The sequence below is a fragment of the Mycobacterium sp. genome, from assembly GCF_032159765.1.
In the GTDB taxonomy this organism is placed as follows: domain Bacteria; phylum Actinomycetota; class Actinomycetes; order Mycobacteriales; family Mycobacteriaceae; genus Mycobacterium.
Genome location: NZ_JAVHWM010000003.1, coordinates 1 through 54,634 on the forward strand (window position 1 = coordinate 1; position 54,634 = coordinate 54,634).

Consider the following 54,634-nt stretch of genomic DNA (forward strand, 5'->3'; position numbering starts at 1 on the left):
CTCCACCAGGTGTCCCTTTTGTCCCGCCGCCGCGACGTACGTCGAAGTTCGCGATTGCGCTGGCGGCGCTCGCTGTTCTTCTCGCGGCCGCCGCGCTGGTGGTTTCGCTGATTCGCAAGCCAGAAGCACCGGCTCCGACGGCGCAGCCGACACCAACCGCGCTCCCGGAGCAGCAGCTGTTTGTTGCTGACGCCGATAAGGCCCTCTGTCAGGCCATCGTGCCTCTGATGAAGGAATTAAGAGAGCAAAATCGGGCATTTGGACCTTTGGCTCCGGGCTCGTCAGAACAAGCCGCTGCGATTCCCGGATATCGTGCGTTCATTGAGAGCTGGGCCTCGCGAACTCAGAGCGTTCTAAATCAGCACGCTAAGCCACCTCGATATCTAACGAGGACATTGCAGGCGCTCATTGATGACAAATTGTTGTACGTGGAGCTCGTCCAGCCGGGACGCGTTGACGACTATGACGAACCGACTTGGGTCCAGGGCGGCATCGACCTTGGGGGGCCGCTAAGCACGTGCAGTAAGTTGGGGATCCGTTGGAATTAGCAAGCCCGGTAGCGGTTGGCAACGCATTCCCGTCTGGCGAATTCGCCGAGGAGATACTCGGTGGACTCTGGCCAGAAACTGGGGAGTCTTCATGGTTTGATTCGGCGAATAGTCAAAAGGCCGCCGCAGACAACACGTCGGACGCGTCTCGGAACGTCGAACGGTCGGCGAATGCACTGCTTGGCCGCAACAGTGGCGAGTGGATCGACTCGATGCACGGAATGTATTTGCAGACCGCACGACTCCTGTCGGACCGATCAACATCTCAATCCAAGACTTCTACAATTTCACACGATTGCGCTGCGACACTTCAAAGGACCAGGTCCCGCCTGCGTTCGATTCTGACTGACGCTAGAACTGAAATCGAAGCGGCCCGCGGGTTCGCCGCAGTACTGAAAGCTGCTGTTCCGCCAGGACCCAAACACGATGAGAACATTCGACAATTGGATGAGGCGCTGGCTGCCGCTATCACGAACATTGTCGACCGCAAGCATGACGATGCGAAGGCTGCGAACCATGCCGGCGCAATAGAGATTGAGGGTTTGGGCGCGAAGTTGGCCGACATTCCCTTGCCGCCACCCGGACACGGCGGGGAACACCATCGAGGGGAACGACCCGGCGGGGAACGGTCGGCCCAGCCTCCCGGAGACCGTGGAGTCAAGCCAATGGATTGGCACGGCGGCCCACTGCCCCAGCGTCCTCCGCCACGCCCGTCACCGGATCCCGGACAGATCCGCGATCAAGACACACCTATTCACCCAAGACAACCAATCGGAGACGGCAGCATCACAGCCGACCCAGAGTTGCCGGAGCCGCGGGGCGAGGAAGCGTCGTGGCGGCATCCGAATAGTTCCACTGGCACGCTTGTCACGCCCGGCGCTCCCGTCGGACAGGAGACAGGCAACGAGACACCAAGATTGGATGGTGCGTCTCAGAGACACGGCGACACCGTGCTTCCTCCGCTCTTGCCTCGGTCACCGACCGGAGCTCCGGGGGCCCCAAACTTGCCCACACCAGGCACTGCATCATCGGCCCCAAGCCCCTTAAGCGGAGCTCTGTCGACCGGAGGTCCTCCCCCCGCCACCTCGATGCCTGCGACTCCGTCGACGTCCCCTCTCGCCGCTGCCCACCCCGCGGCCCCCGCCGGCGACTTCTCGAAGGGTTTCACCCAGGGCCTCACCAGCGGCGCGCCGATGTCCGCACCCCAGCCACTCCACACCGCGCCGCCGCCCGCGCTCACTGACGCGGCGGCGTCGAGCATGCCCGCGTCTGCGTCTGGCGCACCACCAGCCGCAGCCGCGGCTGCACCCGTGAGCCCCGCACCACCCCCTGCACCGACCCCGCCGCCGACCGCCGCCCCGCAATCCGCCCCGATCATCGCCACCCCGCCACCCATACCCCCACCCATGGCGCCCTACGGCTCCGATATTCCCCGTTCCCCGGTACCGCCGCCGCCACCGCCGGCCGCGCCCACCATCACGACCTCAGGACCCGGTAGCCCGATGCCGCCAGGCACCGCGATGGCTGCGGGCACGACTCCGTCCACCGCCACGGCGATGTCCCCCGGATTTCTGGCGAGTTCCGGCGTCGCCGCCACGGGCACCGGCGCCGCCGTGGTCAGCTCGCAGACCAAGGAACCCCGCCTCGATGCCGCAGTTCGCCTCGCCTATGAGCTGCTGCACGCCTCGCGGATGTATCCCGGTGTGCACTGGTGCGTAGCCGTTTTCAAATCCGGCAAGGGATACGAGACGGTCATCACGAGCAACGACGGCGCAGGCTACGTGCCGCCGGGGGTGTTCATCCCCAACTCCGCGAGACTGCTGTTCGCAGACCGATTGTTGGACAACACTTTTCAAGCCAAGTGGTTTGGCTGGGTCAATCCCACCGAGACGATGGTGGCCTATGCCGCGCACCGGTCCGCCCTCGACCCCAATTTCGACCTTTACGCTGTGGCCGCCACCACCGATCCTGGCGGATCGTCGGTACTGCCGGCCCGCCGGGCCGGTGTTCCGCACTACCAAGACTGCGACTCCACGAGATCACCGCTACAGCCCGACGACCCGATCCCCGATCTAGAACCCTTGAGGGTTCATCGCCTCGCTGCCACCGATACCGCCGCGTACGCAGAGACCAAAGGTGTTACCCCAGAGGCGCGCCAAACAGCTTGGGAGGCCACGGCGTCGGCCGTGGGGATGGCCATGGCAGGCGCCGAGTCCATGCTCACGGACGTCCATCCGGCAGTACGCGAAGTCGTCGGGGCGCTCGCCGCGGGCACCCCGATCACCGACTCGCAGTGGGCAACCCTTGACGTATTGCAACGCGAACGCAGGTCCCTGTGGATGCGCCCGGGCTACATCGAGATGGAACCCTCGACCAAGGCCGCCGTGACCGCGCTTTACCGCGTTCATCACAACATCGACCGCGCAATCGAGGCACTAACGTTGTGGCGTCCCGATCCCCCTGACTACGCCGACATTGTTTACGCCGCAAATCAAGTCACCAAGGAGACGGAATTATGGCCGACCGCAACATCAAGGTAGACGCCGCCGAGACGCTCAAAGAAGTCGAAACGATCGCCGAGACCGTCAGGAGCGTTGCCGTGACCGGACCGGTGCCGGAAGCCTCGGGCACGACGCCCATAGACAAGGCGCTGGCAGACGTCGCCGACAAACAACAAAACCAGGCCGACGCGTGGGCAGCGGCGCTGCAGGCCACGGTGCCCGAGCAACAGACCAGATCCGAGAACGCGGTGCACTGGCTGGAGGCCACCGAAGAACACAACAGTTTCGAGATTGGCCGCGTGTACCCCGAGTCGGGCGGTGCGGGGATTCGGGACGTATGAGCGGTCATCTGTATGGTTGACCGGTGCGCGCACTCGTTACCGGCGCTGGGGGGTTCATCGGCTCGACCCTTGTTGATCGGTTGCTTGCCGACGGACACGAGGTCGTCGGGCTCGACAACCTGAGTACAGGGCGCGCTGGCAATCTCGACGGAGCGACGAAAAGTCCTAATTTCACATCGATTACGGACGACATCGTTTCTGCTGACCTCGACAGCTTGCTGACCGCTCACCGCCCAGAGGTGGTCTTCCACCTTGCCGCTCAGATCGATGTCCGAAAGTCGGTCGGGGACCCGCAGTTCGACGCAGAAGTCAACGTGGTCGGCACGATCCGTCTCGCCGAGGCGTCGCGCAAAGCCAAGGTGCGCAAGATCGTGCACACGTCCTCCGGTGGATCCATCTACGGCACGCCCCACAAATTCCCCACCAACGAGTCCATCCCCACCGATCCGGCCTCCCCGTACGCCGCTAGCAAGGTCGCCGGCGAGATCTACCTCAACACCTTCCGCAACCTTTACGGCCTGGACTGCTCGCACATTGCGCCGGCGAATGTGTACGGACCGCGTCAAGATCCCCACGGCGAAGCCGGCGTGGTCGCCATCTTCGCGCAGGCGTTGTTGTCCGGAAAGCCGACGAGGGTCTTCGGTGACGGCTCCAATACCCGTGACTACGTGTACGTCGACGACGTCGTCGACGCGTTTGTGCGCGCGTCGGGGACCAAGGGCGGCGGCCAGCGCTTCAATATCGGCACCGGTGTGGAAACCTCTGACCGCCAACTACATTCAGCGGTAGCGGCCGCAGCCGGCACACCGGACGACCCGGAGTTCGCCCCACCGCGACTGGGCGATCTCAAGCGGTCGTGCCTCGACGTCCGGCTCGCAGAGATGGTGCTCGGCTGGCATCCGCAGATAAAGCTCGACGAAGGCATCACCCGGACAGTCGACTACTTCCGTCAAACGCAGAACAGTTAGTCCGAGGGCCGCTCAGCGCCTTCCAGAGCGATCGCCCGCGCCAGTCGCGTGTACCGCAGCTCGACGTCCCTGAAGTGCAAGTACGTGCTCAGTGTCGTGAACGCGAACGCGATGATCAGCAGGTACAGCATGAGGTCGGTACCGCGGTCGACACCCACCCAATTCGCCACCACCGTAGTGTCATTCGGCTGCAGCACCGCGAAAATCGCAACAACCACGAACAACACGTACCCAAGCTTTACCCACGCCCTCGCATGCATGGATCCCCTCGACCGCAAGAGGAATACCAGCAGAGCGATTACCGCCGCGATCAGCAATGCCTGAATCCAGTTCATCGAGCCTTCTTTCCTCGCAGGAACCCGTCGAAGAGGATGTTGACGCCGTTCACCAGCGGCTGACCCTTCGACTTCGAGTATTCGGTGTACAAGATCTCGACGGGTTCTTCCATTACCCGCCAACTGTTTTCGTCGATCAGCGCGATGAATTCACTGGCGTGGCCCATGCCGCTCGTAGTGATGTCGAGCCCGTCGGCCACCTTTCGGTTGAACACCCGCAACCCGTTGTGCGCATCCGACAAGTTCAGCCGGCGGCTGCGCGGACTGAGCCAGACCGCGGTGCGCAACACGATCCGCTTCAGAATCGGCACGTCGCTGCGCACCCCGTGGTCGGCGAAGCGCGTGCCGATCACGATGTCAGCGTTTTCGGCGCTCAGTTTGTCGATCATCCTCAGCACGTCCTTGACACGATGCTGACCGTCAGCGTCGAACGTGACGAAAACCTCGGCGCTGGGTTGCCGGCGGGCGTACTCGATGCCCGTCTGGATGGCCGCGCCCTGGCCGAGGTTGACCGGGTGCCGAACCAGATGTGCACCCGCGCGAAGAGCGATCGCGCCGGTGTCGTCGGTACTACCGTCGTCGACACATACAACGTGGTCGAAAACCGCCCTCACGTCGGCGATCACTTCACCGATGACGGCGGCTTCGTTGAACGCGGGGACGATGATCCAGACGTCCGGGTATCGACTGTCGATGCCCACAAAATACACGTCAGCGCGTCGGTGGCATGGGAGCCGGGCCGCTCTGCGGTTGTGTGCCCAGCGCCGTCAGGTGCACGGCGATGCCGACGAGCGGCCCGCACAGCAGGGCCACGACGGTGCGAGTCTGCAGCTCGAGAGGCAACGTCAACAGCAGCGCCGACGCGACGGTCGCGCTGATCCAGCCGAGCGAATACGCTCGGTGCAGTGCTGCGGCCACTGTCGCGGCCCCGGTCAGCGTCAGCAGCGCGATCGACACCGCCGCTGCGGTCAACCATGCCAGCAGCGCCCCGTCTGCACGGTAATCGGGGCCGAACCCCACCCGCAGCAGCCATGGCCCGGCGAGCCCTGCAGCCGTCACGCCAAGAGCGCCGATCCCCAACACCACTGCGGCCGGCGCCACCAGCGCACGGAGCCGTTCGTTGCGCTGGTCGACGAAGTGGGCGATCAAATTGCCCTGCATTGCCGTCAGCGGCACGAGCAGTGGCGCTCGCGTCAGTGTCACCGCCAGGATCACCACACCGCCCGTCGACCCCAAATTCGCCGATGTGGCCTTCAACAGCACGGGAAAGCCCATCACCAAGATCGCACTGGCGCCGGCGGCTGCGATCGCATGCGCTGCGCCGCGCAGGTACGTCGCGGTGTCGCCGTAGGCGACCAGGCGCGCAGCTTCCCGCGTCGTTCGAGACGTCACCAACATGACCAGCCACGCGACTGCGCCGCATACGGTCGCCCACAAGTACCCCACCAAACCCCAGCTCAGCACGAACGTCGCTGTCGCCACCGCCACTCGCATTGCGGCGTCGGTAACCATGAGCGAGCCGTATCGGGTCCACTGGCCCGCTCCGGCGAGCATGCCCAAAAGGGTTGCGTGCATGCAGAATCCGGCTAGACCCACGCTCAGCAGCACGACGCTGAGAAGGCGAGCTTCCGCGAAGACGTGAGGCGCCCACAGCGGGGCGCTCGCGGCGATCACGAGACCGGCCACCACCCCGATCACTGAGGCCAGGCGCAGCGGATGCGTCTGCGGTCCCGGCGGCAGTACCGCATAGCGGGCCGACCGCACTTCGCGAGTCGCTTCCTGCAGCAGCCCGTTGGCCGCGCCGGTCACCAACCCGAAGGCGCCCCAGAACACGCCGAAAATGGAGAACCCCGCCGGATCCAGATCGCGCGCGGCCAGGTACAGCACCAGGTACCCGCACAATGCGGTCACCGCGGTCGCGACGCCAACGCGCGCGACGCTGCCCCGGGTGATCGGGCCGGTCGGAGTTCCCGCGTCAGTCATGCAGCCTCTGGACTCACTATTTGCTCCATCTGATCACCGACAGCGCCCTTGGCGACCATATGAGAGACTAGAAGCGGAGGGGAGTATTCCTTCGCCGCAGTGTCGTCATCACGTCGACCTTCATCGGACGACCGGCACGTGGGCCACCGCTTTCCGGTGGTGGAAGAGACCTCCGGCGTTTGTTGACGACCGGAGGCTTTTTTAGTGAATGTCAGTGCGCTTGAGTGGTTCATCACCCTCGGGGTGACGATCGCCGTGCTCATTTTCGATGTGGTGGTAGTTGCCCGCCGTCCGCATGAACCGACCAAGCGCGAGTGTGCGATCTACCTGGCGATCTACATCGGGCTGGCGATCGCGTTCGGGGCGTGGGTGTGGTTGTCTCACGGCCCACAGTTCGGACTCGAGTTCTTCGCCGGCTGGCTGACCGAGTACAGCTTGTCCGTCGACAATCTGTTCCTGTTCTTACTGATCATGGCCAGCTTCAGCGTGCCGAAGAAAAATCAACAGGAAGCGTTGCTCGTTGGCATCGTGCTCGCCCTGGTGTTTCGTGGGATCTTCATCGCGCTCGGCGCCGTGGCCATCAACCAGTTCTCCTGGGTCTTCTACATTTTCGGCGCGTTCTTGATCTTCACCGCAATCCAATTGGGAAGGGACACCGACCACGACGACGACGCGGACAATTTCGTGGTCCGGTTTGCGCGCAGCCACTTGAGTTTCACGGACAAATGGGAGGGCCTCAAGCTCTGGCTGAAAGAGGACGGCAAGCGCGTGATGACGCCGATGTTCCTCGTGATCGTTGCTTTGGGCACCACCGACATCATCTTCGCGCTCGACTCGATCCCCGCCATCTACGGCTTGACCAGCGAGCCGTACTTGGTGTTCACCGCCAACGTCTTTGCCCTGATGGGTCTTCGGCAGTTGTACTTCCTGCTGGGCGATTTCCTGAAGAGGCTGGTCTACCTCTCCTACGGTCTCGCCTTCATCCTCGGCTTCATCGGCGTGAAGCTCCTGCTCCACGCCCTGCATGAGAACAAGGTGCCATTTCTCAACGGCGGCAAGGGTTTCGACGTCCCTGAGATTCCGACGTTGGTGAGCCTGGGCGTCATCGTGGTGACCCTCGTGGTGACGACGGTTGCGAGCTTGCTGAAGACGCGCAAGACCAGCCGGGAGGACGCGCCCTGATCGGGCAGGTCCCGGCGGTCGCTTCGTTCGCGTGCCTGCTACAGAGCCTTACGCCAGTACCCCAAATACCCGTATCCCGAGAAGGGATCGGAGCCGGCGGTCAGTCGTCCGGCGTAGTTCTGGTCGTAGATCTTGCCGTTGTACCCGACGGCGATATGGCCTTGCGGGAGATAGGCAAAACGAGAATCCTGTTGCCACACGAGGATGTCGCCATTGTTGAACTGCCGGTCGGTGTGCCAGCTGAATCCGCGTGACTCCAGCTGATTACCGGCACTGCCGCCCTGCCGGTAGTCAATCGCGTTGCCCCACGACCCAGGTTGTATGCCATATACGTCGCTCAGGTATTGCTTGATCAACGGGACGCATTGACCGTCGCCAACCTTGTGCCCGTTGGTTGCGGCAACGAAATTGTCGACCTTGGTCGCCAAGCTGGCGCCGGGCGCGCCGGAGGCCTGAGGCGCCGGCGCCTGGTCGCACTCGGGCGTAACCGTGCTGAGGGTTCCGGTCTCGATATCGACGTCGGCGACGAAATGACCGTCCGAGACCTTGTACCAGAGGTTGTCCCAGCCACCGTTTGGAATGTTGAAGCTGAAGTGCCCCTTAACGGCTTGCCCTCGCTTGAAGCAATTGAGCGTCAGCTTGTCGCCCTGGTTGTACCAGCCGTCCTGCTGCGACGTCAGCGACGGTTCAGACATGCGCTGGGTCTTCGCCATGACCGTCGCGTCGGCGTGAGCTGGCGCAGCGAACGCAATTGCGTGGATCCCGCCCCCGACGAGCAAGACGGCGAGACTGAGCACAGTGGGACGATGACTGCTCGGCCAGTCCACTCCGCGACGTCGCCGACCTGTGAAGTGCCGACGTTCTTCCCGACCCACCCCTGTGACCATCATGTGGCGTTCCTCCATACGCATCCCCCGACGCAGGCCAACCATAGGTATTGACCCCACTCAAGCGCAATTTAGTAGCCGGGCCTGCCGAGGAAGATTCGTACCAACGGATGACACGGCGGACCGCATCTGCCGACCAGACAGCGAGGGTGGTCGAGCTGCCGACTCATTCAGCACTGTCGATGGGCAGGACCACCAGCGGAACTACCAGTTGTGGTAGCCGCCCTCAGGTCCGAGCATGCGCTCCAGTCGCGTCCGGTTGATCTTCGCCAGTTCGTTGCGCACTACCTTGCGCTCGGTTTCGGTCTCATGGTGTAGCCGGTCGGCCATCACCGCGAGCACGCCCTCGGCGTCGGCGCCGTCCACGAACATCACGAAACTGAACCCGAAGCGCTCGTCGTAGGCCTTGGCTGCCGTGTCGAGCTCGGCCATCACCTCAGGCCGCGGGTCCCACACCGAGCACTGCTCGGCTTGGGACTTGGTGCTGCGCGGTCGCCTGCCGATGTGCGGGTAGGCCTGCAGAATGCGATCCACCGAGGATTCCGAGAGCGCGAACAGCAATGCGTCGGCGCGACGAAACAATGCGTCGTGAGCCTGATAGGGCCGCCCGCGCACCAGATCGCCGGCCAGTGACACGCAGTTGCAGCATTCGTACAGCGCATGCATAGCCTTCTTGGGCGGCATCGAATTGAATGCTTCGAGGCCGATCCCTTGATGCATCAGCACTTTCGGGCCCTTCTATGGGGTTGTCACCATCATCGGACCCAGCAGAGCGCCATTCCATCGGAGGCGTCAGATTTGACCTGCACGTAACAGGCCGTAACGTCGCCGTATCAGCAGGCGCGTTAGTGACCCTCGGCGCGGAAGCGCTCAAGCGAACGCTCGACCTCGGCCTCTGCCTCGTTACGACCGACCCAGTCGGCGGCCTTCACGAACTTGCCCGGTTCCAGATCCTTGTAGTGCACAAAGAAGTGCTTGATCGCCTCGAGTTCATACGACGGCACATCGCCGATGTCGTTGATGTGATCCCAGCGCGGATCGCCGGCAGGTACACACAGCACCTTGTCGTCGCCGCCCGCTTCGTCGGTCATCTGGAACATGGCCACGGGCCGGGCTTCGACGATCACGCCGGGAAACACGGACTGCGGCAGTAGCACCATGGCGTCCAACGGATCGCCGTCCTCGCCGAGAGTGTCGTCGATGAAGCCGTAGTCGACGGGGTAGGCCATCGCGGTGTAGAGGTAGCGGTCGAGCCGCACCCGACCCGTTTCATGGTCGACCTCGTACTTGTTGCGCTGACCTTTCGGGATCTCGATTGTGACGTCGAATTGCACCGGCCGCGCTCCTTCACTCTGGACGTCGGGGTTAACCGTCGGGGCACAACCATAGTGGAGCGCTACTGTTCACTACATGCGTCCGGCGCGGTGGCCGCTCAGCAAGGTGGGCTCCACATACACACTGATCGGCGCGGCTGTACTGCTGACGGTCGTGGTTGCGGTGGTGGTCGCGATGATCCTCGCCGGCCGGGGATCGCTGCACGATGCGGTGGCGGCGGCAGGCCCCGCACCCCCGGCGGCGACCGCCAAGCCCGAGGTGGTCCCGGTGGCCGACGACGCACCAAAACCCACCCCCTCCGGACTCTCCGCGGCGCTGAAGCAGCCGCTGTCCGACCCCAACCTCGGCGCCTTCACCGGCCGCGTGACCGACGCGCTCACCGGAACCCAACTCTGGGAACAGGGCGCGACGTTGCCGATGATCCCGGCGTCGACCAACAAGACGCTGACCGCCGCGGCGGCGTTGTTGACGTTGGACCGCAACGAACGTCAGACCACCACCGTGGTGGCCGCAGACCAGACCCGCGAGCCCGGTGTAGTGGTGCTGGTCGGGGCGGGCGACCCGACGCTGTCGTCGGCTCCGCCTGGCGGGGCGACGCTGTATCACGACGCCGCTCGTATTTCGGATCTTGCGGCACAAGTGCGCGCCAGCGGCACCAAGGTGACCTCGATCCAGGTCGACACAAGTGCCTTCAGCGGTCCATCGATGGCAGCCGGATGGGACCCTGCTGACATCGAGGGCGGCGACGTCGCCCCGATCGAGGCGATCATGGTCGACGCCGGCAGAACGCAGCCCCTCACGCCAGAGTCGGTGCGATCCGTCACGCCCGCACTTGACGCCGGCCGGGTGTTGGCCGCCGCGCTGAACGTCGATCCCAAGGCCGTCACGATCGCCAGTACGCCGGTCAGCGACGGGCACCAGATCGCCTCCGTGCAGTCGGCCCCTTTGATGTCGCGGCTGAACGAGATGATGATCCACTCGGACAACGTGATGGCTGAATGCATCGCCCGCGAAGTCGCGAAGGCCACCGGCCGGACCGCCAGCTTCAGCGATGCCGTCGAAGCCGTCACCAAAACGCTGGCCGCCGCCGGGATCGATACGAGCGGGGCCACACTCGTGGACTCGAGTGGCCTGTCGGTCGACGACCGTCTCACGGCGAAGAACCTCGACGAAGTGGTCGGCGCGGCCGCCGGCACGGATCACCCCGCGATGAGGCCTCTCCTGGATTCGTTGCCGATCGCCGGAGGCAGCGGGACACTGTCCAACCGCTACATCGACGACGCCACAGACGCCGCCGCGGGATGGCTGCGCGCCAAGACCGGCTCGCTCACCAAGATCAACGCCCTGGCAGGCATCGTCACCGACAGCAGCGGCCGGGTGCTGACGTTCGCGCTGATGTCCAACGACGCCGGGCCCATGGGACAAGTAGCGCTCGACGCGCTGGCCTCCACATTGCGCACCTGTGGTTGCACCTCGTGACATCCACAGAGAGGCAACCGATTACAGTCGGCCGCGTTGTCGACTGGGAGTTCGCCGCCACCACCGGCGAGCGGCTGTCCCGGCCCGGCCCGGCGTCCACCGCGTACACGCGACGCCAGATCGTCGGCGAACTCGCTGACGCATCGCGGAGCGCCGAGCTTCCCGTCAGGGACGTCACCCGCCTGGTCTCCGGCGCCGACGTTCCCGACGCGTTGATCGTGGACCGGGCCCACTGGGTCCGGCTCGCCGCCGAGTCGATGCGGGTGATGACGGGCGGCGACGGCAAGTCTGCGGACGCGAGCAGCAAGACAGGTATCGGTGGTGTCATCCGGGGGCGGATCACAGGTGCGCAGACCGGGGCGGTGCTGGCGTTCGTGGCGTCGGGGATCCTGGGGCAATATGACCCGTTCGCCGGAGATGGTGGCAAGCTGCTGCTCGTCTACCCGAACATCATCGCGGTCGAGCGCCAATTAGGTTTGGTGCCAAAGGATTTCCGCTTGTGGGTGTGCCTCCATGAGGTCACCCATCGTGTCCAGTTCACGGCTAATCCCTGGCTGGCGGACCACATGTCGTCGGCGTTGGGCGTCATCACCCAGGATGCCGGCGAAGACGTCGGAGCAGTGATCGGACGACTCGCTGCCCACATCCGCGAACGCCGCGACGGCGACCCGGCGGCGGACCCGAATTCGAGCGGAATGATCGGTCTGCTGCGGGCCATGCAGTCCGAGCCGCAGCGCCACGCGCTGGACCAGTTGTTGGTGCTCGGCACCCTTCTCGAGGGTCACGCCGACCACGTCATGGACGCCGTCGGGCCCGCTGTGGTGCCCACCGTGTCAACGATTCGTGCGCGATTTGACGCGCGGCGCAAGCGTCGTCAGCCACCGCTGCAGCGGCTGATCCGTGCGCTGCTGGGATTCGACGCCAAGATGAACCAGTACACGCGCGGCAAGGCGTTTGTTGACGAGGTCGTGTCGCGCGTCGGCATGGACCGCTTCAACGCCATCTGGACCGGGCCGGACACCTTGCCCATGCCCGAGGAAATCGACAAGCCGGCACGATGGATCGACCGGGTCCTCTAGCGGTATTGCGCAAGGCGGTATCGACGTACGCGCAACGCTACCTTGCTGACGAAAACCATTGGTGTGTAGCACTTTCCGGAGGACCGGATTCACTGGCCCTCACTGCCGTCGCGGCTGAGCAGCGACCTACCGTCGCGCTCGTGGTCGATCACGGGCTGCAGCCGGACTCGTCGGCGGTCGCTCAAACGGCGGCCAGCCAGGCACTCGACCTTGGATGTGACGACGCGCGGGTGCTGACGGTGGAGGTCGGGCGCCAGGGCGGCCCCGAGGCGGCGGCCAGAGCCGCCAGGTACGCCGTGCTGCGAGAGGCGAGTGCAGGCGCGTCGGTGTTGCTCGGCCACACCCTCGACGATCAGGCCGAGACGGTACTGCTGGGCCTGGGACGCGGCTCAGGCGCACGGTCGATTGCGGGGATGCGGCCGTACCGGCCGCCTTGGTGCCGACCGCTTCTGAGTGTGCGACGCGCAATCACCCGCGCCGCGTGTGAAGAACTTGGCCTGAAGCCGTGGCTGGATCCACACAACGTCGACCCCGTGTTCACTCGCGCACGACTGCGCGCCGAGGTGCTTCCGTTGCTCGAAGACGTACTCGGCGGTGGTGTATCGGAGGCACTTGCCCGCACGGCGTCGTCCTTGCGTGAGGACTGCAGCGCTCTGGACGATCTGGCTCAAACGGAACTCGATGAAGCGCTTGCCGACACGGGACTGGATGTCCGCCGACTACGCGAGCTGCCGAATGCGCTGCGCCGGAGGGTGATTCGCGGCTGGCTGCTAGCCGGGGGCGCCATCGATCTCACCGATGAGCAGATTCGCCGCGTCGACGACCTCGTGGTGGACTGGCATGGGCAGGGCGGCGTGGCCGTCGGGTCGTCGCTGCGCCGCGAACGACTCGTTGCCGCGCGCGCCGGCGGCGCCTTGCGGCTCAATCGCGAGCCGATGTGAGCCACTCCGTTGGTCTGCGCTGATCCCGCATGGCACTCTGATGGCGTGGCAGCCCATCCAGCCGACCCATATGCGGGCGACATCAAGTCGGTGCTGCTTACCGAGGAACAGATCCGCGGCCGCATCACCGAGTTGGGGCAGGCGATCGGTGAGTGTTATCGCGAGCTGGTCGGCGGTGAGGGCGAAGACTTGCTGCTCGTCACGGTGCTTAAGGGTGCGGTCATGTTCGTCACCGATCTCGCCCGCGCGATCCCGCTGCCCACGCAGCTGGAGTTCATGGCCGTCAGCTCCTACGGTTCGGCCACCTCGTCGTCGGGCGTCGTGCGCATCCTCAAAGACCTCGACCGCGACATTCAGGATCGCGACGTTCTGATCGTCGAGGACATCGTCGACTCCGGCCTGACGCTGTCGTGGTTGTTGCGCAACCTCGCGGCGCGCCATCCCCGCTCATTGCGCGTGTGCACTTTGCTGCGCAAGCCGGACGCCGTGCGTTCAGATGTCGACATGGATTTCGTCGGCTTCGACATCCCGAACGAGTTCGTGGTCGGTTACGGGCTGGACTACGGCGAGCGATACCGCGACCTGCCGTATATCGGCACGCTGGACCCGCGGGTCTACGAGGAGTAGCTGGGGCTACTGAAGCTCCCAGATCACCGTCACCGCGAAGCTGACCGTCTGCTGACCGGGCTCGAGAGGCACCGGCGCAGCGACGGACTTCGGCTCCGGGGCCCCGTAGGGCGGAGGAGGCGGCGCGGATCCGCCAGCCTCGGTGATCGAGATGACGTTGCCGAGCCGAAGACCCGAAAGATCCGCGTACTGCTGGGCGCGAGACTTGGCATCCTCGAATGCGCGCGCTCGCGCGTCCTTCACCAGGTGCGAGTCGTCGTCGATCGAGAAGGCGACAGAACTGATCCTCGTCGAGTTGCCGCCTTTGTCGACGATCAACGCCAGTGTCTTCGAGGCCGAGTCGAGCTGGCGGATCTTCACCGTGAGCGAATTGCTCGCGCGGTAGCCGATTATCGTCGCGCCGTCCTGTGAGGTCTGCGACTGCAGGTTCACCGTGCTAGTGCTGATGTCCTTCCGGTCGATCTTCGCCTCGCCTGCCAGAGCGTCGATTACCGCCCTCGTGCGGTCGCTGGTCTGGTTCATGGCCGCGGTTACATCGGGCGCAGAGGCCTCGACGGAGACGTTGGCGGTGAGCGTGTCCGGTGTGCCCTGCACCTTTCCCGCGCCGACGACGGTGACCTGCCGGCTGTCAGACCCATCCGACGAGTTGGACCCGACGATGCCGCAACCTGCCACTCCGATAGCCGCGAGTGTGGCGGCGACGAGCACGATCCCCTTGCGCAACACCGTCGTTGCGGGATTCCCCATACCCCGCACCCTACGCGTCGTCAGGGCGCAACGAGGATCTTGCAGTGCTCTCCTGGGGCGGCCAGTTCGTCGAATGCGGCGCCGACGCCGTCGAGGCCGACCTCGCCCGTGATCATTGGTGCCACGTCGATCTCGCCTTCGGCGATCACGCGCAACGATTCCGCGAACTCGGTCGGGTCATAAGCCAGCACGAACTGGATGTTGACCTCCTTGGCGATGGCGAAGAACGGATGAACGGTGTCCGGCTGCATGCAGACACCGGCGACGACGACCCTGCTGCCCACTGGCGTTCGCCGCAACACGTCGTCGATCACACCTGGCACGCCTACCGCCTCGAACACCACCTTCGGTGTGGCGGTCTCGAACGGCGAAGCAAGCGCGGGATCGAGTGTCCGGTGCGCGCCCATCGTCTCGGCGAGCGTGCGACGTTTGGGTGAAAAGTCAGCAGCGACAATGTCTTCCACCCCGCGGTGCGCCAGTGCTGCGATGATTGCAAGCCCTACCGGTCCGCAGCCCACCACGAGCGCGGTCTCATCGCGGGCGATGTTGGACTTGTTGACCGCGTGCAGTCCCACTGCCATCGGCTCGGTGAGCGCGGCGTGCCTGGGATCGAGACCGTTGGGAACCTTCAGCAGCAACGGCGCCGACAACAGCATTCGCTCGGCATATCCGCCGATCGGGTTGTTGGAGTACACGATCGGCTCGACGCCCCTGGCGGAAAGCAGCACGGGAATCGACGTGACGATGGTGCCGGGCGGTGGCGCGTCGGTGCCTGGCCCCGCATCGACCACCTCGGCGCTGAACTCATGACCCATGAACACGTCGGAGGCCAAGTCGACGGCGCCGGATCCCATCGGCATTCCCTCGACCTTGTCGGTGAGTGCGAGCATCTCGTCGCCAAACTTCGCGAAATGCAGGTCGGAACCGCAGATTCCGCACGCCTTCACGTCGACGAGCACCTGGCCGGGTTCGGGCACCGGTTCGGTGACGTCGTCGCGATACACCATCCGGCCACCTCGCAGCACGGCCGCGCGCATCAGGCTTGCCCTTTCACTTCAGCGGTGTGTTCGCCTATGGCCTTGACGATCGCTTCGCCTGCCCGGCCCAGCAGTTCACCGCGCTTGCCCTTCGCCCACTCGTGGGACATCCGTGGCGCCGTCAGCTGATCCTTGAAGTGCGGAATCACCTTGCGGGCGAACAACTCATAGGAGTGATAGGTCGCTTCGGGCGACGCCCAGTCGTGACCCAACATCAAGAATGTGCCGAACCCGCCCGAGCGGTCGAGCAGATCCTGGATGTAGGAGATGGCATCGTCGGTCGTGCCGATGCAGCAGTTGCCCTTGCTGGCATAGTCGGCGACGAACTCGCGGGGCGATTGCGCGCCTTCGACCTCGTTGGCCAGCGGAACGAAACCGGCCGCACCGAAGTAGTGCGCGAAATCTTCCAGCCCGTATGTGCAGTCGTCGATCGCCTGGTCTCGGGAGTCGGCTAGGTGCATGATCCCCAGCACGCGCCATCCGCGCCTGTCGGGCTCGTCGCGACCGGATTTCTTCGCTTGGTCGACCACGACATCCCACGTCGTATCGATCGCGGCATACCCGCCGGGTACCGACATCGACAGCGACAACAGCGACGTGCCGAGTTGGCCTGCAAGGCGCGGACCTGATGGAGAAATCATTGCCGCCGTTGAGATTTCAGGATACGGCCACGTGTACGGCCGGACGTGGAGTTGGGCGTCGCGCAGCGTGAACCAGTCGGAGTGTCTGTTCACCCGCTCTGACGGGTCGGCGCGGAACAACGCGAGAATCGCGTCGAGCGACTCCTGCATCATCCGTCGCTGTTCGACGGGATCGATGCCCATCATGTACGCGTCCGACGGCAGCGCGCCGGGCCCGGTGCCGAACATCACCCTGCCGCGGGTCAGATGGTCCAGCAGCACCCACCGGTCGGCCACCATCAACGGATGGTGGTACGGGAGTGACACCACCCCGGTGCCCAGCCGGATGTGCTTCGTGCGCTCGGCAGCTGTAGCGATGAACACCTCGGGGCACGCGATGAGTTCGTAACCGCCGGAATGGTGTTCGCCAAACCACGCTTCGTCGTAGCCGAGTCGGTCCAGCGCAACGACTCGTTCCAGATCGTATTCCAGTGCGACAGTGGGAGATTGGCCAACGGGGTGGAACGGGGTGATGAAGACGCCGAAACGCAACGGCCTTTGTTGCTCCTCGCGTCCGCACGGCGACATCATGACTCCAATCCCGACAAGAACTTCAGCAACGCCTCGTTGACCTCGTCAGGTCGTTCTTGCTGAACCCAGTGTCCGGCACCGTCGAGCACCAGTTCGTGATACTCGCCCGTCACCACCTCTGTGGCACGGTCGGCGCGGGTGAAAGTGCGCACCACGTCCTTGGATCCGGTGATGAACATCGACGGCACGGTGATCGTTTTCGCCGGCGCGTCGGCGGCCAGTTCCCAGTTGCGGTCGAAGTTGCGGTACCAGTTCAGGCCGCCGGTGAACCCTGTGCGGGTGAACTCGTCGACGTAGTGGGCGAATTCGTCCGGGCTGATCCACTCGGCCAGCGCCACCGGATCGGGCAGCCGTTCAACCCAGCCTTGCGGGCCTGGCGCCAGCATTCGTGCCATCGCGTCGGTGTCGTCGGACCTGCGAGGGCCGCCGAAGACCCGGCGCATCGTTTCTTTGGTGTCGCGGCTCAAGTCCGCGTCGGCGATCCCAGGCTCCTGGAAATACAGGATGTAGAAGAAGTTCTCGCCGAAGAGCTCGCGCCAGATCTGGATCGGCGGTGCTTGCGGGCGTGGGATGGGCGGGACGCTCATCCCTACCACGGCTGCCACACGGTCGGGGTGCAGCAGCGGCATGTGCCAGGCCACCATCGCACCCCAGTCGTGACCGACGATGACCGCCCGCTCCGCGCCCACGTCGTCGAGCAGACCAATCAGGTCCCCGCATAGTGCACCAATGTTGTAGTCCTCGATCGCATCGGGCCGCGACGATCGGCCGTACCCACGCTGGTCGGGGGCCAGGACGTGGAAGCCGGCTTCCGCCAGCGCAGGGATCTGGTGGCGCCACGAATACGCCAGTTCCGGGAATCCGTGCGCCAACACCACTACGGGCGCCCCGGGCTCACCAGCCTCAACGACGCGCAACTGCACGCCGTTCGTACCAACTAACCGCTCGGTTGACGTGACCACGATCCCACCCAAGCACACACGTGCTGCGTCGTGAAGGGCTCGCCGCGTCAGCGAAACTGCGGTGAGATCGCGATTTCGGACGCATTCGCGATCTCCCAGCGGTCTCGGCGGGGCGGGGGCAGCGAAAGCCATCCGGAACTGACGTTCGTTTGTCTAGCGGTAGCCTTAACTGTCTCCTGGAACGCATTGGAAGGACCTGGCCGAGCGCGGCCGATGCTTGATGAACCGCAAAAACGTGATCCGCACACTCACGGTGATCGCCGTCGTGTTGCTGCTGGGCTGGCTGTTCTTCTATTTCAGTGACGACACCCGCGGGTACAAACCGGTCGACTCGTCGGTTGCAATCACCCAGATCAACAACGACAACGTCAAGAGCGCACAGATCGATGACCGCGAGCAGCAGCTGCGCCTGACGCTGAAAAACCCGGCCGAGGGCAGCGACAAGATCATCACGAAGTACCCCACGGGGTACGCCAGCACCCTCTTCGATCAGCTAAACGCGAAAAAGACCCAAGTCAACACCGTCGTGAACCAGGGCAGCATGCTCGGGTCGCTGCTGATTTACCTGCTGCCGCTGCTGTTGCTCGTCGGACTCTTCGTGATGTTCTCCCGCATGCAGGGCGGCAGCCGAATGGGCTTCGGGTTCGGCAAATCACGCGCCAAGCTGCTGTCCAAAGACATGCCGAAGACCACCTTCGCCGACGTGGCCGGTGTCGACGAGGCCGTCGAAGAGCTCTACGAGATCAAAGACTTCCTGCAGAACCCCACGCGGTATCAGGCACTCGGCGCCAAGATCCCGAAGGGCGTGCTGCTCTACGGTCCGCCCGGCACCGGCAAGACTCTGTTGGCGCGGGCGGTCGCCGGTGAGGCGGGCGTGCCGTTCTTCACGATCTCGGGTTCCGACTTCGTCGAGATGTTCGTCGGCGTCGGTGCCTCCCGGGTTCGCGACCTCTTCGAACAGGCCAAGCAGAACAGCCCCTGCATCATCTTCGTCGACGAGATCGACGCGGTCGGGCGCCAGCGAGGCGCGGGCCTCGGCGGCGGACACGACGAGCGCGAGCAGACGCTGAACCAGCTGCTCGTCGAGATGGACGGCTTCGGCGACCGAACCGGTGTGATTCTGATCGCCGCCACCAACCGGCCCGACATCCTCGATCCGGCACTGCTGCGGCCGGGCCGCTTTGACCGCCAGATACCGGTGTCGAACCCAGACCTCAACGGACGCAAGGCAATTCTGCGCGTGCACTCCGAGGGCAAGCCGCTGGCACCCGATGCGGACATCGACGGGCTGGCCAAGCGGACCGTCGGGATGTCGGGCGCCGATCTCGCCAACGTCATCAACGAGGCGGCCCTGCTGACCGCTCGGGAGAACGGCACCATCATCACCGGCGCCGCAATGGAGGAAGCCGTCGACCGGGTGATCGGCGGACCGCGCCGCAAGGGCCGCGTGATCAGCGAGCTGGAGAAGAAGATCACCGCGTACCACGAGGGCGGTCACACGCTGGCCGCCTGGGCGATGCCGGACATCGAACCGATCTACAAGGTGACGATCCTCGCTCGCGGGCGCACCGGAGGGCACGCAGTCTCCGTCCCCGAGGACGACAAAGGCATGATGACGCGCTCGGAGATGATCTCCCGGCTGGTGTTCGCGATGGGCGGACGTGCCGCCGAGGAGCTGGTGTTCCGCGAGCCGACCACAGGCGCGGTGTCTGACATCGAACAAGCCACCAAGATCGCCCGCGCGATGGTCACCGAGTACGGGATGAGTTCCAAGCTCGGCGCCGTCAAGTACGGCACCGAGCACGGCGACCCGTTCCTCGGCCGCACGATGGGCACCCAGTCCGACTACTCGCACGAGGTGGCCCGCGATATCGACGACGAGGTTCGCAAGTTGATCGAGGCCGCTCACACCGAGGCGTGGGAAATCCTCACCGAATACCGCGACGTGCTCGACATCCTTGCCGGCGAGCTGCTGGAGAAGGAAACCCTGCACCGCGCCGAGCTCAAGGCAATCTTCGAGAACGTGCAGAAGCGGCCACGCCTGGCGATGTTCGACGACTTCGGCGGGCGCATTCCGTCGGACAAACCGCCGATCAAGACGCCCGGCGAACTCGCGATCGAGCGGGGTGAACCGTGGCCGCTGCCGGTTGAGGAACCGGCGTTCAAGAAAGCCATCGCCGAGGCCAGTGAGCAAGCAAAGGCCGCGCAGGCCGCTAACGGCAACGGCAACGGGTCGCACGGGCATACTCCGGCGGCCCAGGGCGCCACCCAACCGGACTACGGCGCACCGGCGGGTTGGCGCGCGCCTGGTTGGCCGCCACCACCGCAGCAGTCATACGGGTATCAATCAACTGAGCCGTATGAGTCTCATCGGCAACAGAATTCGCAGGATCAGCCGATCTCGGAGGGCGAAGGCCCCGAGGGACGGGCGCGTGAGCAGGGCAGCGCGGACCCGTCGAAACAGGGTTGACGAGAACTAATTGCTCCTTGCGTCCGGAAGGAACGGAGGCCCCCATGGCTCAACCGAATTCGCATGTCTCGATGATCGCCGACTTCGATAGGGAGCGCGCCGAGGCCGCGGTTCGCGAGCTGCTCATCGCGATTGGTGAGGACCCGGATCGTCAAGGCTTGCGCGAAACGCCCGCGCGCGTTGCGCGGTCCTACCGCGAGATGTTCGCGGGCCTGTACACGGACCCTGACTCGGTGCTCGACACCACCTTCGACGAACAGCACGATGAACTGATTCTGGTCAAACAGATCCCGATGTACTCGACCTGCGAGCACCACCTGGTGTCATTTCACGGCGTCGCACATGTCGGTTACATCCCCGGCGAAGACGGCCGGGTGACCGGTCTCTCGAAGATCGCCCGGGTCGTCGACCTGTACGCGAAGCGTCCCCAGGTGCAGGAACGACTTACAGGCCAGATCGCCGACGCGGTGATGCGCAAGCTCAACCCTCGCGGAGTGATCGTCGTCATCGAGGCCGAGCACCTGTGCATGGCGATGCGCGGGGTGCGTAAGCCCGGCGCAGTGACCACGACGTCCGCCGTGCGTGGGCAGTTCAAGTCCCACGCCGCGTCACGGTCCGAGGCGCTGGATCTGATCCTGCGCAGGTGAGCTCGCCGACCGTTCAGGTGATGGGGGTTGTCAACGTCACCGACGACTCGTTCTCAGACGGCGGCTTATACCTGGACCGCGACCGCGCAGTCGAACACGCACTGGCACTTGCCGCCGACGGCGCAGCCATCATCGATGTGGGCGGGGAGTCGACGCGGCCAGGTGCCACCCGTGTCGACCCTAAGGTCGAGACGAGCCGTGTCGTCCCCGTCATCAAAGAGCTCGCCGCGCAAGGAATCACCGTCAGCATCGACACGATGCGAGCAGAAGTTGCGGGCGCCGCGTTGCAGAGCGGAGCCCGCATCGTCAACGACGTCTCAGGGGGCCGCGCCGACCCTGGAATGGCAGCGGTGGTCGCCGACGCTGGCGTGCCGTGGATATTGATGCACTGGCGGTCGGTGAAAGCGGCTCAGCCCCACGCGGTTCCGGCCTATGGTGATGTGGTGGCCGAGGTCAAGGCCGAATTGCTGTTCTGCGTAGAGGCAGCCACCGCGGCAGGCGTGGACGCCGACCGGCTGATCATCGATCCGGGTCTAGGCTTCGCCAAGTCCGCCGAACACAATTGGGCGCTACTGCGGGCCCTGCCGGAGTTCGTGGCCACCGGGATTCCGGTGCTTGTCGGAGCCTCTCGGAAGCGCTTTCTCGGATCATTGCTGGCCGACGAGGTCGGTATCCGGCCACCAGACGGCCGCGAGACCGCGACGGCAGTTGTGTCAGCACTGGCGTCGCTGCAGGGCGTATGGGGTGTTCGGGTTCACGACGTGCGAGCGACGGTCGACGCCCTCAAGGTGGTCGGAGCCTGGACGGGCCGGTCTGATGGCTGATCGAATTGAACTGCGCGGCTTGGTCGTTCGCGGTCACCACGGTGTCTTCGAGCACGAGCGCCGCGACGGGCAAGACTTCGTGGTGGACATCACGGTATGGATCGATCTCGACCGGGCCGGCGCGAGCGACGACCTGGCCGACACCCTGGACTACGGGGAACTCGCGAAACGCGCGGCCGACATTGTCGGCGGCCCGGCCAAGAATCTGATCGAAGCAGTGGCCGCCGAGATCGCCGAGGACATAATGCGCGACGAGCGAGCCCATGCCGTCGAGGTGACGCTGCACAAGCCGAACGCCCCGATTCCGTTGGCGTTCAATGATGTTGCCGTCGTCGCGCGACGGTCGCGCCGGTCCGGGTCGAAGGAGCGGCCATGACCCGTGTCGTGCTGTCGATCGGGTCGAATCTGGGCGATCGGCTGGCGCAGCTGCAATCGGTGGTTGACGCGCTGCGCGAATCGGTGGTCGCGGTCTCGCCGGTATTTGAGACGGCGCCGTGGGGAGGAGTCGAGCAAGGCGCATTTCTCAACGCGGCGCTGATCGCCGACGACCCGGGACTCCGGCCGAGCGGCTGGCTGCGACGCGGACAACTTCTCGAAGACGCTGCCGGGCGCGTACGCGGCGAGCGCTGGGGTCCGCGCACCCTCGACGTCGATCTGATCAGCTGTACGGAGAGCGGTACTGAGCTCCTCGTCAGGAAGCCCGACCTGACGTTGCCGCACCCGCTGGCACACCTGCGGGCTTTCGTCTTGGTGCCATGGCTGGAGATCGATCCTGGCGCTGAACTCACGGTCGCAGGCGTGCCCACACCGGTGAGGCGCCTGCTCGACGACATCGATCCAGTCGATAGGGCCGGCGTCATTCGGTCGCACCTGACCCTGCAATTGGCGGCGTGAGATGGGGCCGACCAGGAAGCGAGACCTCACGGCTTCGGTGGTGGCGGTTGCCGTCCTTGCCTACTTCGTCGTCCTGATGTGGTATCCGCGCGCGTTCCCGCCTATCAGGGCCCTGACCGGAATCTCGCTTCTTGGCATCGCGGTGGTCGAGGCGATGTGGGGCCGGTACGTGCGATCGAAGATCGCCAATGCCGAGATCGGCGACGGCAGCGGCCGTCTGCATCCGCTGGCTGTGGCGCGCTCTGTGATGATCGCCAAGGCCTCGGCGTGGGTGGGTGCGCTCGTTCTCGGCTGGTGGCTCGGCATGCTCGCGTATTTGCTGGTCAATCCCGACCAGTTGGACATCGCCCGGAAAGACTCGCCTGGCGCCGCGGTGGCCGCCGCGAGTGCCCTTGCACTCGTCATCTCCGCGTTGTGGCTGCAGCATTGCTGCACCACGCCGGAGGAACCGCCTGATGACCGCAGCGCAACAGGTGACTAGAATCGCCGGGTTCGGTCGAGACCGCGCGTTACAACCGCGGGTACAGTCGGCCCATGACTAGTCCGAGCCGTGCGGGGATTTCCCGGCGCGGTAGCCGCAGGCCGGGATGGCTGCTGCTCACGGTTTTGCTGGTCTTGGCAATCGCGGCCAGTTCGGCTCTGGTGTTCACCGAGCGCGTCGAATTGCTCAAGCTCGCAGTGATCCTGTCACTTTGGGCGGCCGCGGTGGGTGCGTTCGTGTCGGTCATCTATCGCAGGCAAAGCGATATCGATCAGGCCAGGTCCCGTGATCTGAAGCTGGTCTACGACTTGCAGCTGGACCGCGAAATTTCGGCCCGCCGCGAATACGAGCTTGAGGTGGAGACGCAGTTGCGTCGCGAGCTGTCCAACGAATTGCGGTCGCAAGCTGCTGACGAGGTCGCTGCGCTGCGGGCTGAATTGGCGGCTCTTCGTACCAATCTGGAGATCATGTTCGACACGGATCTCTCGCAGCGACCGGCCATCGAGCCCGAACGGACGACCGTGCGGGCGTACAGCGACTGGCAGCGGGACACTGATCCGGGCCGGCGCCGTGGCGCGGCTTTTGTTGCATCGGCGCCGCCCGACAACGGCGAGGACGCGATCATCGACGTTCCGGAGGAACCAGCGGTTCCCGTGGAGAGCGTCCGTGTCGTGGAGCCCGAACCGCCCATCTTCGAACCTGCGCCCCCACCCATGCCGCCGCCGATGTGGACGCCGCCACCCTCGCCTGCGGCCCCGGTCCAGGCACCGGCCCAGAGCGGTGGCCGGCACGGAGTTGGCTCTGGCGCGAACGAATGGCAGCCGGCGGCCGCCGAGGCGCAGTGGGTGACACCGTTGAGCGACTCGCGCGAAGAGCAAATGGCACCGATGAGCGACTCGCGCGAAGAGCAGCCGGTACCGCCGACGCCGGGCGGCTCTTTCCCGCCGCCGGCGCCGCCCGTCGATCTTCCACGGATGAACGGCTCGGCTGGGCCCCCGCAGGCGCCGCCGCCGTCGACCGCGCCCGACGAGCCGCGCAGGGGACGGCACTACAACGTTCCCGATCCCGTCGGCGCCCCCGCCGGGCCGCCGTCGTCGCGGCATGCCTCCGAGCAGAACGCCTTCGCCCCGGCGCCCCCGGAACCGCCGACACCCGCGGCGCCGCCGACCCCGTCGCCGGCCGCTGACGCCGCCGCCAGGCACGGTGCATCAGACACCAACGGCCAATCCGTCGCCGAACTGCTCGCCCGGCTGCAGCCGAGCGCAGGCTCGGCGGCAGGCGGACGTCGTCGTCGCCGCGACGGCTAAGCTAGTCTGTGACTGACCGTCCGGTACCCGCGTAGCAGGACCGGAACGAAACTTCTCACCTACTTTGCGAGGTCACCTGCAATGGAGCAGTCCCCGCATGACGATTTGCCTCCGGCCCGGCTCTCGGTCGGGGTCATTTCAGCGGGTCGAGTTGGCGCCGCACTGGGGTCGGCGTTGGAGCGCGCTGGGCACGTCGTCGTCGCCTGCAGCGCCGTGTCCCACGCCTCGTTGGAGCGGGCGCGTCGTCGCCTGCCTGACACCGCCGTCCTTCCTGTGCACGACGTCGCCGGCCGGGCCGAGCTTCTGGTACTCGCGGTGCCGGATACCGAACTCGCAACGGTCGTCTCGGGTCTCGCGGCGACACGGACCGTGCGTCCCGGCACGATCGTCGTGCACACGTCCGGCGCAAACGGCATCGGCGTGCTGGCGCCGTTGACCGAGCAGGGTTGTCGTCCGCTTGCGATCCACCCCGCGATGACGTTCACGGGCTCCGACGAGGACATCGAGCGGCTGCCCGACACATGCTTCGGTATCACAGCCGCCGACGATGTGGGCTACGCGATCGGACAATCGCTTGTTCTCGAGATCGGCGGTGAGCCGTTCCGAGTGCGTGAGGATGCGCGCACGCTCTACCACGCCGCGCTGGCTCACGCGAGCAACCATGTCGTGACGGTGGTGGCCGACGCGCTGGACGCATTGCGCGCAGCCCTGTGGGGCCAGGAGCTGATGGGCCAACAACTTGTGGACGACGCACCGGGCGGCATCGCTGAGCGGGTGATAGGTCCGCTCACCCGTGCGGCAGTAGAGAACACGCTGCAGCGCGGTCAGGCGGCATTGACCGGTCCGGTGGCACGCGGGGACGCACAGGCCGTCGCCGCGCACCTGCGGGCATTCTGCGAGTTCGACCCGCAGCACGCCGAGGCGTATCGAACCAATTCGCTGCGGACTGCCCAGCGGGCCCAGGCCCCGGCGGAAGTATTTGCAGCACTTGTTGATTCGTCTGACCGGGCGGGTTGCAATGACAATTAAGTTAGAGAAGAAGTTCCATCCCGGGCAGCTGAACGTCTACGACACTCCGAAGTCTGTGGGCGAAGTCACCCGTGCTCTTCGTCACACCGGACGCCGTGTGATGCTGGTGCCAACCATGGGCGCACTCCATGACGGCCACCTCGCGCTGATCCGGGCGGCCAAGCGGGTGCCGGGTTCGGTGGTGGTGGTTTCGATTTTCGTCAACCCGCTGCAGTTCAGCGCCGCTGAGGATCTGGACGACTACCCCCGAACCATGGATGCCGACCTCGAGCTGCTCCGTGGCGAGGGTGTGGAGGTGGTGTTCGCTCCAACCGTCGCTGCCATGTATCCACACGGTCCTCGCACGACGGTTCATCCCGGTCCGCTTGGTGAGCAGCTCGAAGGGTCCTCGCGACCAACGCATTTCGCCGGCATGCTCACGGTGGTGCTGAAACTGCTGCAGGTCGTCGGCCCGGACCGCGTCTTCTTCGGCGAAAAGGATTACCAGCAGCTCGTGCTGATCAAGCAGATGGTGGCCGATTTGAACGTCGACGTGCGCATCGTCGGAGTGCCGATCGTCCGCGAAGCTGACGGATTGGCTCTCTCGTCACGCAACCGGTACCTGACGCCCACCGAACGCGAGCAAGCGTGCGCGCTGTCTTCGGCGCTGCTGGCCGGAATGTATGCGGCCCCTGCGGGTGTCGACGCCGCGCTGGACGCCGCCGCCGCGGTGCTCGACGAGGTGCCCGTCATCGAGGTGGACTACCTGGAGGTGCGCGGCCTCGGGCTCGAGCCCGCGCCCGACAGCGGCCTGAGCCGGATGCTGGTGGCCGGACGACTCGGACAGACCAGACTCATCGACAACATCGCGATCGACATCGCCGGCACCTCCGGGCATCCGCCCAACGGGCCGGACGGCCATTACGAATTACCTTGGAGGAACTGATGTTACGTACCATGTTGAAGTCCAAGATCCACCGCGCCACGGTCACCGACGCGAACCTGCATTATGTGGGATCGGTGACCATCGATGCCGATCTGATGGACGCAGCGGACCTTCTCGAAGGCGAGCAGGTGACCATCGTCGACGTGACCAACGGCGCTAGGCTGATCACCTACGCGATCACGGGCGAGCGCGGCAGCGGCGTCATCGGAATCAACGGCGCCGCAGCTCATCTCGTCCATCCTGGCGATATTGTCATCTTGATCGCATACGGCACGATGACCGACGCGGAGGCCAGGGAATACCGCCCGCGGATAGTGTTCGTCGACGCTGACAACCGGCAAGTGGACCTCGGCGACGATCCCGCGTACGTGCCTGAAGAGTTCTCCGCTGACCTCGTGTCGCCCCGATAATCGTGCTGCTCGCGATCGACGTCCGCAACACCCACACCGTGGTGGGGTTGATCACCGGGTCCGGCACACACTCAAAGGTGGCCCAGCACTGGCGGATCCGCACGGAGTCAGAAATCACGTCCGACGAGTTGGCACTGACGATCGACGGCCTGATCGGTGATGATTCTGAGCGGCTCACGGGTGCCACTGCGCTGTCGACCGTACCCTCGGTGCTTCACGAGGTACGTGAGATGCTCGACCAGTACTGGCCGTCGGTGGCACACGTTCTCATCGAGCCCGGAGTGAGGACCGGCATTCCGCTGTTGGTGGACAACCCCAAAGAGGTCGGCGCCGACCGGATCGTCAACTGCCTTGCCGCCTACCAAAAGTACGGAACCGCTGCGATCGTCGTCGACTTCGGTTCGTCGATATGTGTGGACGTAGTCTCGGCGAAGGGCGAATTCCTGGGTGGCGCGATAGCTCCCGGTGTGCAGATCTCATCGGATGCGGCAGCGGCGCGTTCTGCGGCGCTGCGCCGCGTGGAGCTCACCCGTCCCCGCTCGGTCGTCGGCAAGAACACTGTGGAATGCATGCAATCCGGAGCGGTATTCGGTTTCGCCGGTCTGGTCGACGGACTCGTGCAGCGGATCCGCGACGACGTCGACGGCTTCGGGGGTGACGACATCACCGTCGTCGCGACCGGTCACACCGCGCCGCTGCTGCTGCCTGATCTGCACACCGTGCAGAAGTACGACCCCCATCTGACGCTGGAAGGCCTGCGGCTCGTGTTCGAGCGCAACCGCGACAACACCAGAGGCAAGCTCAAGCAGGCGCGTTAGGCCCATCTGCCCGCTCAGGCAAGATCGCACTTGACGCCAGCGATGTCGATTACGCTCAGCGCTGGCAATTTTCGTAACAGGGCGGCGCGATGGGTGAGACGTTGACGGGCAGCGGTGACTCGACTCAAGTACCGGGGCCTGAGGTAGTGCTCGGGCGATACCGCTTGTTGTCCATGATCGGTGAGGGCGGGATGGGTCAGGTGTGGCGCGCCCATGACTCGCAGACCGACAGGGTGGTGGCGCTGAAGCTGCTTCCGCATCGCCTGGCGAATGACGATGCCATCAAGGAGCGCTTCCGCCGCGAGTGCCGGGCGCTGGCACAGGTGGCTGAGCCGCACGTCATCCCGATCCATGACTTCGGTGACATCGACGGCCGGCTGTTCCTGAACATGCGCTTGATCAACGGAATTGATCTGCGCTGGGTGATCAGCAATCACGGCCCGCTGTCGCCGGAGCGGGCGGTCGCGGTCATCACACAGGTGGCCGACGCGCTGCATGCGGTCCACGACGCCGGCGTGGTGCACCGCGACGTCAAGCCCTCCAACATCTTGCTCGACGACGAGGACTTCGTTTACCTGATCGATTTCGGCATCGCCCATGACCTCGACGACCCGTCACTGACCAGCACGGGGCAGACAATCGGCACCTTCGCCTACATAGCGCCCGAGGCGATCGAAGCGGGGGACACCACCGATTCGCGAGTCGACGTGTATGCGTTGGCCTGCGTGCTCTACGAGTCCCTGACGGGACGGGAACCTTTTCCCGGCACGAAGGAGCGCAACGATCTGATCGCTCATCACCGCTTCAGCCCGCCGCCGCGCCCGAGCAGCGGCACAGATGTGCCTGAAGCCTTCGATGACGTCATCACCAAGGGAATGGCCAAGGATCCTGACGACCGGTATCGATCGGTGCTCGAATTCGCGGCCGCGGCGCGCGCTGCGCTGGGAGAGTCGGCGGGGTTGTTCAGCGCCGGCGGGAATCCGGGCACCGGGTGGCGGCTGAGTCTGTCTCGCACTGCGGTCGGCTTGGTGGCCGCCGCAATAGTGGTCGCGTTGATCGCCGCTGTGGTCATCACCGTCGTGATCGATCACACCGGCCGCTGACTGCTGGAAGCAAGCTTCCACGTGAGTGTCGGCGCTCTCATCTGAATCGAAAACGCCCCGAGCCGGGCGGCGTGCGCGCATGATGGTCGCCAACCTGGGGCGGATCGACAACTTGCGAGGTTTCAGATGTATCGACTTCAATTCCACGCCGCTGGCAGCACCACGTCCTTTGACGAACAGAGGGTGCTGCGGATCGGCAGTGACCAAGGCAACGACATCGTGCTCAACGCTCCCGGTGTATCTGCCCGTCACGCGGAGCTGCGGCCCACGCCGACCGGATGGGAGCTGTATGACGTCGGGAGCAGCGAGGGGACGTGGGTGGGTGAGCATCGCGTCGGTCAAGTCCCGCTCGGCCCGATGACGTCGGTACGCTTCGGCGGTCCAGGCAACGGCATCGAAACGACGATCGTTGTCGACACTTCTGCAGGCGATGTTGGGACCGACCCGGCATATGTGACGGCGCCGCAGCAGGACCCAGAGCGCACGGTCCTCCCCACTGACTTGGATTCGACGAAGGACGATCGAGCCGACGCGATCCTGATCCGTACCCGCGACGGTGACAAACGCTTCGGCGCGGGCAAGGTGATCACGATCGGGCGCGACGAGGGGTCGGAGGTTGTCGCCGACGATCCTGTGGTGTCACGCCAGCACGCCGACGTGCAACGCCGGACGGACGACTGGTGGTACGTGGACCACTCCAATTCCGGCTCGTTCATCGATGGCGAAGCGGTCAAAGAGAAAGAGATCACCGACGAGACCGTGGTGCAGCTCGGCCACCCGACGGCCGGATACCAGCTCACCTTGGTTCCTATCTCGGACGTCGAGTCGGCGCAGAAGGCCATCTCCGGAAAACGTTGGCGCCGAAGGGGTGTGCTCGTAGGGGCGGCGATCGCGGTGATCGTGCTGGTGGCCGCCGGCGTCGCCGCGAGTGTGTTGTGGCCTCGACCGAAACCAGAGCAGCCAGGGCTGAGCGCCGCCCATCTCGAGCGGGCCAAGAAAGCCAGCGTGCAGATCATCGCGATGTCCGACGGAGAGCGACTCTGGCGGGGCTCAGGGTCGATCATCAGCCCTGACGGCCTCATCATCACCAACGCACACGTCGCCAAGCCGACGGCGAAAGGAATGCAGGGCGCCAGCGGCGCAACCGACCCGGACGGCTTCCTTGTGGCGTTCGCCAACGACGACGACACACCCGCAGCCCCGAAATATCACGCGAAGAGCGTCGTGGCCGAGGGCTACCTCGACCTGGCCGTTATCAAGATCGATGCCAATGCAGATGGCACACCGCTCAGCGGGGGCAAACCGGATCTGCCAGAACCGATGCCGATAGGCGACAGCAATGCGCTGCACACGGGCGACCGCATAACGACCTTGGGATATCCGGGCCTGACCGCCGACCACCGCGCCGCAGGTCCGCTGACCGTTACCAGCGGTGACGTCTCGGCATTCAAACGCGATTACGCCACCGACACCGACCGGTTCTGGATCGATACCACGGCACGAATCGCGCACGGCAACTCCGGTGGCGCGGCGATCAACACATCGGGAGAGCTTGTGGCCGTCAACACCCGATACGAGACCGGCAAGCCCGATGACCCGGTCTCGTTCCTCACTCGGCCGATCGCCCTAGCGGCAGACCTGATAAAGGTTGCGCATAGCGGAGGCGACCCCGACTATGTTTCGCCGTTCCTGGCAAAGGTCAAGAAGCTACCCGACAACGCCAAAGTTTCATCCGCGGGGTGGTCGAAACCTGGCTCGGGGGGATGTAAACGAACAATGGCGAACAAATCTGTAACACCCATGCCGGGCGCGCAACCTGGCGATGTTCTGGTCGCGAACTTCCAGATGACGGACATCCCTGCCGACACACCTTTCACCATCTTGTTTGTCAGTAACGACCTAAAGCTGCTCGGCGATCCGATCAGGCAGGTCTGGACCCTCGGGAATGGGACGGTTTGCATCGGTCCGAAGCTGCAGACCGAAGCTGGCATGCCCAGCACTATCCTCGCGGTCTTGGACGTCGGCTATCAAGATGAGATAGAGATCATCAACCCCGTCAAGTTCGGCTGACCACAGGCGCCTCAAGCGCCGCCGTCGTCTGTGACCCCAGGACTCCTTTAAGCTGGCACGTCGTGACTGACGCGCCTGATGCCACGGATCTGCCCGAGCAGTTCAGGATCCGGCAGCAGAAGCGCGCGCGACTGCTGGACGACGGTCTTGAGCCGTATCCGGTGTCGGTTCCTGTCACCCACACTCTCAAGCAGATTCGTGAGGCGTATCCCGACCTCGACGTCGACGCCACCACCGGCGACATCGTCGGGGTGGCCGGCCGTGTGGTGACGGCACGCAATACCGGCAAGTTGTGCTTTGCCACCCTCCAGGAGGGCGACGGCACACAGCTGCAAGCAATGCTCAGCCTGGCGAGCGTCGGCCAAGAGGCACTCGACGCATGGAAATCCGAGGTCGACCTCGGCGACATCGTTTTTGTGCACGGAGAGGTGATCAGCTCACGCCGCGGTGAGCTGTCCGTGTTGGCCGATTCGTGGCAAATGGCCGCCAAGGCGCTGCGGCCGCTGCCGGTGGCGTATAAGGAGATGAACGAGGAATCGCGGGTTCGCCAGCGTTACGTCGACCTGATCATGAGGCCCCAGGCCCGTGCGACGGCCCGGCAGCGCGTCGCGATCGTGCGGGCACTGCGCAATGCCCTGCATCGGCGCGACTTCCTCGAAGTCGAAACCCCGATGCTTCAAACGCTGGCGGGTGGTGCGGCGGCCCGTCCGTTCGCCACGCACTCGAATGCGATGGATGTCGACCTGTACCTGCGTATTGCCCCCGAGCTGTTTCTCAAACGCTGCGTGATAGGCGGATTCGACAGGGTTTTCGAGCTGAATCGCGTGTTCCGAAACGAAGGCGCAGATTCAACGCATTCGCCCGAATTCGCCATGTTGGAAACATACCAAGCGTATGGAACCTATGACGATTCGGCGGCGATGATCTCAGGAGTTATACAGGAGGTTGCCGACGAGGTGTTCGGCACCAGGCAGTTGACACTCGCCGACGGGACAACCTATGACATCGGCGGACAATGGGCGTCGGTGGAAATGTACCCGTCGCTGTCAGAAGCAGCGGGTGAGTCAATTACGCCAGACACATCAGTAGCGCATCTTCGTGCCATCGCTACTCGTGTCGGTATCGAGCTTCCGACCGACCGCCCGATGGGCCATGGCAAGCTGGTTGAGGAATTGTGGGAATTTTTCGTCGGCAAGAATCTTGATGCTCCGACGTTTGTGCGTGACTTTCCTGTGGAAACCACGCCGTTGACTCGCCAGCACCGCAGCAAGCCCGGTGTGACCGAGAAGTGGGACCTGTATGTCCGCGGATTCGAGTTGGCCACGGGCTATTCGGAATTGATCGATCCGGTTGTTCAGCGCGAGCGTTTCGAAGCCCAAGCTCGCGCGGCCGCAGCTGGTGACGACGAAGCGATGGCGCTCGATGAGGATTTCCTCGCCGCGATGGAGTACGCGATGCCGCCGACAACGGGTACCGGAATGGGCATCGATCGGCTCATGATGGCATTGACAGGGCTAGGAATTAGAGACACTGTACTATTCCCGATTGTTCGCCGGACTTGAGCTGGACTGCGTCCTGTAAAGTGGCCTTCTTGGCTTGAGCGGCGATTTTATGGCACATTGGTAAACCAGACCCGCGTCACCGACGCGAGGCCGCACAGTTCAGAAGGAGCAGTGTAGAAAATGGCCAAGAAAGTAACCGTGACGCTCGTCGATGATTTTGACGGCGACGCAGCCGCGGATGAGACGGTCGAATTCGGCCTCGACGGTGTGACCTACGAGATAGATCTGTCGTCGAAGAATGCCAAGAAGCTGCGCGACGATCTCAAGGTTTGGGTCGAAAAGGGACGGCGAGTCGGCGGTCGTCGGCGCGGCCGGTCCGGCTCGGGCCGTGGGCGCGCGTCGATTGATCGTGAGCAGAGCGCCGCGATTCGGGAGTGGGCTCGCCGCAATGGCCACAACGTGTCGACGAGGGGCCGTATACCGGCAGATGTGATCGACGCGTTCCACGCTGCGACATAGCTCTCCTTGACCGACGGCTGCGATCCAGCGTCGTTGGTTGAATTCTTTCGCTCCCGGCAGAACCCGTCGGTTGACGGAAACGAATTTCCCTATGCCGACGTTGTTCTGTGTACTGCACAGAAGCCATGCAAAACGACCGCGCTGACGCGATAGCGGATTCCGATCGTCGAGCGGTCAACGCGGCAACGTGTCAGGCGGGCCATTAGAGTGGACAGCGGGTACGCGGGATCATGTCGTCGATGCGCGGGACCCACTGGTGAGGGAGAGCAGGTAACCACCGATGTTCGAAAGATTTACTGACCGCGCACGCCGCGTTGTCGTTCTGGCTCAGGAAGAAGCCAGGATGCTCAACCACAACTACATCGGAACCGAGCACATCCTGCTGGGTTTGATCCACGAGGGCGAGGGCGTTGCGGCGAAGTCGCTGGAATCGCTGGGCATTTCACTTGAAGGTGTCCGCAGCCAGGTCGAGGAGATCATCGGCCAGGGTCAGCAGGCCCCTTCCGGTCACATCCCGTTCACGCCGCGCGCGAAGAAGGTGCTGGAGCTTTCGCTGCGTGAGGCGCTGCAGCTCGGTCACAACTACATCGGCACCGAGCACATCCTGCTCGGCCTCATTCGTGAGGGCGAGGGTGTTGCCGCTCAGGTTCTGGTCAAGCTCGGCGCCGAGCTGACCAGGGTTCGTCAGCAAGTCATTCAGCTGCTCAGCGGCTACCAGGGCAAAGAAACCGCGGAAGCCGGTACCGGCGGCCGCGGAGGCGAGTCCGGCAATCCGTCGACGTCGCTGGTTCTCGACCAATTCGGTCGCAACCTGACCGCGGCCGCGATGGAGGGCAAGCTCGACCCGGTCATCGGTCGCGAGAAGGAAATCGAGCGGGTGATGCAAGTGCTCAGCCGCCGCACCAAGAACAACCCGGTGCTCATCGGCGAGCCCGGCGTCGGCAAGACCGCCGTCGTCGAGGGCCTCGCGCAGGCCATCGTTCATGGCGAGGTGCCCGAGACGCTTAAGGACAAGCAGCTGTACACGCTTGACCTCGGTTCGTTGGTCGCCGGCAGCCGCTACCGCGGTGACTTCGAGGAGCGCCTGAAGAAGGTGCTCAAGGAGATCAACACCCGTGGCGACATCATCCTGTTCATCGACGAGCTGCACACACTCGTCGGGGCCGGTGCCGCCGAAGGCGCGATCGACGCCGCGTCGATCCTGAAGCCCAAGCTGGCGCGCGGTGAGCTGCAGACCATCGGTGCCACCACGCTCGACGAGTACCGCAAGTACATCGAGAAGGATGCCGCACTGGAGCGCCGGTTCCAGCCGGTCCAGGTCGGCGAGCCGACAGTCCCGCACACGATCGAGATCCTGAAGGGTCTGCGCGACCGCTACGAGGCGCACCACCGCGTCTCGATCACGGACAGTGCGATCGTGGCCGCAGCGACGCTTGCCGACCGCTACATCAACGACCGCTTCCTGCCCGATAAGGCGATCGACCTCATCGACGAGGCCGGCGCGCGGATGCGGATCCGCCGGATGACCGCGCCACCAGACTTGCGCGATTTCGACGAGAAGATCGCCGAGGCCCGCCGCGAGAAAGAGTCTGCGATCGACGCGCAGGACTTCGAGAAGGCGGCAAGCCTGCGTGATCGCGAGAAGACTCTCGTCGCGCAGCGCGCCGAGCGCGAAAAGCAGTGGCGCTCAGGCGATCTGGATGTGGTCGCCGAGGTCGACGACGAACAGATCGCCGAGGTGCTTGGCAACTGGACCGGTATCCCCGTGTTCAAGCTGACGGAGGAGGAGACCACTCGGCTGCTGCGCATGGAGGACGAGATCCACCAGCGGATCATCGGCCAGGAAGACGCCGTCAAGGCCGTCAGCAAGGCGATCCGCCGGACACGCGCCGGCCTGAAGGATCCCAAGCGCCCGTCGGGCTCCTTCATCTTCGCCGGCCCGTCCGGCGTCGGAAAGACCGAGCTGTCCAAAGCGCTCGCCAACTTCCTCTTCGGTGACGACGACGCGCTCATCCAGATCGACATGGGCGAGTTCCACGACCGCTTCACCGCCTCGCGGCTGTTCGGCGCCCCTCCCGGGTACGTCGGATACGAGGAGGGCGGCCAGCTCACCGAGAAGGTGCGGCGCAAGCCGTTCTCGGTGGTGCTGTTCGACGAGATCGAGAAGGCGCACCAGGAGATCTACAACAGCCTGCTGCAGGTGCTCGAGGACGGCCGTCTCACGGACGGCCAGGGTCGCACGGTCGACTTCAAGAACACCGTGCTGATCTTCACGTCGAACCTCGGCACATCCGACATCTCGAAGGCGGTCGGCCTGGGCTTCACCCAGGGCGGTGGCGACAACAACTACGAGCGGATGAAGCAAAAGGTCAACGACGAGCTGAAGAAGCACTTCCGCCCGGAGTTCCTCAACCGCATCGACGACATCATCGTGTTCCACCAGCTGACACGCGATGAGATCATCCGGATGGTCGACCTGATGATCAGCCGTGTCGAGAAGCAGCTGAAGAGCAAGGACATGGCGATGGAGCTCACGCCGAGCGCCAAGGCCCTTCTCGCCAAACGCGGTTTCGATCCGGTGTTGGGTGCTCGCCCGTTGCGGCGCACGATCCAGCGGGAGATCGAGGACCAGCTGTCCGAGAAGATCCTCTTCGAGGAGGTCGGTCCGGGCCAGCTCGTCACGGTCGACGTCGACAACTGGGACGGCGAGGGCGCCGGCGAGGACGCCGTGTTCACGTTCACCGGCGGCCCCAAGGCGGCCAAGGCAGCCGATGAGCCTGACCTGGCGCAGGCCGGGGCCGCGGGCACGCACAGTTCGGCAGCAACCGAATAAACAACGACCGAAGCGGGCGGTACTCTCATCCGGGAGTACCGCCCGTTTCGTTGCAGGCGGCGGGGGCCACCGACAATCCAGACACTCCGACCGTTGCGTCAGAAAGGCTGATCATGCTGATCGTCACCACCAACGACCTGCCCGGCTGGGAGATCCAACGAGTGTGCGGAGAGGTGTTCGGGCTCACGGTCCGCTCACGCAACGCGTTCTCTCAGATCGGTGCCGGATTCAAGTCGATGTTCGGCGGCGAGCTGCAGGGCATGACGAAAAACCTTGCCGAGAGTCGCAACGAGGCGATGGGCCGGTTGATCCACGAGGCGCGCAACCGCGGCGGGAACGCGATCATTGGTATGCGGTTTGACACGACCGAACTGGGCGATGTGTGGACGGAAATCTGCGCGTACGGCACCGCTGTGCAGGCGGTGCCGACCACCGACGCGGCGAAGTACACGGCGCAGCAGCTCGGCTATGGGGGCCCACCGCAAGGGCAGCCGCAACAGGGTCCACCACAGGGCATCCCCCCGCAGCAGCCGCAGCCTTACGGCGCGGGATAGCAGCGCTACTCCCTCGTCGGCGACCAGTGTTTGATCAGAACGTAACGGTATCGTCGAAGAGGCCGGGTTTCGCGAACTGATTCGGCGGATTGAAGGTACAAGCGATGTGGACCCGCCAGAGGGTGCCCGTAGCGATGCCGGGTATCTGCCAGGACGTCGTGCCATTCAGTCCCAGGACGAAGTCCTTATGAAACGGAGGCAGCACTGATGCCCCCTCTGGCTTGGCGTCGTACGAGCAGTTCTGCTTGCCTGCGCCGACCGTGTCGACGACCTCCACTCTGACGCCGACGCCGCCCAACAGGGGTTCGAACTTAACGTCTAGACCCCGGACTGTCGCGTGTGCGGCGCCGGCATTCACCAGCATCACCGCCGGCACTGCCGCGGCCGCGGCGGCCAGTGAAAGGCCGGTCCGAAGAGCTTGTAAACGTTTCGGCATGGGATCGTTCCTTACTTCGGCGTCGGTCGGCGAGACCGACCGGACTGTCGACCGAAAGCTGGGTTCGACCAGACCCGGCAGCGCATCGCAATCCTTACCATCAGATCACAGCAAACGGGAGGTGTCTGTCAGTCCGACAATGATTATGTACAACCGTCAATTGCACAGGCGCGCGCGCTGCCGGAAGCTGTTAGAACACAGCGAAGGGAACTGAGTGAGTGAAGTCGTCCGGCTCACGCTGATCTCGCATGCCATGACCGACGCGATGGCCGCGGGGCGATTTCCCACCGACGAACCCATCAACGCGATGGGCCGACGGCAGATCACACCGTCAATCGATTGGGGGACAACGGAATTCACAGCGATCTGCGGTCCAGAACAGCGGTGCGTGCAGACGGCGGGATTGCTGGGCTTGCGAGCCACGATAGAAGCGCGCCTCGCCGACCTTGATTGCGGCCGTTGGCGTGGCGATGTGCTCGGTGGTGTGGATCCCGCGGAGCTCGCAGTGTGGCTGACTGAACCGGCAGGAGCGCCCCACGGCGGTGAATCGATACTCGACCTGATGAACAGGGTGGGCGGCTGGCTCGAATCGATGACGACGACGCGATCGCGGACCGTTGCGGTAACTCATCCGGCTGTTATCCGGGCGGCGGTGCTATTGGCCCTTGATGCGCCGCCGAAGTCGTTCTGGCGCATCGATATTGCACCGGCGAGCCGGACGCAGATGCACTTCCGCGGCCACGCTTGGACACTCCGCTCGGGCTAGGGCTGGCGGGCCATCATCCCGAACACTTGGGTCACGATCGACATCATCCACCCGCCCGCGCTCGGGCCGTAGTGCCTTGGCCAGTTCAACTGGAAGCTGGTCACCCACGGTTGTCCGGTCCTGTCGACGGTGTACCAGCTGAACGTCAAGTCGCCCGGCAGGTTTCCCGCCTTGGCCCCGATGTATGGCCATTGTGACCGGTCGAGGTCGATGCCGGGGATTGCCGACATGATGTCGCGCACCGGGGCCGCCGCGCCGTTGGCGTCTGCTTGAAGCGCGGCGTGGATTTTGCAGATGTCCTCTGCGCTGCCGTACCACTCCACACCGAATGCCGACGCCGGGATGCGGGTGCGCTCCGGATCAGGTTGATACGGAACGGAATCGGTCTGCGCCAGTAACTGCGCTCGTGCCTCGGGTGAATGGTTCGCCACCGCTTGCTTCCACTGCTCCCGCAGGTCGGGCTCGCCCCAGCCGATGGCGAACAGCTCGTGCATCGTCGGAAACGGGGTCATGCTGGCGGGATCGTGATGGCCGGCTTCGACGAGTGCCCGCTCGACAGCATGCGTGCCGACACGGGAGATCAGCAGGTCGGTCGCCATGTTGTCGCTGTTGGAGATCATCTTCTGGGCGACCGTCCGCACAGAGACCTTCGTGCCGGGCGCCAATTCCTCAAGGCCTGACGAACCGACCTCCTTCGCCCTCGCCGTGATGGTCAGCTGATCGTCCCATCTCAGGGTGCCGGCCTTGACGCTCTCGGCCACGGCGTACAACACGTAGAGCTTGAAAATTGAAGCGAGCGGAAGGGATTCGCCTGTGTTTGCACCTGCCACCCTGGTGCAGGTTCTGTTCGTCACCTTGGCGACCTGGTAGGAGTACCGGGCATGCGAGTTGGCCAGGGCGGCCTCCACATCGGCCCATGTTTTGATCTCGGGCGCCTGCAGCTGCGCGTCGAACCGGTCGACCATCCCGTCGTCGCCGGTGTGAATGTCGATGACTTGTTCTGCGCCGAAAGGGGTGCGCAGGTGCAACTTCACCAAGCCTGCGTAGTAATCCACACCCGAGACGGTGAAGGGCCTGTCCCACCAAAGGTTTTCCATCGTGGATTGGACTGGTCTCACCATGTCCGGCGTCGCCAGCGTCCGAACGCCGTTAGGGCCGATCGGCCAATCCGAGTTCAGCATGTCGACGGTCTGTTGCGCCCGCAAGCCCGGTGGGCTCTCCGTGCTGATCTTCACGCCGACATCGGGGGTGGTGACGGATGAGGCCGCTGGCGTAGCGCAACTGCATACCAGTGCGCTCGCGGACACGACGGCGACTACGGCGACCGCCACGCGTTGCGCGCGCGGTCCCCTACGCTTCGGCGCCGGTGGCCGCAACGTCCAGCACAACCTCGAACTCCAGCAACGACGACCCAGTTGCGACCGGATTGGCCCGGTGTCCGGCGTGGGCTTGGATCGCCGGGCCGGTTGCCCACGCTTGAAACGCTTCCTCGGTCTCCCAGTGCGTGACCACGAAGTAGCGGTCCTCGCCTTTGACGGGCCGCAGCAATTGGAATCCGAGGAACCCAGGGGAGTTCTCGACGGCGTGCGCGCGGTGGGCGAACCGCTTCTCCAGTTCGGGGCCGGCGTCCGGCGGCACCTCTATTGCGTTGATCTTCACGACGGCCATGACGGTCAGGCTACCGTGCGCGGATCTGGCCGCGGCGGGCGGCGAAGATGTCTGTATGCGCGGCGAGACGTTGACCTACTGCGGCGGTCAGGGGCAGGCGCTGGTGCTGGTTCATGGACTGATGGGGCGTGGCGCCACGTGGCGACGGCAACTGCCTTGGCTGACCAGGTTGGGGCGGGTGTACAGCTACGACGCGCCGTGGCACCGCGGTCGCGACGTGGAGGATCCGTCTGCGATCAGCACCGAGCGCTTTGTCGGCGATCTCGGTGACGCGGTCGCGTTGCTGCAGCAGCCCGCGACACTGATCGGCCATTCGATGGGCGCCTTGCATGCGTGGTGTCTGGCCGCCGAGCGGCCTGACCTCGTCGCCGCGCTCGTTGTCGAGGACATGGCACCGGACTTCCGTGGCCGGACCACGGGGCCATGGGAGCCGTGGCTGCACGCGCTACCCGTCGAATTCGCCACTGCGAAGGACGTATTCGACGAGTTCGGGGACGTCGCCGGTCAGTACTTTCTCGAGGCCTTCGACCGCACTGCGACGGGGTGGCGGCTGCATGGTCACGTGCAGCGATGGATCGAGATCGCAGCGGAGTGGGGGACCCGCGACTATTGGGCGCAGTGGCACGCTGTGCGTGTGCCTGCACTGCTGATCGAGGCGGGCATCTCGGTCACTCCATCCGGGCAAATGCTTCACATGCACGAAACAGGCTGGCGGACAAGCTATCTGCATGTGCCAGGTGCCGGCCACCTCGTGCACGATGAAGCGTTCGACGTCTACCGGCAGGCTGTCACCGGGTTCTTAGCGACGCTCGCCCAGCGCCCCTGACATCGGCCAGGCCGGCTGCGCCTCAAAGCGTGTCCGGATGGCATCAATCTCATGGGCCAGCCGTGGGACGTCCACACCGCCACCCGACAGCCGGCCCCGCATCGGGGCGAACACCTGGAATTGGTCGCGCCGGAAACGCAGTGTGCGTGAGTGTTGCGCCGCCCACGCCACCGCCACCGCGACGGCGACCGGCGTGAGCAGAATCGAAAGAGTCAGCAGAACGGTCATGGCACTAAGTTTTCGGCTACCAATATGCCGCCAACAGTGGCAGGGCTGACGCGGTGAGATAAAATACTGCCATGTTGAAGTCTGTCGCTGTTCTGGTGCTCGACAACCTCGCGATGTTCGAGTTCGGAACAATTTGCGAGGTATTCGGTATCGATCGCGAATCCGATGGCGTGCCCAACTTTGACTTCCGCGTCTGCGGACCCGAAGCCGGCCGTCCGTTACACACCCCGGTAGGTGTGGACGTCATCCCGAAATATGGCCTCGAGGGTCTAAAACGTGCCGACCTGGTTGCTGTGCCTGCAGCGCAGGCCGCGCCGGGTCCGCATCCGTACCCGCCCGAGGCGCTGAGGGCGGTGAGGGCAGCCGCCGTGGCGGGCTCAACGATCCTGACCGTCTGCACGGGAGCGTTCATCGCAGGCGCGGCCGGCCTGCTCGACGGCCGGCACTGCACCACGCATTGGGCGCATGCCGAGGAGCTGGCCCGGATGTACCCGACCGCCCGGGTCGACCGCAACGTGCTGTTCGTCGACGACGGCAACCTGATCACCAGCGCGGGGACCGCGGCAGGGATCGACGCCTGCCTTCACCTCGTGCGCCGGGAGTTGGGAAGCAAGATCACCAACACGATCGCGCGCCGCATGGTCGTCCCGCCGCAACGTGACGGAGGCCAACGGCAGTTCATCGACCAGCCGGTGCCCACCCACTGCTCGGCAGGCTTTGCGCCGCAACTTGATTGGATACTGTCCAATCTCGAAAAGGCGCATTCGGTCGCGTCGATGGCCCGGCACGCCAACATGTCCGAGCGCACGTTCGCGCGCAAGTTCGTCGACGAAACCGGCACCACGCCGATGCAGTGGGTGACCGACCAGCGCGTCCTCTACGCCAGGCGCCTGCTCGAGGAGACAGACCTCGACGTCGACCGGATCGCCGACCGCTCCGGGTTCGGAACCGCGACGCTGTTGCGGCATCACTTCCGCCGCATCGTCGGAGTCACGCCCTCGGACTACCGGCGCAGGTTCGCGTGCGCGGACACGCCCACCGACCAATCAGCCTGAATCTGCTTTCGGCTGGCCCTCCCCGGCGAGTGCGTAGCGGCCGTTGGGAGTCCGTTCCACGAGCCCGTCGGCAAGCAGGCTTGCCAATGCGCGATCACGTTGGGCGGTGTCGGAAAGCCACGCCGTATCGAGCTGGCCGGCCCCGACCGGAAAATCGTTGGCGCGTAACACGTCAAGCAATCTTCCGCGCACCTGTCGGTCGGTGCCCGCGTAGGTCTGTGCGCGACGGGCGGGCTGCGTCGGCGGCGGGTGCCCTGCCGCCCGCCAGGCGCACGCAGTGAGGGGACACACTCCGCAGCGTGGCGACCGCGCGGTGCACACCGTGGCACCCAATTCCATCAACGCCGCCGAAAAGCGCGCTGCGCTTCCGTCATTCGGCAGAAGCGCGGCGACGCCAGGAAGGTCGCGGGCACTCGGGCGGGCGTCGGCTGCGCCACGGATTGCCCGGGCGATAACCCTTCGCACGTTGGTGTCGACCACCGGCACCCTCCGTTGGTAGGCAAAGCACAACACGGCACGCGCGGTGTATTCGCCGACACCTGGTAGTGCGAGCAGCGTCTCGAGGTCGTCTGGCACAACGTCGTCGTGGTCGCGGGCGATCACGGTCGCGCACTCATGCAACCGCTTGGCCCGGCGGGGGTAGCCGAGCTTGCCCCACGCGCGCAGCACGTCGCCAGTGCTCGCGGAGGCCGTTGCCGAGGGGGTCGGCCAGCGGCGAACCCACTCTTCCCAGACCGGCTGTACCCGCGAAACCGGCGTCTGCTGAAGCATGAATTCGCTGACCAGGATCTGCCAGGCGCTGACCCCCGGGCGCCGCCAGGGTAGGTCGCGCTGAGCCACGCGGTACCACCCGAGCAGGCTCGCCGGGTCGACGTGAAGAATGGTGGTCATGCCGAACACCAATCCCGCCACAGCTTGGAAGGCACTCAAGGAGGGTAACGAGCGGTTCGTCACCGGACAGCCTGCACACCCGAGCCAGAGCGTGGAACATCGGGCCAGCTTGGCGGCGGGGCAGAAGCCCACTGCAGTGGTCTTCGGGTGCGCCGACAGCCGAGTGGCGGCCGAGATCATTTTCGATCAGGGCCTCGGTGACATGTTCGTGGTGCGCACGGCAGGCCACGTGATCGACTCGGCGGTCCTCGGCTCCATCGAGTACGCGGTCACCGTGCTCGACGTCCCGCTGATCGTCGTGCTGGGTCACGACAGCTGCGGTGCTGTGGGGGCCACGCTGACCGCCCTCGACGACGGCGTCATACCGCGCGGATACGTCCGCGACGTGATTGAACGCGTCACGCCGTCGATCCTCGCGGGTCGCCGTGAGGGCTTGACGCAGATCGACGAGTTCGAGGCGCACCACGTCAGGGAGACCGCCGCACAGCTGCTATCGCGATCGACGGCGATCCTCGAGCGCATCCCCACGGGAGAGCTCGCGATCGTCGGGCTGACGTACCAGCTCGCCGACGGCAAGGTGGTACTGCGTGACAGCGTCGGCGAGCTCGGCTGAACCGCCGGCACGATTGCCGGCACACCGTTAGCTATATCTACCCCGCGACACGCCGAGCGAGGTCGAACAGCTTGCGGTGACCTGGGCTTACCGTGTGTTCGTGCTGGATCTCGAACCGCATGGCCCGCTGCCGCCGCAGATTTACTGGCGGCGCCGCGCCCTGGCCATCGGCATTGCGGTTCTCGTGATCGGGGCTGTCGTCGCTGTCGTCATCACCGTGCTGACCGGCAACGCCGGCGCGGACACGAAGAACAGCGCCAAGCCGGCCAGTCCACCCCAGTCGGCGCCCCCGAATCCACAGCCGGAGATCAAGTCGCCGCTCACGCCGCTGCCGCCACCGCCAACCCCGACCCCGACTCCGATCTCGGCCGTCACGCCACCGCCGGTGCTGAAAGATGGTGACGATTGCCCGGATTCGACGTTGGCCGTCAAGGGAATCACGAACCAGCCTCAGTACTTGTTCGGCGAACAACCCAAGTTCACGATGGTCGTCACCAACATCGGGCTGGTCGCCTGCCAGCGTGATGTCGGCGCCGCGGTGCTCGCCGCGTACGTGTATTCGCTGGACACCAACCGGCTGTGGAGCAACCTCGACTGCGCCCCGTCGAATGAGACGCTGGTGAAGAAGTTCAGCCCTGGAGAGCAGGTCACCACCGAGGTCACCTGGACCGGTATGGGTTCCGCGCCGCAGTGCCCGCTGCCCCGGCAACCGATCGGGCCAGGAACGTACAACCTCGTCGTTCAGCTGGGCAATCTGAGATCGGCGCCGGTGCCGTTCATCGTCGCCGCGCCTCCGCCCGCCAATGAGCCTGCACCGCCTGGAGCGCCAGGGGGGCCTGCACCTGGGCCGCCTGCAGCGCCCCAGCCGCCGGGCTAGGTCCGACCCGCAATCACACGAGCCGGTCGGCGATCGTCGACTCGGCCAGCTGGGACAGCCCCTCGCGAATGTGGCGCGACCACACCTCGCCGATGCCGTCGACATTTTGCAGGTCGCCCGCGCTGGCCGCGAGCAGCCCTTGAAGCGAGCCGAACGAGTGGACCAGCAGATCAATATGCGCGAACTGCAGGCGCGGGATGCCTGCCATGGCCCGATACCCACGAGAGCTCATCGCGGAGTCCTGTGCTTCGGCGTTCGACGGGTAGCCGAAAACCTTTGACAGCGCAGGCAAGTCGAGAAGTTCAGCATCGGAGAGCTGGTCCAGCTCATCAAGTGCGGACGCCACCTGGCTGGCGCTTGGGGGTTCCGGGCTTGCGTGGTAGTCGCGCACGATGAGCTGACGAGCGAGGTCGTTGCCGCCGACCAACTCCTCCAGTTGCAGCTTGAGCTGGCGGCCGTCGGTACCGAGTTCGACCACATGCTCGTCGATTTCGAGGCTGATCCGCCGCACCATCTCGAGTCGCTGGACGACCGTCATCACGTCGCGCAGCGTGACGAAGTCTTCGATCTCGGCCGTCGAGAGCTGGCGGCTGACCTCGTCGAGGCGCGATTTGTATCGCTCGAGGGTTGCTACGGCCTGGTTGGCCCTGGACAAAAGCGTCGCAGAATCCGCCATTACGTGACGTTCACCGGCGACATACACAGTCACAATGCTCATCGAATGGCTCACGGAGATAACGGGATAACCCGTCTGAATCGCGGTACGCTCCGCCGACCGGTGCCTGGTGCCGGACTCGTCGGTGGGGATTGACGGGTCGGGCACCAGCTGCACATTGGCCCGGACGATGCGGCCGCCGTCGGTGGACAACACGAGCGCGCCGTCCATCTTCGACAGCTCGCGCAGGCGCGTGGGTGCAAACCGCACGTCGAGCGAGAATCCGCCGTCGCAAATCGACTCGACGCGTTCGTCGTATCCCAGGACGATCAATGCTCCGGTGCGACCCCGCAGAATCCGCTCGAGCCCGTCGCGCAATTGCGTGCCGGGCGCAACCCGGCGCAGCGTCTCGAGCAGCGCCGGGTGGACCAGCGGCGCCTTGCTGTCCTGGCTGGGCGTCGTCATAACCAAGGTGGCCTGTCGTCGTCTGGTGTCTCGGCTGGTGTCTTGACCGTAATCTCAGCAAGCAGCGCAAGCGCGCCGTTGACCGTTTTTGCCGACATCACGCACATGTCACCGGGCACTGATTTGACGCCGTGCGGGATCAAGGCCGTGGTGAATCCCAACCGAGCCGCCTCGGCCAACCGCCGCTCTACTCCGCTGACCCTGCGCAGGTCACCGGCGAGGCCCACCTCCCCGATCACGACGACGGAGGTGGGCAGCGGGCTGTTGCGGTACGCAGAGGCCATTGCGAGGGCCACGGCGAGGTCGGATGACGGGTCGGTGAGCCTCATACCGCCGACGGTGGACAGGTAGATGTCGGCGCTCAACAACGCCGGCATCTTGCTGCGCCTCGCCAACACCGCGCTGATCATCGTCGCCCGCGCCAGGTCGATGCCGCTGACCGCTCGGCGTGGGCTCGTGTTGGTAGTGGGCACGACAAGCGCCTGTATCTCGCCGAGCAGGGGCCGCTTGCCGTCGAGAGTGACGGTCACCGCAGTTCCAGGTACCGGTTCGACGCGCTGGTCGAGAAACAGGCCTGTCGGGTCGGCTACGCATTCGATACCGCCTTCGTGCATTTGAAAGCAGCCGACCTCGTCGGCGCCTCCGAAGCGGTTCTTCACTCCGCGCACCATTCGCAGGCTGGATTGCTTGTCGCCCTCGAAGTGCAGCACCACGTCGACGAGGTGCTCCAGTGTTCGCGGGCCCGCGATCGCGCCGTCCTTGGTGACGTGGCCGACCAGAATCATCGCGACGTTCGAGCGCTTTGCCGCCGAGGTGAGCGCCGCGGTCACCGCGCGCACCTGTGTGACCCCACCCGTCACGCCGTCAGCCTCGGTGGTCGACATGGTCTGGACGGAGTCGACAACGACGAGGGTCGGCTCGACGGCGTCGATCTGAGCCAACACCGTTTCCAGATCGGAATCCGCAGCGAGGTAGAGATCGTCGTGACTGCAGCCCGTGCGTTCGGCGCGCATGCGGATCTGGCCCAGTGACTCCTCGCCTGAGACATAGAGGGCGCGGCGGCCAGCGTTTGCCCAGCGGTGTACGACATTCAACAGCAAGGTCGACTTCCCGACGCCGGGCTCGCCAGCCAGCAAGGTGACCGACCCCGGAACGATTCCCCCGCCGAGCACGCGGTCGAACTCGTCGACGCCGGTGGCGTCGTGACGGGTGAAGTCCGCGGGAATCAGCGTGATGGGAACCGCCGCGGTCGACGCAACGAGCCGCCCGGTGCGCGCCGCGCCGGCCTTGACCACGGGAATCTCGTCGACCGTGCCCCACGTTCCGCATTCAGGGCAGCGGCCGACCCATTTGGCCATGAGGTGGCGGCACTCCGAGCATCGGTACTGGGTGCGTGCTTTGGCCACGCCGAGACGGTATCCGGCCGGTCCGACAGGCCGCTAGTGAGCGGTGCTCAGTGACTCTCGCCCTCGGGGGGGCTCTCGCCCTCTGGCTCGGCCGTCGCCCGGCGTGGTGCTTTTTCCCCCGCGCTCACCGGCACCGAAATCTTGACTTCGCCAGCTTGTTTGAACACGAATACAAATTCGTATGTCAACCCGTTACTGATGGGTTCTTTCAGTTTCACGGTGGCGTCGGCCTTGCGGGCGGTCGACGAGGCCTCCAACGCGTCGGCGGTGGGATTTTCAGGCTTGCCGACGATCAGCGACGCGCCGGCGGGCACCTCGGGGGCGTCGGGCGCGATGGTGACGTCGCCGTATTTGGAGCGGATGGCTAGCAGACGGTCGGCGACCGTGCCGGATTTGTTGGCCGCAACGAACATCAGCTCGACGCTCTGACCGTTCTTGACGGAGTCGCTGTCCTGGTCCGCTCTAATCCGCACGTCACGCAGCGCGATGTCGCGTGCGCCACCGCTGGCGCCGTTGACGGCAGGCTCCTGAGTAGCGGTCTGGGACTGTTGGCCCGCGCCGCAACCCGCCATGGTGGTGGTGAGCAGCACTGCGGCGACCAGTCCGCCCAATGCCCGGGTTCCGAAGAGGTTCACTGAGTCCTCCTAACGGCGTCGAGCCGGCCGGACTCCCCTGGCCGCCAGCGTTCGACTATGCACAGTAGTAGGTCCGGCAGCTGAGCGAAATGTCCGGCAAGCGATGACGCGCGGACAGGCTGCGGCGTCGACCCGAATCGCCTGGAAGCCATGCGCTGCGTCACGTTGCCCATGCACGTAATCTCCGCCGTGTCAACCCCCAATGTCGGTCTGAGGTGCCCCTGACCTGCATCGTTGTTGAACCTCTGTCGGAGGCGCGTGTTAGGATAGAAGGGCGAAAGGGGCCCGAATCAGATGATTTTTAAGGTCGGAGACACCGTTGTCTATCCACACCACGGTGCTGCGTTGATCGAAGCGATCGAAACCCGGACCATCAAAGGCGAACCAAAAGAGTATCTCGTCTTGAAGGTCGCACAGGGTGACCTGACAGTTCGCGTGCCCGCCGATAACGCCGAGTACGTGGGCGTGCGTGACGTCGTTGGCCAGGAAGGTCTGGACAAGGTCTTCCAGGTGCTGCGGGCACCCCACACCGAAGAGCCCACCAACTGGTCTCGCCGCTACAAGGCCAACTTGGAGAAGCTGGCCTCGGGTGACGTGAACAAGGTCGCCGAGGTCGTGCGTGACCTGTGGCGACGTGACCAGGAGCGCGGCCTGTCAGCCGGCGAGAAGCGAATGCTCGCCAAGGCGCGCCAGATCCTGGTGGGTGAGCTCGCGCTCGCCGAGAACACTGATGACGCGAAGGCCGAGACGATCCTCGACGAGGTTCTGGCCGCCGCGTCATAGAAGCGGACCAGGCGATGGCCCGCACGGTCGCGGTCGTCCCGGCCGCGGGCTTGGGCGAGCGGTTGGGTGCGGGAGCGCCGAAGGCGTTTGTTCAGCTCTGCGGACGCACGCTGCTCGAACACACGCTGGCGGGTCTGCACGAGTCCGGATCCGTCGACTCTGTCGTCGTCGCGGTACCCGCCGGCCTCACTGACGAGGCGAAACTGATCCTCGGGGGAGCCGCGACGATCGTCACCGGGGGGTCCAGCCGCACCGAATCGGTTCGGCGTGGTCTTGGCGCAGTCGGCGAATCCGCGTTTGTGCTGGTTCATGATGCCGCCCGGGCGCTGACACCTCCGGCATTGATCACCCGAGTCGTCGATGCCCTCCACGCCGGGTGCGACGCCGTGGTGCCGGCGTTGCCAGTTGCCGACACGATCAAGGCGGTCGACGCGACGGGCGTCGTCATCGCCACTCCTGAGCGTGCAGGCCTAGTTGCGGTGCAGACGCCGCAGGGTTTCCGCACCGAGATTCTGCTGGCCGCGTATGACCGGACGGATTCCGCCGTGGCCACCGACGACGCGTCGATGGTCGAGCAGCTTGGCGTGCAAGTGCATGTGATCGACGGCGACCCCTTGGCTTTCAAGATCACCACGCCGATGGATCTGCGACTCGCGGAGGCGGTGATGCTCAGGTGAGCGACATCCGGGTCGGTCTCGGGACGGATGTGCACCCGATCGAAGCAGGCAGGCCGTGCTGGTTGCTGTGCCTGCTGTTCGAGGATGCCGACGGGTGCAGCGGTCATTCCGACGGCGACGTCGCCGCGCATGCGCTGTGCGACGCACTGCTGTCGGCGGCCGGCCTCGGCGACATCGGTGGTGTGTTCGGAGTCGATGATCCTCGCTGGAAAGGGGTCACCGGTAAAGACATGCTGGCTCATGTGCGCGGCCTGCTGGCAGCCGCGGGATTTCGCGTCTCCAACGCCGCCGTCCAAGTCGTCGGCAATCGGCCCAAAATCGGCCCACATCGAGATCGCGCACAGCGGGCGCTGTCCGAGATCGTCGGCGCACCCGTCTCGGTCTCGGCGACCACCACCGACGGACTCGGCCTCACGGGCCGCGGCGAGGGACTAGCGGCCATCGCGACCGCATTGGTCGTCACCGGCGAATAGGCCGGTAAGCTGGCACGTCGTGACTGCTCCGCTCCAAGGCTTGCGGCTGCACGACACCTATTCCGGTGCCGTGCGCGAGTTCGTGCCGGTGCGCGACGGCCACGTGTCGATCTATCTGTGCGGCGCTACCGTGCAGGGCCTGCCGCACATCGGGCACGTGCGAAGCGCCGTCGCGTTTGACATTCTTCGCCGCTGGCTGATGGCACGCGGGCTGGACGTCGCGTTCGTCCGCAACGTCACAGACATCGACGACAAGATCCTCAACAAGGCCGCCGATGCCGGGCGCCCGTGGTGGGAATGGGCGGCCACGCACGAGCGCGCGTTCACCGCCGCATACGACTTGCTGGGTGTGCTGCCGCCTTCGGCGGAACCGCGGGCCACTGGCCACATCACCCAGATCGTGGAGTTGATCGAGCGATTGATCGACACCGACCACGCCTATGCGGGCGGCGGAGATGTCTATTTCGACGTGCTGAGCTTTGCGGACTACGGCAAGCTCTCCGGGCACAAGATCGACGATGTGCACCAAGGAGAGGGCATCGGCGCGGGAAAGCGCGACCAGCGCGACTTCACCCTGTGGAAGGGGGCCAAACCGGGTGAGCCGTCGTGGCCAACACCGTGGGGCCGTGGCCGTCCGGGCTGGCACTCCGAATGTGTGGCCATGGCCCACGAGTATCTCGGCGCGGAGTTCGATATCCATTGCGGTGGCATGGATTTGGTGTTCCCGCATCACGAGAACGAGATAGCTCAGGCGATTTCCGCCGGCGATCGCTTCGCGCGTTACTGGCTACACAACGGCTGGGTCACAATGGGTGGCGAGAAGATGAGCAAGTCGTTGGGCAATGTGCTGTCGATTCCTGCTGTGCTGCAACGTGTTAGGCCTGTCGAGTTACGGTATTACCTCGGAAGCGCGCACTACCGTTCGATGCTCGAGTTCTCTGAGACGGCGATGCAGGACGCGGTGAAGGCCTATGTCGGAATCGAGGAGTTTCTTCACCGGGTTCGCACCCGGGCTGGGGAAGTGCTTCCCGGTCTGTGGACGCCTGGCTTCGCAGCCGCCATGGACGACGACCTGTCCGTGCCGATCGCGTTGGCGGAGATACACACTGCTCGAGCCGACGGCAACCGTGCTCTGGAGTCTGGTGACCACGAGTCGGCATTGGCCCGGGCCGGTGAGATCCGGGCAATGATGGCGGTGCTGGGCTGCGACCCGCTCGACGACCGCTGGGAGTCGCGCGACGAAACGTCGGCCGCCCTTGGCGCCGTCGACGTTCTTGTACAGGCAGAACTCGAGCGCCGCGAGAAGGCGAGGGCGCAGCGTGACTGGGCGCTGGCGGATGAGATCCGGGATCGGCTGAAGGAGGCCGGCATTGAGGTCACCGATACCGCCGATGGGCCGCAATGGTCGCTGATCGACGGTGAAAAGAAGTAGATGGCCGGCAACTCGAAACGCCGGGGCGCGGTGCGCAAGCCGGGAACGAAGGGCAGCCCTCCGGTCGGCTCCGGCGGTGTCCGGCGACGCGGCTTGGAGGGACGGGGTGCGACGCCGCCCGCGCACCTGCGGCCCAATCATCCCGCCGCGAACCGTGCGGCAGCGCAGAAGAAGTCGCATCGCGGCGGCAAGAAGACCGATGAACCGGATGTGGTACTCGGCCGTAACCCGGTGCTCGAATGCCTGCGTGCCGGGATTCCCGCGACCGCGCTTTACGTCGCGCTCGGTGCCGAAGCCGATGAGCGGCTTACGGAATCGGTTGGCCGCGCTGCTGATTCCGGCATCCCGATTCTCGAGGTGCCGCGTAACGATCTAGACCGAATCAGCGCCAACGGCTTGCATCAGGGAATCGCCCTGCAGGTACCGCCGTACGACTACGCTCATCCCGACGAGTTGCTTGCAGCAGTCCAGGACGCGCCATCGCCGGCACTGCTCGTGGCTTTGGACAACATCTCGGATCCGAGGAATCTCGGCGCGATCATCCGGTCCGTCGCCGCTTTTGGCGGGGACGGCGTGCTGATACCCCAGCGGCGGAGTGCTGCGGTCAGCGCTGTGGCGTGGCGGACCAGCGCCGGCGCAGCTGCGAGGGTTGTGGTGGCGCGGGCCACGAATCTGAACCGCGCGCTGAAGGATTGGGCGACGGCAGGACTTCAGGTCGTGGGGTTGGATCCCGGCGGTGACACCCCGATCGACGGATGGGATGCCACCGGCGACTTGGTCATCGTCGTCGGTTCGGAAGGAAAGGGTTTGTCGCGGCTGGTCCGCGAGAACTGCGACACGGTGGTGTCGATTCCCATGGCCGGCCCCACGGAATCGCTGAACGCCGCGGTCGCCGCGGGCGTGGTGCTGGCCGAGGTTGCGCGTCAGCGTCGCCGCAGTTAGGTGCCGATCACCTGCACGCCTGCCCACAACGCGAGCACCGCGAGCACCAGGGTTATCGGCACCGTGCAGATGCCAAGGCGGGTGAAACGGCTGAAGGTAGCCTCTACTTCTTTGTCGCGCAACACGTTTCGCCACAGTAGATTGGACAGGGAACCGACGTACGTCAGGTTGGAGCCGACGTTGACGCCGATCAGAACCGCCAGCACGGCCGCCGCGCCGGATCCGCTGACGAGAGGCAGCAGCAACAGGACAGCGGGCAGATTGTTCACAATGTTGGCCAGCACGGCGGCGATCGCCGCCAGCGCCAGGAGCGCGAAAAGCCCCTCGCCAGAAGGCAGCAACGCCCGTGTCGCGGTGCCAAGCCCGTTGTCCATTGCCGCTCGCACCACGATGCCGAGCGCCAGCACGAACGCCAGGAACGGCACGTTGACGGCACGCGCAACCAACCCGATCGTGCCGCGTCGACGCAGCAGCCCGCGCACAGCCAACACGGCCGCGCCTGCGCATGCGACCCAGGCAGGTGCGATTCCGATGAGTGAGGCGACCGCGAATCCCGCTAGCGTCAGTGCCAGAACGACCAACGCGAACACCGGAAGCGTCGGCTGCGGCGGCAATTCGTCGGTCTGCCCCCCGCCCGATAGCTCTGAGGAGAAAAACCACCGGAATATCAGGTATTCCGCCGCGATCGCGACCACCCAGGGAACCGCCATCAGAACTGCAAAGCGGGTGAACGACAGCCCCGCGCTCCCGAACGCCAGAAGGTTTGTCAGGTTCGACACCGGCAGCAGCAGCGACGCGGTGTTCGCTAGATGTGCGCTGGCATAGGCGTGCGGGGCGGAGGGCAGGCGCAGCATTCGCGCGCTCGCCAGCACGACGGGGGTTAACAATACGATCGTCGCGTCGAGACTTAACACCGCAGTGGTAACCGACGCGATGACGAACACCTGACCCATGAGTCGCTTCGGCGCTCCGGCGCTCCGGCGCGACATCAACTGGCCTGCAGCGTGGAACACACCTTCGTCGTCGCAAAGCTGCGCCAAGACCAGCACCGCGGCAAGAAAACCGACGACGGGAAGGAGGCGGCTGACCTCGTCACGGGCGTCACCGACACTAACAGCGCCGATTGCGATCAGAATTGCCGCGGCGGGCACCGCCGCGACCGCCTCCGTCCACCCCCTGGGCCGCAGCAACGCAAAGCTCAGCACCACCGCCAGCAAACCCAGGACAATGATCAGCAAGACACTATTGTAATGAAATAGATTCAGGCCCAGGGATTTTCGGCGTTCCACACGGTGGGCATGTGCAGCGCGACGTCGTCTTCGAGCGCCAACCGGCTGAGCACGCCCATTGTGACGTCCAAATCGTCGACTGCGTACGGCAACGCCTGCAGCTGCTGTGTCAGCGGGCGGAAGAAGTTGTCCCAGTGGATGAGCACCACGCGACGTGCACCGACGGCGCGGACCACTTCGGTCCAGTAGTCGACGATGTACTGCTCGGATTGCACGCCCAGTTGGCCGACGCCGAGATAGACCACCTCGGCCTGCCGGCCCGTGAGCGCGCCCGGCACGAATCCGGCGCTGCCCTGAATCAACAGCCGGCTACCGCTGCCCGGGTGATGAATCAGCACCGACCACGCCTCGCCGCATTTGTATTCCGACACCTTCACCGGCGGCACAACCGGATTCGTGATCACTCCGGGGTAGCGGTCGGGTGGGGAGTGCTCGGATTCGATCAACGTCACCTCATACGCGCCCAACGTCATCGACTCGCCGGATTCCGCGACGACGATGCGGTCCTCGCTCAACCCGTGTCCGCGGCCGATGTTGGCGGCTGACTCGCCGCCGACGAGCTTGGCTTCGGTACGGGAAGCCACGACGGCTGAATCCAGTGCATGGTCGTAGTGCGTGTGCACCGGGATGACCGCGTCCAGCGTTCGCACCCGGGTGCGCTCGAGACAGCCGATGATTCGCTCCATCGACGGCTCAATCCGCTTCACCGCGATCGCCGCCAGGCTGGGGCGCGAGAAGAATCCGTCGGTCATCAGCGCTGACGTGCCGTCGCTGACCAGCAGAGTAGCCACGCCCAGCCAGGTGACCGTCAGGGCCGCGTCGCGGTCGGCGGCGGGCACATCGAACCGCTTCGCGAAGTCCGCGAGAAACGGGCGGCCGAGCTTGACGCGCATGCTCTTTACCCTACGGTGAAACGTCGCGAGCGAACCCCCGGAATCGCGTCAGCAAATCGGGGTGGTCAATTGGCGGGTTGCAGCATCTGGACCCAGCCGTCGTCCCCGGTGGTGGGCGTGTCTTTGATGCTGTAGCGGGAACCGTCGGGGGCGGTGATTTCGCCGCTTTGTGGGTTGTAGATCGCCGTCGGGCTGGTTGCCGGGCTGTAGTCGCAGGGATTGGGTTGTTGTCCGCTGCAGGTGACGCTGCCCGCGCCGGGTGGTGAAAGGGGGTCGCTGACCGGGGCCGGAGATCCGCCGGCGGGTAGCAGGCTGGCAGGCAGCGGGTTCATTCCGTTGTTGATGCTGGGCGCCTGCATCACGGTTCCCGGCTTCACCGGCTGGTCACAGCGCGCCGCGGGCGCGGGGCAGGTCAGGATCTGGTTGGGATCCCCGTACCAGGGGTTGGTGCCCAACGGAACATACGGCTCGTTGCTTCGGCACTCCCGCGGGGAAGCCGCCCGCTTGCTCGGCACATCGGCGCATGGGTAGTTGCGTGCGCCGCGCACGGCAAGGCCGGGGTATTCCTTCGGGATCCGGCAGTACAGGCCCGACGGCAACGGCTTGGTGCTGGTGTCGGCCGGGGACCGCCACTCTGAGGCCGGTAGGAACCCGGTCAGACACGGCGGCGAGGAGTTCAGCGACGTCCCAAAACCCGGCGGGATGAGGTTTTGGGTCAGCAGCGAGGCCGCAGTGCCCACCGCGATCGGGCCGAGTGCGAAGTTGATGATCCCGTAGCCGGGGAAGATCGAACCGGCTTGCAGCTGAGCAGCGCTTTCGGGGAAGTAGACGAAGGCTTGCTCGACGCCTTTGTGATAGCGCTTGAGCATGTCCAGGACGATCTCGAGATTGGCGAGGGTCTGAGGCAGCGATTCGCGCACATCGCTGAACACAGCGTTGAGCTGATCCGCGGTGGGCGCGGCCTGCTGCAGACCGTTGCGCAGCGCAGCGTCCTGGGCGGCGGCCTGGGTGCCGATCGAATTCAGGTTCGCCGACCACTGTTCGATGGCGCTGCGGGAGTTGGCCTGGGAATCCA

General features: G+C 65.0%; 57 protein-coding genes and 1 pseudogene. 36 read left to right on the forward strand and 22 right to left on the reverse strand.

The features are described 5' to 3' along the window. The coding region (locus tag QOH60_RS00445; protein WP_526415950.1) for a hypothetical protein at nucleotides 1-548 on the forward strand (548 nt) is incomplete at its 5' end. 931 nt (nucleotides 549-1,479) lie between these two features. Here QOH60_RS00445 and QOH60_RS00450 read toward each other — a convergent pair. Beyond that, complete coding sequence (locus tag QOH60_RS00450) at nucleotides 1,480-1,944, reverse strand: hypothetical protein (RefSeq protein ID WP_526415952.1); 465 nt, start codon at nucleotides 1,942-1,944, stop codon at nucleotides 1,480-1,482. A 10-nt stretch (nucleotides 1,945-1,954) separates the two neighbouring features. Here QOH60_RS00450 and QOH60_RS00455 point away from each other — a divergent pair, with 10 nt between their 5' ends. The 3 genes from QOH60_RS00455 to QOH60_RS00465 are packed head-to-tail and all read left to right on the forward strand — an operon-like array spanning nucleotide 1,955 to nucleotide 4,358. Continuing rightward, a complete protein-coding gene (locus tag QOH60_RS00455; protein ID WP_526415954.1) occupies nucleotides 1,955-3,088 on the forward strand; it encodes an EspK C-terminal domain-containing protein in 1,134 nt (377 codons plus the stop codon). Beyond that, nucleotides 3,064-3,390 carry a hypothetical protein gene (locus QOH60_RS00460; protein ID WP_526415956.1) on the forward strand — a complete coding sequence of 109 codons (327 nt, stop codon included), beginning with the start codon at nucleotides 3,064-3,066 and terminating at the stop codon, nucleotides 3,388-3,390. Before QOH60_RS00455 ends, QOH60_RS00460 begins: the two co-directional genes overlap by 25 nt. 23 nt (nucleotides 3,391-3,413) lie before the next feature. Continuing rightward, nucleotides 3,414-4,358: an NAD-dependent epimerase/dehydratase family protein gene (locus QOH60_RS00465; protein ID WP_526415958.1), complete on the forward strand. Its 945-nt coding sequence runs from the start codon at nucleotides 3,414-3,416 to the stop codon at nucleotides 4,356-4,358. On the opposite strand, the gene QOH60_RS00470 is transcribed toward QOH60_RS00465, so the two are convergent. Genes QOH60_RS00470 through QOH60_RS00480 form a run of 3 tightly spaced genes read right to left on the reverse strand, consistent with a single transcriptional unit; the run spans nucleotide 4,355 to nucleotide 6,676 of the window. After that, nucleotides 4,355-4,693, reverse strand: coding sequence for a DUF2304 domain-containing protein (locus QOH60_RS00470; protein WP_526415960.1), 339 nt, complete (start codon nucleotides 4,691-4,693; stop codon nucleotides 4,355-4,357). The two genes, QOH60_RS00465 and QOH60_RS00470, sit on opposite strands and share 4 nt — an antisense overlap. Beyond that, nucleotides 4,690-5,394 (reverse strand): polyprenyl-phospho-N-acetylgalactosaminyl synthase PpgS, encoded by a 705-nt coding sequence (ppgS, locus tag QOH60_RS00475; RefSeq protein WP_526415962.1) that lies wholly within the window; start codon nucleotides 5,392-5,394, stop codon nucleotides 4,690-4,692. The genes QOH60_RS00470 and ppgS overlap by 4 nt, the downstream gene beginning before the upstream one ends. Nucleotides 5,395-5,404: 10 nt before the next feature. After that, nucleotides 5,405-6,676 carry a polysaccharide biosynthesis protein gene (locus QOH60_RS00480; protein WP_526415964.1) on the reverse strand — a complete coding sequence of 424 codons (1,272 nt, stop codon included), beginning with the start codon at nucleotides 6,674-6,676 and terminating at the stop codon, nucleotides 5,405-5,407. Between the two features lie 204 nt (nucleotides 6,677-6,880). On the opposite strand from QOH60_RS00480, the gene QOH60_RS00485 reads away from it, so the two are divergent. Beyond that, the gene (locus QOH60_RS00485) at nucleotides 6,881-7,858 is read left to right on the forward strand and encodes a TerC family protein (protein ID WP_526415966.1); all 978 of its coding nucleotides are present in this window, start codon (nucleotides 6,881-6,883) and stop codon (nucleotides 7,856-7,858) included. 38 nt (nucleotides 7,859-7,896) lie between these two features. Here QOH60_RS00485 and QOH60_RS00490 read toward each other — a convergent pair whose 3' ends face one another. From QOH60_RS00490 to QOH60_RS00500, 3 genes are all read right to left on the reverse strand, one after another. Continuing rightward, a complete protein-coding gene (locus tag QOH60_RS00490; protein WP_526415968.1) occupies nucleotides 7,897-8,655 on the reverse strand; it encodes a hypothetical protein in 759 nt (252 codons plus the stop codon). 294 nt (nucleotides 8,656-8,949) lie between these two features. After that, the gene (locus QOH60_RS00495; protein ID WP_526416058.1) at nucleotides 8,950-9,465 is read right to left on the reverse strand and encodes a 2-oxo-4-hydroxy-4-carboxy-5-ureidoimidazoline decarboxylase; all 516 of its coding nucleotides are present in this window, start codon (nucleotides 9,463-9,465) and stop codon (nucleotides 8,950-8,952) included. A gap of 125 nt (nucleotides 9,466-9,590) precedes the next feature. After that, nucleotides 9,591-10,079 (reverse strand): inorganic diphosphatase, encoded by a 489-nt coding sequence (locus QOH60_RS00500; RefSeq protein WP_526415970.1) that lies wholly within the window; start codon nucleotides 10,077-10,079, stop codon nucleotides 9,591-9,593. Between the two features lie 76 nt (nucleotides 10,080-10,155). On the opposite strand from QOH60_RS00500, the gene dacB reads away from it, so the two are divergent. The 4 genes from dacB to hpt are packed head-to-tail and all read left to right on the forward strand — an operon-like array spanning nucleotide 10,156 to nucleotide 14,206. Next, on the forward strand, nucleotides 10,156-11,559 hold the full coding sequence (dacB, locus tag QOH60_RS00505; protein ID WP_526415972.1) for a D-alanyl-D-alanine carboxypeptidase/D-alanyl-D-alanine endopeptidase: 1,404 nt from the start codon (nucleotides 10,156-10,158) through the stop codon (nucleotides 11,557-11,559). After that, complete coding sequence (locus QOH60_RS00510; RefSeq protein WP_526415974.1) at nucleotides 11,556-12,638, forward strand: Rv3626c family coenzyme F420 biosynthesis-associated protein; 1,083 nt, start codon at nucleotides 11,556-11,558, stop codon at nucleotides 12,636-12,638. Before dacB ends, QOH60_RS00510 begins: the two co-directional genes overlap by 4 nt. Then, entirely contained in the window at nucleotides 12,617-13,579 is a 963-nt protein-coding gene (tilS, locus tag QOH60_RS00515; RefSeq protein ID WP_526415976.1) for a tRNA lysidine(34) synthetase TilS, read from the forward strand. The genes QOH60_RS00510 and tilS overlap by 22 nt, the downstream gene beginning before the upstream one ends. A gap of 9 nt (nucleotides 13,580-13,588) precedes the next feature. Next, entirely contained in the window at nucleotides 13,589-14,206 is a 618-nt protein-coding gene (gene hpt / locus QOH60_RS00520; protein WP_526415978.1) for a hypoxanthine phosphoribosyltransferase, read from the forward strand. A gap of 6 nt (nucleotides 14,207-14,212) precedes the next feature. On the opposite strand, the gene QOH60_RS00525 is transcribed toward hpt, so the two are convergent. Genes QOH60_RS00525 through QOH60_RS00540 form a run of 4 tightly spaced genes read right to left on the reverse strand, consistent with a single transcriptional unit; the run spans nucleotide 14,213 to nucleotide 18,163 of the window. Continuing rightward, nucleotides 14,213-14,953, reverse strand: coding sequence for an SIMPL domain-containing protein (locus tag QOH60_RS00525; protein WP_526415980.1), 741 nt, complete (start codon nucleotides 14,951-14,953; stop codon nucleotides 14,213-14,215). A gap of 20 nt (nucleotides 14,954-14,973) precedes the next feature. After that, nucleotides 14,974-15,990 (reverse strand): zinc-binding dehydrogenase, encoded by a 1,017-nt coding sequence (locus tag QOH60_RS00530; protein ID WP_526415982.1) that lies wholly within the window; start codon nucleotides 15,988-15,990, stop codon nucleotides 14,974-14,976. Then, nucleotides 15,990-17,198, reverse strand: coding sequence for an LLM class flavin-dependent oxidoreductase (locus tag QOH60_RS00535; protein ID WP_526416060.1), 1,209 nt, complete (start codon nucleotides 17,196-17,198; stop codon nucleotides 15,990-15,992). The genes QOH60_RS00530 and QOH60_RS00535 overlap by 1 nt, the downstream gene beginning before the upstream one ends. After that, on the reverse strand, nucleotides 17,198-18,163 hold the full coding sequence (locus QOH60_RS00540; protein WP_526415984.1) for an alpha/beta fold hydrolase: 966 nt from the start codon (nucleotides 18,161-18,163) through the stop codon (nucleotides 17,198-17,200). The genes QOH60_RS00535 and QOH60_RS00540 overlap by 1 nt, the downstream gene beginning before the upstream one ends. Nucleotides 18,164-18,383: 220 nt before the next feature. Here QOH60_RS00540 and ftsH point away from each other — a divergent pair, with 220 nt between their 5' ends. The 17 genes from ftsH (at nucleotide 18,384) to QOH60_RS00625 (ending at nucleotide 36,549) form a co-directional block, all read left to right on the forward strand. Beyond that, nucleotides 18,384-20,633 carry an ATP-dependent zinc metalloprotease FtsH gene (gene ftsH, locus QOH60_RS00545; RefSeq protein ID WP_526415986.1) on the forward strand — a complete coding sequence of 750 codons (2,250 nt, stop codon included), beginning with the start codon at nucleotides 18,384-18,386 and terminating at the stop codon, nucleotides 20,631-20,633. A gap of 44 nt (nucleotides 20,634-20,677) precedes the next feature. Beyond that, a complete protein-coding gene (gene folE, locus QOH60_RS00550; protein WP_526415988.1) occupies nucleotides 20,678-21,280 on the forward strand; it encodes a GTP cyclohydrolase I FolE in 603 nt (200 codons plus the stop codon). After that, a complete protein-coding gene (gene folP / locus QOH60_RS00555; protein ID WP_526415990.1) occupies nucleotides 21,277-22,104 on the forward strand; it encodes a dihydropteroate synthase in 828 nt (275 codons plus the stop codon). The genes folE and folP overlap by 4 nt, the downstream gene beginning before the upstream one ends. Further along, complete coding sequence (gene folB / locus QOH60_RS00560) at nucleotides 22,097-22,480, forward strand: dihydroneopterin aldolase (protein ID WP_526415992.1); 384 nt, start codon at nucleotides 22,097-22,099, stop codon at nucleotides 22,478-22,480. The genes folP and folB overlap by 8 nt, the downstream gene beginning before the upstream one ends. Beyond that, nucleotides 22,477-22,998 (forward strand): 2-amino-4-hydroxy-6-hydroxymethyldihydropteridine diphosphokinase, encoded by a 522-nt coding sequence (folK, locus tag QOH60_RS00565; RefSeq protein ID WP_526415994.1) that lies wholly within the window; start codon nucleotides 22,477-22,479, stop codon nucleotides 22,996-22,998. Before folB ends, folK begins: the two co-directional genes overlap by 4 nt. A 1-nt stretch (nucleotide 22,999) precedes the next feature. After that, nucleotides 23,000-23,479 carry a DUF3180 family protein gene (locus QOH60_RS00570; protein ID WP_526415996.1) on the forward strand — a complete coding sequence of 160 codons (480 nt, stop codon included), beginning with the start codon at nucleotides 23,000-23,002 and terminating at the stop codon, nucleotides 23,477-23,479. A 53-nt stretch (nucleotides 23,480-23,532) separates the two neighbouring features. Continuing rightward, nucleotides 23,533-24,786, forward strand: a complete 1,254-nt coding sequence (locus QOH60_RS00575) for a DUF6779 domain-containing protein (protein WP_526415998.1) — start codon at nucleotides 23,533-23,535, stop codon at nucleotides 24,784-24,786. Between the two features lie 81 nt (nucleotides 24,787-24,867). Next, nucleotides 24,868-25,815, forward strand: a complete 948-nt coding sequence (locus QOH60_RS00580; RefSeq protein ID WP_526416000.1) for a Rossmann-like and DUF2520 domain-containing protein — start codon at nucleotides 24,868-24,870, stop codon at nucleotides 25,813-25,815. Next, entirely contained in the window at nucleotides 25,805-26,740 is a 936-nt protein-coding gene (gene panC, locus QOH60_RS00585) for a pantoate--beta-alanine ligase (protein ID WP_526416002.1), read from the forward strand. The genes QOH60_RS00580 and panC overlap by 11 nt, the downstream gene beginning before the upstream one ends. Continuing rightward, a complete protein-coding gene (gene panD / locus QOH60_RS00590) occupies nucleotides 26,740-27,150 on the forward strand; it encodes an aspartate 1-decarboxylase (protein WP_526416004.1) in 411 nt (136 codons plus the stop codon). The genes panC and panD overlap by 1 nt, the downstream gene beginning before the upstream one ends. 2 nt (nucleotides 27,151-27,152) lie before the next feature. Beyond that, a complete protein-coding gene (locus tag QOH60_RS00595) occupies nucleotides 27,153-27,968 on the forward strand; it encodes a type III pantothenate kinase (protein ID WP_526416006.1) in 816 nt (271 codons plus the stop codon). 89 nt (nucleotides 27,969-28,057) lie between these two features. Then, nucleotides 28,058-29,071 carry a serine/threonine-protein kinase gene (locus QOH60_RS00600; protein WP_526416008.1) on the forward strand — a complete coding sequence of 338 codons (1,014 nt, stop codon included), beginning with the start codon at nucleotides 28,058-28,060 and terminating at the stop codon, nucleotides 29,069-29,071. A gap of 126 nt (nucleotides 29,072-29,197) precedes the next feature. After that, nucleotides 29,198-31,141 (forward strand): FHA domain-containing protein, encoded by a 1,944-nt coding sequence (locus QOH60_RS00605; RefSeq protein WP_526416010.1) that lies wholly within the window; start codon nucleotides 29,198-29,200, stop codon nucleotides 31,139-31,141. A gap of 62 nt (nucleotides 31,142-31,203) precedes the next feature. Continuing rightward, entirely contained in the window at nucleotides 31,204-32,703 is a 1,500-nt protein-coding gene (gene lysS, locus QOH60_RS00610; RefSeq protein ID WP_526416012.1) for a lysine--tRNA ligase, read from the forward strand. A gap of 120 nt (nucleotides 32,704-32,823) precedes the next feature. Further along, nucleotides 32,824-33,162 carry a histone-like nucleoid-structuring protein Lsr2 gene (gene lsr2 / locus QOH60_RS00615; protein ID WP_526416014.1) on the forward strand — a complete coding sequence of 113 codons (339 nt, stop codon included), beginning with the start codon at nucleotides 32,824-32,826 and terminating at the stop codon, nucleotides 33,160-33,162. A gap of 280 nt (nucleotides 33,163-33,442) precedes the next feature. Then, complete coding sequence (gene clpC1, locus QOH60_RS00620; protein ID WP_526416016.1) at nucleotides 33,443-35,995, forward strand: ATP-dependent protease ATP-binding subunit ClpC; 2,553 nt, start codon at nucleotides 33,443-33,445, stop codon at nucleotides 35,993-35,995. Nucleotides 35,996-36,108: 113 nt separating this feature from the next. Then, nucleotides 36,109-36,549, forward strand: a complete 441-nt coding sequence (locus QOH60_RS00625; protein ID WP_526416018.1) for a YbjQ family protein — start codon at nucleotides 36,109-36,111, stop codon at nucleotides 36,547-36,549. A gap of 34 nt (nucleotides 36,550-36,583) precedes the next feature. On the opposite strand, the gene QOH60_RS00630 is transcribed toward QOH60_RS00625, so the two are convergent. Beyond that, complete coding sequence (locus QOH60_RS00630; RefSeq protein WP_526416020.1) at nucleotides 36,584-36,985, reverse strand: hypothetical protein; 402 nt, start codon at nucleotides 36,983-36,985, stop codon at nucleotides 36,584-36,586. A gap of 214 nt (nucleotides 36,986-37,199) precedes the next feature. On the opposite strand from QOH60_RS00630, the gene QOH60_RS00635 reads away from it, so the two are divergent. Continuing rightward, nucleotides 37,200-37,751 carry a histidine phosphatase family protein gene (locus QOH60_RS00635; protein ID WP_526416022.1) on the forward strand — a complete coding sequence of 184 codons (552 nt, stop codon included), beginning with the start codon at nucleotides 37,200-37,202 and terminating at the stop codon, nucleotides 37,749-37,751. Here QOH60_RS00635 and QOH60_RS00640 read toward each other — a convergent pair. Further along, a complete protein-coding gene (locus QOH60_RS00640) occupies nucleotides 37,748-39,139 on the reverse strand; it encodes a serine hydrolase (RefSeq protein WP_526416024.1) in 1,392 nt (463 codons plus the stop codon). The two genes, QOH60_RS00635 and QOH60_RS00640, sit on opposite strands and share 4 nt — an antisense overlap. Beyond that, nucleotides 39,102-39,419, reverse strand: coding sequence for a mycobilin-forming heme oxygenase MhuD (mhuD, locus tag QOH60_RS00645; protein WP_526416026.1), 318 nt, complete (start codon nucleotides 39,417-39,419; stop codon nucleotides 39,102-39,104). The genes QOH60_RS00640 and mhuD overlap by 38 nt, the downstream gene beginning before the upstream one ends. A 55-nt stretch (nucleotides 39,420-39,474) precedes the next feature. Here mhuD and QOH60_RS00650 point away from each other — a divergent pair, with 55 nt between their 5' ends. Continuing rightward, nucleotides 39,475-40,245: an alpha/beta fold hydrolase gene (locus tag QOH60_RS00650; protein ID WP_526416062.1), complete on the forward strand. Its 771-nt coding sequence runs from the start codon at nucleotides 39,475-39,477 to the stop codon at nucleotides 40,243-40,245. Here QOH60_RS00650 and QOH60_RS00655 read toward each other — a convergent pair. Beyond that, on the reverse strand, nucleotides 40,219-40,473 hold the full coding sequence (locus QOH60_RS00655) for a hypothetical protein (RefSeq protein ID WP_526416028.1): 255 nt from the start codon (nucleotides 40,471-40,473) through the stop codon (nucleotides 40,219-40,221). The genes QOH60_RS00650 and QOH60_RS00655 overlap by 27 nt on opposite strands. Before the next feature lie 71 nt (nucleotides 40,474-40,544). On the opposite strand from QOH60_RS00655, the gene QOH60_RS00660 reads away from it, so the two are divergent. Next, nucleotides 40,545-41,528, forward strand: a complete 984-nt coding sequence (locus tag QOH60_RS00660) for a GlxA family transcriptional regulator (protein WP_526416030.1) — start codon at nucleotides 40,545-40,547, stop codon at nucleotides 41,526-41,528. Here QOH60_RS00660 and QOH60_RS00665 read toward each other — a convergent pair. After that, nucleotides 41,520-42,419 (reverse strand): iron-sulfur binding domain-containing protein, encoded by a 900-nt coding sequence (locus QOH60_RS00665; RefSeq protein WP_526416032.1) that lies wholly within the window; start codon nucleotides 42,417-42,419, stop codon nucleotides 41,520-41,522. The genes QOH60_RS00660 and QOH60_RS00665 overlap by 9 nt on opposite strands. Between QOH60_RS00665 and QOH60_RS00670 the strand changes: the two genes are divergently transcribed. Next, nucleotides 42,418-43,032: a carbonic anhydrase gene (locus QOH60_RS00670; protein ID WP_526416034.1), complete on the forward strand. Its 615-nt coding sequence runs from the start codon at nucleotides 42,418-42,420 to the stop codon at nucleotides 43,030-43,032. The two genes, QOH60_RS00665 and QOH60_RS00670, sit on opposite strands and share 2 nt — an antisense overlap. Before the next feature lie 100 nt (nucleotides 43,033-43,132). Then, entirely contained in the window at nucleotides 43,133-43,909 is a 777-nt protein-coding gene (locus QOH60_RS00675; RefSeq protein WP_526416036.1) for a hypothetical protein, read from the forward strand. Nucleotides 43,910-43,922: 13 nt separating this feature from the next. Here QOH60_RS00675 and disA read toward each other — a convergent pair whose 3' ends face one another. From disA to QOH60_RS00690, 3 genes are read right to left on the reverse strand one after another with little or no spacing between them, the layout of a single operon-like run. After that, nucleotides 43,923-45,029 (reverse strand): DNA integrity scanning diadenylate cyclase DisA, encoded by a 1,107-nt coding sequence (disA, locus tag QOH60_RS00680; protein WP_526416038.1) that lies wholly within the window; start codon nucleotides 45,027-45,029, stop codon nucleotides 43,923-43,925. Beyond that, nucleotides 45,026-46,435, reverse strand: coding sequence for a DNA repair protein RadA (radA, locus tag QOH60_RS00685; RefSeq protein ID WP_526416040.1), 1,410 nt, complete (start codon nucleotides 46,433-46,435; stop codon nucleotides 45,026-45,028). The genes disA and radA overlap by 4 nt, the downstream gene beginning before the upstream one ends. Nucleotides 46,436-46,482: 47 nt before the next feature. Further along, nucleotides 46,483-47,070, reverse strand: a complete 588-nt coding sequence (locus QOH60_RS00690) for a copper chaperone PCu(A)C domain-containing protein (RefSeq protein ID WP_526416042.1) — start codon at nucleotides 47,068-47,070, stop codon at nucleotides 46,483-46,485. A gap of 294 nt (nucleotides 47,071-47,364) precedes the next feature. On the opposite strand from QOH60_RS00690, the gene carD reads away from it, so the two are divergent. From carD to rlmB, 5 genes are read left to right on the forward strand one after another with little or no spacing between them, the layout of a single operon-like run. Next, a complete protein-coding gene (gene carD, locus QOH60_RS00695) occupies nucleotides 47,365-47,853 on the forward strand; it encodes an RNA polymerase-binding transcription factor CarD (protein WP_526416044.1) in 489 nt (162 codons plus the stop codon). 14 nt (nucleotides 47,854-47,867) lie between these two features. Next, nucleotides 47,868-48,530 carry a 2-C-methyl-D-erythritol 4-phosphate cytidylyltransferase gene (gene ispD, locus QOH60_RS00700; RefSeq protein ID WP_526416046.1) on the forward strand — a complete coding sequence of 221 codons (663 nt, stop codon included), beginning with the start codon at nucleotides 47,868-47,870 and terminating at the stop codon, nucleotides 48,528-48,530. Further along, complete coding sequence (gene ispF / locus QOH60_RS00705) at nucleotides 48,527-49,003, forward strand: 2-C-methyl-D-erythritol 2,4-cyclodiphosphate synthase (RefSeq protein WP_526416048.1); 477 nt, start codon at nucleotides 48,527-48,529, stop codon at nucleotides 49,001-49,003. Before ispD ends, ispF begins: the two co-directional genes overlap by 4 nt. Nucleotides 49,004-49,022: 19 nt before the next feature. After that, nucleotides 49,023-50,435 (forward strand): cysteine--tRNA ligase, encoded by a 1,413-nt coding sequence (gene cysS, locus QOH60_RS00710; RefSeq protein WP_526416050.1) that lies wholly within the window; start codon nucleotides 49,023-49,025, stop codon nucleotides 50,433-50,435. Continuing rightward, nucleotides 50,436-51,377 carry a 23S rRNA (guanosine(2251)-2'-O)-methyltransferase RlmB gene (gene rlmB / locus QOH60_RS00715; RefSeq protein WP_526416052.1) on the forward strand — a complete coding sequence of 314 codons (942 nt, stop codon included), beginning with the start codon at nucleotides 50,436-50,438 and terminating at the stop codon, nucleotides 51,375-51,377. Here the strand turns inward: rlmB and QOH60_RS00720 are convergent. The 3 genes and pseudogenes from QOH60_RS00720 to QOH60_RS00730 form a co-directional block, all read right to left on the reverse strand. Then, nucleotides 51,374-52,615 (reverse strand): SLC13 family permease, encoded by a 1,242-nt coding sequence (locus QOH60_RS00720; RefSeq protein WP_526416054.1) that lies wholly within the window; start codon nucleotides 52,613-52,615, stop codon nucleotides 51,374-51,376. The two genes, rlmB and QOH60_RS00720, sit on opposite strands and share 4 nt — an antisense overlap. Before the next feature lie 23 nt (nucleotides 52,616-52,638). Then, nucleotides 52,639-53,559: an MBL fold metallo-hydrolase gene (locus QOH60_RS00725; protein ID WP_526416056.1), complete on the reverse strand. Its 921-nt coding sequence runs from the start codon at nucleotides 53,557-53,559 to the stop codon at nucleotides 52,639-52,641. Nucleotides 53,560-53,624: 65 nt separating this feature from the next. Then, nucleotides 53,625-54,634: pseudogene (locus QOH60_RS00730) on the reverse strand (MCE family protein); the annotation flags it as partial.

What these genes read in the sequence shown, in the direction of transcription:
- QOH60_RS00535 (WP_526416060.1), bottom strand. Translation starts at nt 17,198, where the DNA reads ATGTCGCCGTGCGGACGCGAGGAGCAACAAAGGCCGTTGCGTTTCGGC.
- mhuD (WP_526416026.1), bottom strand. Translation starts at nt 39,419, where the DNA reads ATGGCCGTCGTGAAGATCAACGCAATAGAGGTGCCGCCGGACGCCGGC.
- QOH60_RS00670 (WP_526416034.1), top strand. Translation starts at nt 42,418, where the DNA reads ATGCCGAACACCAATCCCGCCACAGCTTGGAAGGCACTCAAGGAGGGT.
- QOH60_RS00580 (WP_526416000.1), top strand. Translation starts at nt 24,868, where the DNA reads ATGGAGCAGTCCCCGCATGACGATTTGCCTCCGGCCCGGCTCTCGGTC.
- QOH60_RS00525 (WP_526415980.1), bottom strand. Translation starts at nt 14,953, where the DNA reads ATGGGGAATCCCGCAACGACGGTGTTGCGCAAGGGGATCGTGCTCGTC.
- QOH60_RS00495 (WP_526416058.1), bottom strand. Translation starts at nt 9,465, where the DNA reads ATGCATCAAGGGATCGGCCTCGAAGCATTCAATTCGATGCCGCCCAAG.
- QOH60_RS00480 (WP_526415964.1), bottom strand. Translation starts at nt 6,676, where the DNA reads ATGACTGACGCGGGAACTCCGACCGGCCCGATCACCCGGGGCAGCGTC.
- folB (WP_526415992.1), top strand. Translation starts at nt 22,097, where the DNA reads ATGGCTGATCGAATTGAACTGCGCGGCTTGGTCGTTCGCGGTCACCAC.
- QOH60_RS00660 (WP_526416030.1), top strand. Translation starts at nt 40,545, where the DNA reads ATGTTGAAGTCTGTCGCTGTTCTGGTGCTCGACAACCTCGCGATGTTC.
- dacB (WP_526415972.1), top strand. Translation starts at nt 10,156, where the DNA reads ATGCGTCCGGCGCGGTGGCCGCTCAGCAAGGTGGGCTCCACATACACA.
- QOH60_RS00455 (WP_526415954.1), top strand. Translation starts at nt 1,955, where the DNA reads ATGGCGCCCTACGGCTCCGATATTCCCCGTTCCCCGGTACCGCCGCCG.
- QOH60_RS00570 (WP_526415996.1), top strand. Translation starts at nt 23,000, where the DNA reads ATGGGGCCGACCAGGAAGCGAGACCTCACGGCTTCGGTGGTGGCGGTT.
- carD (WP_526416044.1), top strand. Translation starts at nt 47,365, where the DNA reads ATGATTTTTAAGGTCGGAGACACCGTTGTCTATCCACACCACGGTGCT.
- QOH60_RS00600 (WP_526416008.1), top strand. Translation starts at nt 28,058, where the DNA reads ATGGGTGAGACGTTGACGGGCAGCGGTGACTCGACTCAAGTACCGGGG.
- panC (WP_526416002.1), top strand. Translation starts at nt 25,805, where the DNA reads ATGACAATTAAGTTAGAGAAGAAGTTCCATCCCGGGCAGCTGAACGTC.
- ftsH (WP_526415986.1), top strand. Translation starts at nt 18,384, where the DNA reads ATGAACCGCAAAAACGTGATCCGCACACTCACGGTGATCGCCGTCGTG.
- QOH60_RS00665 (WP_526416032.1), bottom strand. Translation starts at nt 42,419, where the DNA reads ATGACCACCATTCTTCACGTCGACCCGGCGAGCCTGCTCGGGTGGTAC.
- QOH60_RS00630 (WP_526416020.1), bottom strand. Translation starts at nt 36,985, where the DNA reads ATGCCGAAACGTTTACAAGCTCTTCGGACCGGCCTTTCACTGGCCGCC.
- QOH60_RS00575 (WP_526415998.1), top strand. Translation starts at nt 23,533, where the DNA reads ATGACTAGTCCGAGCCGTGCGGGGATTTCCCGGCGCGGTAGCCGCAGG.
- QOH60_RS00650 (WP_526416062.1), top strand. Translation starts at nt 39,475, where the DNA reads ATGCGCGGCGAGACGTTGACCTACTGCGGCGGTCAGGGGCAGGCGCTG.
- QOH60_RS00530 (WP_526415982.1), bottom strand. Translation starts at nt 15,990, where the DNA reads ATGCGCGCGGCCGTGCTGCGAGGTGGCCGGATGGTGTATCGCGACGAC.
- rlmB (WP_526416052.1), top strand. Translation starts at nt 50,436, where the DNA reads ATGGCCGGCAACTCGAAACGCCGGGGCGCGGTGCGCAAGCCGGGAACG.
- QOH60_RS00655 (WP_526416028.1), bottom strand. Translation starts at nt 40,473, where the DNA reads ATGACCGTTCTGCTGACTCTTTCGATTCTGCTCACGCCGGTCGCCGTC.
- QOH60_RS00470 (WP_526415960.1), bottom strand. Translation starts at nt 4,693, where the DNA reads ATGAACTGGATTCAGGCATTGCTGATCGCGGCGGTAATCGCTCTGCTG.
- folE (WP_526415988.1), top strand. Translation starts at nt 20,678, where the DNA reads ATGGCTCAACCGAATTCGCATGTCTCGATGATCGCCGACTTCGATAGG.
- panD (WP_526416004.1), top strand. Translation starts at nt 26,740, where the DNA reads ATGTTACGTACCATGTTGAAGTCCAAGATCCACCGCGCCACGGTCACC.
- QOH60_RS00605 (WP_526416010.1), top strand. Translation starts at nt 29,198, where the DNA reads ATGTATCGACTTCAATTCCACGCCGCTGGCAGCACCACGTCCTTTGAC.
- QOH60_RS00625 (WP_526416018.1), top strand. Translation starts at nt 36,109, where the DNA reads ATGCTGATCGTCACCACCAACGACCTGCCCGGCTGGGAGATCCAACGA.
- folK (WP_526415994.1), top strand. Translation starts at nt 22,477, where the DNA reads ATGACCCGTGTCGTGCTGTCGATCGGGTCGAATCTGGGCGATCGGCTG.
- tilS (WP_526415976.1), top strand. Translation starts at nt 12,617, where the DNA reads ATGGATCGACCGGGTCCTCTAGCGGTATTGCGCAAGGCGGTATCGACG.
- QOH60_RS00460 (WP_526415956.1), top strand. Translation starts at nt 3,064, where the DNA reads ATGGCCGACCGCAACATCAAGGTAGACGCCGCCGAGACGCTCAAAGAA.
- QOH60_RS00725 (WP_526416056.1), bottom strand. Translation starts at nt 53,559, where the DNA reads ATGCGCGTCAAGCTCGGCCGCCCGTTTCTCGCGGACTTCGCGAAGCGG.
- QOH60_RS00450 (WP_526415952.1), bottom strand. Translation starts at nt 1,944, where the DNA reads ATGGGTGGCGGGGTGGCGATGATCGGGGCGGATTGCGGGGCGGCGGTC.
- ispD (WP_526416046.1), top strand. Translation starts at nt 47,868, where the DNA reads ATGGCCCGCACGGTCGCGGTCGTCCCGGCCGCGGGCTTGGGCGAGCGG.
- lsr2 (WP_526416014.1), top strand. Translation starts at nt 32,824, where the DNA reads ATGGCCAAGAAAGTAACCGTGACGCTCGTCGATGATTTTGACGGCGAC.
- clpC1 (WP_526416016.1), top strand. Translation starts at nt 33,443, where the DNA reads ATGTTCGAAAGATTTACTGACCGCGCACGCCGCGTTGTCGTTCTGGCT.
- disA (WP_526416038.1), bottom strand. Translation starts at nt 45,029, where the DNA reads ATGACGACGCCCAGCCAGGACAGCAAGGCGCCGCTGGTCCACCCGGCG.